We start from the raw sequence: 56,861 nt of genomic DNA on the forward strand, positions 1-56,861 counted from the left end.
ACGAGTTCACCGGCCCGTACTCCTACCCGGTCAACGGCGGGCAGCCCGCGCTGCTGGCGGGGCTCGGCCGGGCGCTCGCCGAGGAGTGCGGGGCCGTCGCGCTGGTCCGGCCGGACAGCATCGCCGGGGACGAGCTGCCCGCACTGCTCGACTCGGGCCTCACCGCGAGCGGCCACCCGGCGGCCGTCGACCAGCTCGCCGCCGAGGACGCCACCGAGTACGGCGGCCAGGCCGAGCGGGCGCTGCGCAGCGCGACCGCCGGCACGACGGGCGAGGGGTGCGTGGTGCCCGCCCTCGGCGACCGCACCGACACCTTCATGGACTCCTTCCGCCGCGTCCGCGCCGAGCACGCCCCGGTGCGCACGGCGACCGTGCTGGGCAGCGTGGACCAGACGGAGATCGACGCGACGGGCGGGGCGTCGGGGCCGTACGAGGGGGCGTACATCACCGGCTGGTACCCGGTGGCGTCCGATCCGCGCTGGAAGCCGATGAAGCAGATGATCGGCGAGGAGGCGTTCGGCGACAACCGCATCGACCCGGCCGACGCCGGGGTGCAGACGACCTGGATCGCCTACACCGTGCTGCGGGCCGTGCTGGAGCGGATCGGCGAGGGCGAGGTGAGCGCCGACACCGTGCGCCACACCCTCGACGGCGGTCTGCGGGTGTCCACCGGCGGGCTGACCCCGACCCTGCACTGGCCGGACGAGACCCGGCTCGCCTCGGTGGGCTTCCCCCGCCTGGTCAACGCCGACGTCACCCTTCAGGTGGTCCGGGACGGCAGGCTGGTCGCCGTCCGGCCGGACGGCACGGGGTCCGCCGCCGCGGGCGGCGACATGACGCGGACGCTGGAGAGCGCGGACGTGGGCTGACCCCGCCCGCGCCCGGACCTCAGAGCTGGGTCGGCTGGCGGGTGGTGAGCCCGTACTTGGCGGCGATGGCGTTCCACAGCTCGGCCGCCTTCTTCTTCTCCACCGTGGCCGTGCCGCTGGCCTGGCCCGCTGCCTGGGCCTGGTCGGTGACCTTGGCGTGCCCCTTGCCGCAGACCTTCTTGTTCTTGGCCTGCCGGGCCCAGGCCGCGTAGTGGTTGTCCGCCGAGGCCGACGCCTGCCACGCCTTGGTCAGGGCCGAGTTCAGTTCGGCACTGGCGGGCAGCTTGTCCACGGAGAGCTTGCCGAGCCGGGTGACCAGCGCGGCGCGCTGCTGCGCGGCACCGCGCAGGTCGGCGGCGGCCTGGTCCAGGTCCTTGCACTGCTTGATGCGCTCCACCGACTGGATCACGGTGGTGCGGCTGCTGCCGCTGTCGGCGAGCAGCTTGTCCAGCTCGACCGCCTGCGGCTGCGCCGGGTCGGCGGCGGACGCGGACGGCGAGGGCTGCTGGCTGGCCGGGGTGGAGGAGGCGACCGGCCGGTTGTCGTCGCCGTCGTCACCGCCGCCGCTGAGCAGGGCGCCCGCGCCGATGCCGAGCACGATGATGCCGACGCCGACGGCGGCGATCACCGGCAGGCGCGAACCGGTGCGGCCGTCGCGCCGGACGTCGTCGTCGCGGTCCAGCGGGCGGTAGGCGGGCTGGCCCGAGACGACCGGCGCGGTGCGCGGGTCGCCGGCCGGGACGCGGGGCATCTGCTGGGTCGCGCCCTGGGCGGCCCCGGCGCCGTACTGGGCGCCCCGGAAGAGGTTGTCGAACTCGGCGGGCGGCTGCCGGTCGGCGCCGTCGGCACCGGCCTGGTAGGGCGGGATGTACTGGGTGGCCGCCTCGTCCACCGGCTGCTGCGGGTAGCCCTGGTGGCCGTCGTTGCCGGTGGCCTCGGGCGGCAGCGCGCCCGACGCCACCGGGGGTATGTACTGGGTGGCGGCCTGGTCGACGCCGCCCGAGGGGACCGGCGGGAGGTACTGGGTCGCGCCCTCGGGGCCCTGGCCGGGCGGCACCGGCGGCATGTACTGCGTGGCGGCCTCGTCCATCGGAGGCAGCGGCGCGGCCTGCGCCGGGTAGCCGCCGTCGCCCGGGTAGCCCTGCTGCGGGTAGGGCTGGTGGGCGGCGCCGTAGCCCTGCGCCTCGTACGAGGGGCCCTCGGGCGGCATCGGGCCGGGTCCGGCCGGCTGCTCCGGGGTCTGCCACTGCTGGGCGGCGGCCGGGGGCCAGCCCTGGCCCTGCTGGGGCTGCTGTTCCTGGCCGGGACCCCAGGAGCCGCCCCACGCCTGGCCCTCGGGGGGCGCGGCGGGTGCGCCCGTCGTGCCCGGCAGCAGCGGCTCCCCTCCGTCGGAGGGCAGCACGATGCCTTCGTGCGCGGGTCGCGCCGAGGGCTGATCGCCCTGTCCACTCTGCGTCACCGGGACTCCTACGATTGAAGGACGTTCGGAATCGTCGGCTCACGCTACCGGGTCCGCCGAGCCCGGTGCCACGCAGCTCAGGCCCCGAGCGTCCTCCCTGTGACAGCGGTAACAGAACCACCGCCCCGCACGCTGTATTTGGTCCCCCGTCGCGCCCGAGTGCCGTGGCTCACGGGCATCTCGGACGCGACGCCTCCTCAGGCCGCCTGCCGGACGTCGAGCCGCGCCCCGAACTCCCGCACCACCGCCTCGTCCCGGAAGGGCTGCAACCGCTGCTGGAGGTCCTCCAGATACTCGGTGCCCCGCTCGGAGCGGAGCGTCTCCAGAAGTTCCACGGCCTTCGTGCCGGTGCCGCACGCCTGCTCGATCTCGCGCTGCTGCACCTGGGCCGTGGCGAGGAGCACATAGCCGATGGCCCGGCGCCGGGCGCGGGAGGCGGGGTGCCGCTCCAGCGCCTGGCGCGCGTACCGGGCCGCCGCCTCGGCCTGGCCGAGGTCGCGGTGGCAGTGCGCCAACTCGTCGGCGAGGTACGCCTCGTCGAAGTGGGCGATCCACACCGGGTCGTCGCCGTTAGCCGTGTCCGCCCGCTCCAGCGCGGCGATGGCCCGCCCGGCGGACGACTGCGCGGCGCGCACGTCGCCCAGCACGGCGTGCCCGCGCGCCTCGGCCGCGTGGAACATCGACTCCGCGCGCGGGGTGACCCGGCCGCGAGCGCCCTCCTGCGCGGCCCGCGCCAACTGGGCGATCTCCCTGGGGTTCCCGAGCTCGGCGGCCAGGTGGCTCATGGAGGCGGCCAGCACATAGCCGCCGTACCCCCGGTCCCCGGCCGCCTGGGCCAGGCGCAGCGACTGGATGTAGTACCGCTGGGCCAGGCCCGGTTGGCCGGTGTCCACCGCCATGTACCCGGCCAGCTCGGTCAACCGGGCGACCGCCGCGAAGAGTTCACGCCCGACCGCCTCCCGGTACGAGCCCGCGAGCAGCCCGGAGACGACGCTGTTGAGGTAGTGCACGACGACGGGACGGACATGCCCGCTGCCGTACTGGTGGTCGAGGTCGACCAGGGCCTGGGTCATCGAGCGCACCGCCGCGACGTCGGCCTGGCCCACGCGCGGGCCCGCCTGCCGGGCCACCTGGGCGTCCGGCGCGGAGATCAGCCAGTCCCGGCTGGGCTCGACCAGCGCGGAGGCGGCGACCGAGGAGCCGGACAGGAAGTCCCGCCGCCCCACGTCGCTGCGCCACAGCTCGCAGACCTGCTCGATGGCCCCGAGCACCGTCGGCGAGAACTGCAGGCCGACGCCGGAGGCGAGGTTCTTGCCGTTGGCCATGCCGATCTCGTCGATCGTGACCGTACGGCCGAGCTTGCGGCCGAGCGCCTCCGCGATGATCGCCGGGGCGCGTCCGCGCGGCTGCTGGCCGCGCAGCCAGCGGGCCACGGAGGTCTTGTCGTAGCGCAGGTCGAGACCGTGCTCGGCCCCGCACATGTTGACGCGCCGGGCCAGCCCCGCGTTCGAGCACCCCGCTTCCTGGATCAGTGCCTGCAGCCGTTCATTGGGCTGCCTCGCCACTAGCGGCCTCGCGGCCATCCGCTACCCCCTGCGAACCCCTGGAGCGTGAAGATCCCACCGGACGATCCGGTCCTGCAGATCACTTCCCAGTCGACATAGCGTCAATGCGCGACATGTGCGGTTTGCCGGGGTGAACCCGAACGCCCGGCTCCCCCGTGCCCTTCGTGGTTACCCGCACCGCCCGCCCGTTCCTCCCACGCGCCCCCGCCCGTGCTCCCATGCGCCCCGGCCGGTGGAGCGGTGTGCCGCCCCCGCGCGCGGCCGGACCGTAACCCGAGATGGGCACGGGAGTTGAGTGGGTCGTGGACGAGACGACCGCGGGCCCGGACACGGCCCGTATCCCGCCGCAGCGCGCGGAATCGCTGCTGGAGACCGCCGTTGCCTACGCCCAGGAGCGGCACTGGGACGTGCTGGCGGGCAGCTGGCTCGAGGACTGCGGCGGGGCGCGGCGGTGCTCCTGCGGCGACACCGTCTGCCCCGCGCCCGGCGCACACCCCACGCGCCCCGACTGGGCGACGCGGGCGACCGGCAGCACGAGCGTCGTCCGGCGGATGTGGCAGGACCGGCCCACGGCGTCGATCCTGCTGCCGACGGGGCGCACCTTCGACGCGCTGTCCGTGCCGGAGAGCGCGGGGTTCCTGGCGCTGGCCCGGATGCGGCGCCTGGAGCTGGACCTCGGCCCGGTGGCGCTCGCGCCGGACCGGCGGATGCAGTTCTTCGTGCTGCCGGGCGGCGCGGCGAAGGCGCCGGAGCTGGTGCGGCAGCTCGGCTGGGGCGCGGTCGCGCGGGATCTGGTGCCGCTGGGCGAGGGGCGGTACGTGGTCGCGCCGCCGACCCGGGTCGGTTCGCGCGGGGCGGTGCAGTGGGCGTGCCGTCCGACGCCCGCGAACCGGTGGCTGCCGGACGCGGAGGAGCTGATCCCGTCGCTCGCGTACGCCTGCGGCCGGGACGGCTGAAGCCCCTCCGGAGCCGGGGGTTCCGCCGCGCGGGTGCCCCGGACAGGGCCGTCACCGTAGGGTTTCCGTCATGACAGAGGCAGCGGTACGGGTACGGGGACTCTGGAAGCGGTTCGGGCAGCAGGTGGCGGTCGGCGGCGTCGATCTCGATCTGCCGGCCGGGAGGTTCATCGGGCTGGTGGGCCCGAACGGAGCGGGCAAGACGACCACCCTGTCGATGGTGACCGGCCTGCTCCGGCCGGATCAGGGGTCCGTGGAGATCGTCGGGCACGACGTGTGGCAGGACCCGGTGGCGGTGAAGTCCCGGATCGGGGTGCTGCCGGAGGGACTGCGGCTGTTCGAGCGGCTGTCGGGCCGTGAACTGCTGCTCTACTGCGGCCGGTTGCGCGGGCTGCCGGGGGCCGAGGTGGACAAGCGGGCCACCCAGTTGCTGGACGTGCTGGACCTCGCCGGGTCGCAGCACAAGCTGGTCGTCGACTACTCGACCGGCATGCGCAAGAAGATCGGTCTCGCCGCCGCGCTGCTGCACAACCCCGAAGTGCTGTTCCTGGACGAGCCGTTCGAGGGCGTCGACCCGGTCTCCGCGCAGATCATCCGGGGTGTGCTGGAGCGGTACACCGCGTCCGGGGCCACCGTGGTGTTCTCCTCGCACGTGATGGAGCTGGTGGAGTCGCTGTGCGACTGGGTGGCGGTGCTGGCCGCCGGGCGCATCCGGGCGACCGGGACGCTGGCCGAGGTGCGCGGGGAGCATCCCACGCTCCAGGCCGCGTTCCTGGAGCTGGTGGGCGCGAGCGGGCGGGACACCGGGTCCGATCTGGACTGGCTCGGCGGCGGGGCGGTGCGATGACGACCGCGGCACCCGGCTCCACGACCTCCGTACTGGTCCGGCTGAAGCTCTCCCTGCTGCGCAACGGCCTGCGGCAGTCCACCGGGCGGCGGGCCGCGTTCGTCGCCTCCGCCGTCCTGACCCTGCTGTTCGCGCTGCTGCAGCTGCTGGGGTTCGTGGCCCTGCGCTGGCAGGACCATCCCGAGGCCGTCGCGGTGCCCGGGGTGGCCGTGCTGGCGCTGGGCTGGGCGGTGATGCCGCTGTTCTTCCCCGGCGGCGACGAGACGCTGGACCCGACCAGGCTGGTGATGCTGCCGCTGCGGCCCCGGGAGCTGATCCGCGGGCTGCTCGCCGCGTCGCTGGTCGGCATCGGCCCGGCGTTCACCCTGCTGGTGCTGGTGGGCTGCGGGCTGTCGCTGGCCCACGGCGCGGCGGGGTGGCTCTTCGCGGTGGCGGGGGTCGCGCTGGCGCTGCTGACGTGCGTGGCGCTGGCACGGGCGGTCGCGGCGGCCAACGTGAGGCTGCTGACCAGCCGCAAGGGCCGCGATCTGGCCGTGCTGAGCGGGCTGGTGATCGCGATCGGCGCCCAGCTCGTGAACTTCGGTGCTCAGCGCCTCGGTTCGGGCGGACTCGGCCAGCTGCGGCCGGTCGCCGACGTGCTGTCCTGGGTGCCGCCGGCCTCGGCACTGGGCGCGGTGCGCGCGGCGGGCGAGGGGGCGTACGGCACGGCGGTGGCCCAGCTCGCGCTGTGCGCGCTGGCGCTGGTGCTGCTGGTCGGGGCGTGGGCGCGCAGCCTGACCCGGCTGATGACCTCGCCGGACGGTTCCACCGTCCAGGACGCCGACGCCGGCGGCCAGGGCCGCGCCTCGGCCGGACTGGCCCGGCTGCTGCCCGGCGGGCGCACGGGCGCGGTGATGGAGCGGAGCCTGCGCTACGTCTGGCGCGATCCGAAGACCAAGGCGGCCTGGGTGACCTCGCTGGCCATCGGGCTGATCGTGCCGGTGTTCAACGCGATCCAGGGCACCGGCTCGCTGTACTTCGCGTGCTTCGCCTCCGGGATGCTCGGCATCCAGATGTACAACCAGTTCGGGCAGGACACCTCCGCGTTCTGGATGGTGGCCATGACCGTCTCCTCCACGCGGGACGCGTACGCCGAGCTGCGCGGCCGGGCCCTGGCCCTGCTGCTGATCACGCTGCCCTACGCGACGCTCGTCACCGTGGTCACCACCGCCCTGCTGGGCGACTGGTCCCGGCTGCCCGAGGTGCTGGGCCTCTCCCTGGCCCTGCTCGGCGCGATGCTCGCCACCGGCGCCTGGACGTCGGCGCGTTCGCCCTACTCGATACCGCAGGAGGGGCACAAGAACGTCGCCCCCGGCCAGGCGGGCCTCGCCTGGATCTCCATCTTCGGCGGCATGATCGGGGCCGCGCTGCTGTGCTCCCCGGTCATCGCGGCGACGATCTGGCTGAACGTCAGCGCCGGGGGCGACGCCTGGTCCTGGCTGCTGCTCCCGGCGGGCGCGGCCTACGGCACGGCCCTCGCCCTGACGGGGCTGCGCCTGGCGGCGCCGAGGACGGCGGCCCGCCTGCCGGAGATCCTCACGGCGGTGAGCAAGGGGTAGCGCACGCCTCAGGGCGCCTCCAGGTCCCCCAGGAACCGCTCCAGCACCCCCTGCCAGGCGGCAGGCTGGTCGTAGTGGGGGACGTGGCCCGCCTCGGGGATCTCGGCGTAGTGGCCGCGGGGGAGTACCCGGACCATCTCCTGGGCCTCCGCGCGGCCCAGCTCGCCGTCGAGACCGCGGACGACGAGGGCGGGGCAGCGGACCTGGGTGAGTTCGTCCCAGTGGGCGTCGTGGACCCAGGTCTCGCGGGTGCGGAGCATCCGGTCGGGGTCGAAGAGGGGGCGCCAGCCGTCGGCGCACTCGTGCATCACCTCGGCGTAGAAGGCGCCGCGCGCGGGGTCGGGGCGCTCCAGCCGGGGGTCGTCCTCGCCGAACCAGCGCCGGACGTCGGCGAGGGTGGTGAAGGGCAGCGGCCAGGAGCGGAACCAGTCGGCCCACTCGGCCTGCGAGGCGGCGCCCAGCGCGGAGGCGCGCATGTCGCAGATGACGAGGCCGCGCACCAGGTCCGGGCGTCGGGCGGCGAGCTGCCAGGCGGTGAGGGCGCCCATCGCGTGGCCGACCAGCACGGCGGGGGCGAGGGCGAGCTGTTCGAGCGCGGCCTCCGCGTCCTCGACGTACGCCTCGCGGGTGCACGCCTCCTCCGGGGGCCGCTCGCTCTGGCCGTGTCCGCGCTGGTCGAGCGCGACCGCGCGGTGCCGGCCGGCGAGGGCGCGCGCGGTGGGCGCCCAGTGCGCCGCGCGCCCCATCAGACCGTGGAGCAGCAGCACGCTCGGTGTGCCCGGTCCGGTCCCCTCCTTGGGCGGGTCCGCGAACTCCCACGCGGTCAGCCGCACCCCGCCCGCCCCTGCCACCTCGATACGCCGTGCCATCGACCTGGCACCCCCCAGCTCCCGCTGTCGCCGCCGTCTTGTCGCCCGTGGTGCTGTCCGTCGCAGATTATCGAACGTCGATTCGAAAAGAGCGTTCGCTCGCCCAACACCCCTCGTTCGAGTGACACCGGAAGAGGAATGATCCCCACCGCCGGGGGGATCTTCTCTGGCGTGGGGGGACGGACCGCTCGGGGAAAAACGGTCCGGAGGGTCCGACCCTGGGAGCTCGGGGCTCCGGGTCGGTACCGGGGAGGTGAGGCCCCGGCGCCGCGGCGGCGCCGGGGCCTCCTCCGTTCAGCGCTTGGCGACGAACACGTGGGACGCCACGTCGGAGGCCAGCTCGGCCGCCTCACCGCCGCTGCCCACCAGCACGCCCCCGGCCGACTCGGTCACGCTGACCACCGAGCCGGGCTGCACGCCCGCCCGCCGCAGCGTGTACATGAGCTGGGCGTCCGTCTGGATCGGCTCCCCGATCCGGCGCACCACGACCGTCTTGCCGTCCGAGCCGGGGTCCAGCTCAGCGAGCGAGACCATGCCCTCGTCCAGGAACGGGTCGGCCCCGTCCTTCTCGCCCAGCTCCTCGAGCCCCGGGATCGGGTTGCCGTACGGCGACTCGGTGGGGTGGCGCAGCAGTTCCAGCACGCGGCGCTCCACCGCCTCGCTCATCACGTGCTCCCAGCGGCACGCCTCCGCGTGCACCTGCTCCCACTCCAGCCCGATCACGTCCACGAGCAGACACTCGGCCAGCCGGTGCTTGCGCATCACGCGCGTCGCCAGCCTGCGGCCCTCGTCGGTCAGCTCCAGGTGACGGTCGCTGGCCACGGACACCAGTCCGTCCCGCTCCATGCGCGCCACCGTCTGGCTCACGGTCGGCCCGCTCTGGTCGAGCCGTTCCGCGATGCGGGCGCGCATGGGGACGACGCCTTCCTCTTCCAGTTCGAGGATGGTGCGGAGATACATCTCCGTGGTGTCGATCAGTCCGGACATACGTGCCCCTCGATTACCTCTGCCGAAAGCTCACCGCTCTCGGCGCGTGCGCTGGCCCAGGAGTCAATTCTGCCGGATACCACCGACAATCGTGCCGCGCCGGAGAAACAGCGGGAACCGGCCGCCCTTCGGCCGGGAACGGCGGGCCGTATTGACACCGCGCTGGTCCGGACCGCACGGTGATCCGCGACATCGACGCGCGAAGGGGCACCGCATGAGCGACGGTACGCCGGCCGACCTGTTCCTCGACGCCGCGATCGGCCTGCTGCGGCGGGTGCGCGAGGAGGAGAGCGGGGCCATCGCCGCCGCCGGGACCCTGCTCGCCGACACGGTGGAGGCGGGCGGACGGCTCTTCGCCTTCGGCGCCGGCCACTCCTCGCTCCCCGCCCAGGACGTCGTCTACCGCGCGGGCGGTCTCGCCCTGATGAACCTGCTCGCCGTGCCCGGCGTGGTCGGTGTCGACGTCAACCCGGCCGTCCTCGGCTCCGCCCTGGAGCGGGTCGACGGGCTCGCCTCCGCCGTGCTGGACAGCTCGCCGCTGCGCGAGGGCGACGCCCTGGTGATCATCTCGCTGTCCGGCCGCAACGCGCTGCCGGTGGAGATGGCCCAGCACGCCCGGGCGCTCGGCATCAAGGTCATCGGGCTCACCTCGGTCGCCTACGCCGCCGAGACCGCCTCCCGGCACTCCTCGGGCACCTTCCTGAAGGACCACTGCGACGTCGTGCTCGACTCCAAGATCGCGGTCGGGGATGCGGAGCTGACCCTCGACACCGTCCCGGCACCCTTCGCGCCCGCCTCCACGGTCGTCACCTCGGCCCTGATGCAGTCCGTGCTCGCGACGGCCGCCGCCACCCTGGCCGACCGGGGTGTCGAGCCCCCGCTGCTGCGCTCGGGGAACGTGGACGGCGGTCACGCCTGGAACGCCCGGATCATGGAGAAGTACGGCGACCGGATCTTCTACCACCACTAGAACGCCGTCGCCCTGCCGCCTCCGGCGGCTCAGCCCCGCTCGCTCCCGCGCACCGCGTCCGCCAGGTCCAGCGCCGCAGCGATGCGCGCGGCGACCTCTTCCGCGTACGTCGTGTCCGACCGGTCGAAGCCGTCGCGGGACGTGCCGCGCAGGAAGGTCAGTACGCCCAGGGTCCGGCCCCGGCTGCGCAGCGGGGTGCACAGCGCGTGGGCGGTGTCGGCGGGCCAGTGCCGGGTGCGGGCCCAGTCGTGCGCCCGCTGGGCGGGCACCCCGCCGACGTCCGCGCGGACGGTGCCGCCGCGCTCGGTGCAGCGGGGCGCGGGGTGGTCCGGCGCGTAGCGCACGGGCAGGCCGGTGTGGACGTCGGCGCCGGGCGTCCCGGCGGGCGTGGCGGCCAGCCGCTCCAGCCGCACCGTCTCGCCGCGCGTGCCGGCCAGCCGGTCCAGCAGGGCGTGCTCGGCGAAGCCGGCGAGGGCGAACTCCAGGTGGACGACGGCCGCTTCGGCGGGGTCCTCGCACTCGGCGGCGGCACGCGCCGCGCGGTGGAGCTGGTTGGCGCGGAAGCGCAGCAGGGACGCCTCGCGCTCGCCCTGCCGGGCCTCGGTGACGTCCTGGAAGAGCCAGCCGACGCCGAGCGGCACCGGCTCCTGGCCCAGCGGGGAGGCGAGCCGCACGAAGCCGCTGCGCCAGCAGCGCCGCCGCTCCCCCTCGGCCGAGCGCACGGTCACCCACAGCTCGATCGGTCCGGGCGGGGCGCCTTCGGCCAACACATGGGTGAGCGCGTTCTCCAGCTCCTCCACGCCCTGCGCGAGCAGTTCGCCCAGCGGGCGTCCGAGCGCGGCGGTGCGCCCCACGCCAAGAGAGCGGGCGGCGTAGGCGTTGACGACGGCCGGGCGCAGGTCGGCGTCGATGAGGACGACGCCCCAGGACGCGTCCTCGAACAGGGCCTCGCTCAGCGCGATGGAGCGCTCCAGGTCGATCTGGGTGTGCACCTCGCTGAAGGCGCAGTACAGGCCCGCCGGACGGCCGTCGGAGCCGCGTACGGCGGCGGACTGGGTGCGCACCAGGACGCGCCGCCCGTCCTTGGTGACCAGGGCGAACTCGTGGACCTGACGGCCGGGGGCGCGCATCGCCGCCCGCAGCCGCTGCCGCAGTTCCCCGGCGTCGGCGGTGCGCACCGCCCATCCGTCGAAGCCGGGCCGGCCTACCGCCTCGGCGGCGCTCCAGCCCAGGATGCGTGTCGCCTCGCGGTTCCAGTGGGTGACGGTGCCGTCGGCGTCGAAGGCGCACAGGGCGGCGTCCATGCCGTCCAGCAGGGCGGCGAGCAGGTCGGCGCCGGCCGGTTCCTCCGGTCCCAGCTCGTCGGTGGTCCCACTGCGCCGGGAAGCACTCACCCTGGTCCCCCTTGCACGATCCGTCCGGCTGACGGCGTCGATGGTCATTCAACTCGACCGTGACCCAGCCCACACGTCGTTCCGCCAGATTGCGGCGGTGAAAATCGCTTGAACCGCGGGTGCCCGCTTCCTAGGCTGACAGCACACGGAAGGGAGGTGGTTCGGCAGATGTACGGAAACCGGACGCGTGAGGTGGCTGCGGGCTAGCGGCCCGTCACCCCACCTAGTGCGGTGCCGGACCAGCGCGTGATCGACGCGTGCGGCCGGCCCAATCCCAGGCAGTCACCCGACCCGCGAGTTCGCCGGCACGTCCGGCCGGCTCCCCCGCCTCACGGCGGCGGAACCCGAACTCGCGGGTCGCTTCCGTGTGTGCACCCTCTAGGGGCTCAGCCGGTCCGTCGTCCAGGAGCCGTCCGGCGTGGCGGTGTAGCGGAGCCGGTCGTGCAGCCGGTTCTCCCGGCCCTGCCAGAACTCCACGGTGTCGGGCGCGACCCGGAATCCGCCCCAGTTCTCCGGCAGCGGCACCTCCTCGCCCTCGGGGTAGCGGGCGGCGAGGTCGGCGTAGGCGTCGTCCAGGACGTCGCGCGAGCCGATCACCGTGGACTGGGCGCTGGCCCAGGCGCCGAGCCGGGAGCCGTGCGGGCGGCTGCGGAAGTAGGCGGCGGTCTCCTCGCGGCCGGTGCGCCGGGCGACCCCGCCGACGATCACCTGCCGGGCGACGGGGTGCCAGGGGAAGAGCAGCGAGACGTACGGATTCTGCGCGAGGTCACGTGCCTTGCGGGAGCCGTAGTTGGTGTAGAAGACGAAACCGTCGCTGTCGTAGCCCTTCATCAGGACCGTGCGGGAGCTGGGGCGGCCGTCCGGGCCCACGGTGGAGACGACCATGGCGTTGGGTTCGTAGAGCGTGCCCAGGACGGCGGCGCGGGCCGCGTCCTGGAACCAGCGGGCGAACTGGTCCATCGGGTGGGAGGCGAGTTCCTCCTCGCCCAGCCCGCGCGCCTGGTACTGCTTGCGCATGAACGCGGGATCTACGGCCGGGTCGGGCAGCGGTGTGCGATCGCGGTCGGTCACCCGGTCATCCTGCCGCATCGCACGAACGTGGCACTCAGTGCCGCGGGGGCTCCCCAAGAGTGGCACTCAGGGCTATCGTGCTGTTTCCGCCCCCGTTTCGGGTGACCCCCTTGCGCGTGGGGCAGTACCGGTGATGACCGCCACCGACCCAGACTGAGGAGCCGCCTTATGTCCGCGTTCGTACCCGGACTAGAGGGAGTCGTCGCGTTCGAGACCGAGATCGCCGAACCGGACAAGGAGGGCGGGTCCCTCCGCTACCGGGGCGTCGACATCGAGGACCTCGTGGGAAACGTGTCCTTCGGGAACGTGTGGGGGCTGCTGGTGGACGGCGCCTTCGCGCCCGGCCTGCCGGCCGCCGAGCCGTTCCCCATCCCCGTGCACTCCGGTGACATCCGGGTGGACGTGCAGTCCGCGCTCGCCATGCTGGCGCCGGTGTGGGGGCTGCGGCCGCTGCTGGACATCGACGCCGAGGAGGCCCGGGACGACCTCGCCCGCGCCGCCGTCATGGCGCTGTCCTACGTCGCCCAGTCCGCGCGCGGGCAGGGGCTGCCGATGGTGCCGCAGCGGGAGATCGACAAGGCCAGGTCCGTCGTGGAGCGGTTCATGATCCGCTGGCGCGGGGAGCCCGACCCCAAGCACGTCGCCGCCGTCGACGCGTACTGGACCTCCGCCGCCGAGCACGGCATGAACGCCTCCACCTTCACCGCCCGGGTGATCGCCTCCACCGGCGCGGACGTCGCCGCCGCGCTGTCGGGCGCCGTCGGGGCGATGTCGGGTCCGCTGCACGGCGGCGCGCCGTCCCGCGTGCTCGGGATGATCGAGGAGATCGAGCGCACCGGGGACGCCGTCGGGTTCGTCAAGAAGGCCCTGGACCGGGGTGAGCGCCTGATGGGGTTCGGGCACCGGGTCTACCGGGCCGAGGACCCGCGCGCCCGCGTGCTGCGGCGCACCGCCCGCGAGCTGGGCGCTCCGCGGTTCGAGATCGCCGAGGCGCTGGAGAAGGCGGCACTGGAGGAACTGCACAACCGGCGGCCGGACCGCGTGCTGGCCACCAACGTGGAGTTCTGGGCGGCCATCATGCTCGACTTCGCCGAAGTTCCCTCGCACATGTTCACTTCTATGTTCACGTGTGCGCGGACTGCCGGGTGGTCGGCGCACATTCTTGAGCAGAAGCGGACGGGGCGGCTTGTGCGGCCCTCTGCGGAATATGTGGGGCCTGGGACTCGGAAGCCTTCTGATATTTCCGGGTTCGAGAATATCGCCCACTGAGTGGGGTGGTTGGGGCGCGGGGCGGCTGACTCGCCCGTTGCGGCTGGTCGCGCAGTTCCCCGCGCCCCTAAAAACGGCACACTTTACGCGGGCGTCAGCAGATCCGCGTGGTGTCTTTCCGCCACCAGCGGGTGCGCGCGGAGCTTTCCCTTCAGTTCGTTGTAGCCGTATTCCGCGTACAGCGGGTTCGACGGGTCTGTCGATATGCCTCGGGCCTTTTCCGCGTGCGGGAAAGGCAGCGGGGCTATTTTCGCGTCCAGGGCCGGGTTGTAGAAGAAGGGGACCGAGAAGCGTTCCGTGGCCGCGGGCGGGCTGACCACGCGGTGGTTGGTGGCCACCAGGTATCCGTTGGTGGCCACCTCCAGGAGTTCGCCCAGGTTGACCACGAACGCGTCCTCCAGGGGCGGGACTTCGTGGAAGCGGCCGTCGGCGCGCTGGACCTGGAGGCCGCCGACCGCGTCCTGGAGGAGCAGGGTCAGGAAGCCGTAGTCCTTGTGGGCGCCGACCCCCTGGTCGGTGCCGTCGCCCGCGCTGCCGGGGTAGCGGACCAGCTTGAGGTGCGGGTGGGCGCGCTCGCCGAAGACCGGGTCGTAGAAGCCGGCCGGGGCGCCGATGGCGGTGAGCAGCTCGCGCAGCAGACGCTGGGCGACCGTGCTGAGCTTCTCGACCCAGGCGAGCGCGGCGGTCCGCAGCTCGGGCAGGGCGGCCGGCCACTGGTTGGGGCCCTGGAGCCACCAGTACGGCGGCTCGCCGGGACCGGGTACGCGGGCCGGGCGTTCGGCGCCGATGTCGAGCTGGTCGCGCCAGTCGCGGGCCCCGCCGGTGCGCTCGTCGCCGGTGCGGGTGTAGCCCCGGAAGTGCGGGGAGTTGACGTTGTCCAGGGCGAGCCGGTCGGCCTCGGGCAGCGCGAAGAAGGCGCGCATGGCCGAGGTCAGGGCGTCGGTCTCGGCCCGGGTCACGCCGTGCCCGGTCAGCTGGAAGAAGCCCACGTCGTGGGCGGCGCTGTGCAGCCGGGCGTGGAAGAGTGCCCGCTCCTCGGGGCCGCGGTCGGCGGCCGAGAGGTCGATGATCGGGAGCTGGGCGTACGACGGGTCCGTCGCATGATTCGTCATGGTGCGTCCGCGAGGTGTACGGGGCACGGGCAGCCGCGAGGGGTGTGGCGGCCCCCTGGTGCCGGACGAGGAAAGAAGAGAGACGAGAAGGGGGCTGGATCAGGCGGAACGCCGACAGCCCATGCTCGTGACGCGCACGTAGTCCACGTGTCGGCGTCGAACGAGCATCGGAAGCATGGGCCCAGAGTACTGCGGGCCTTCGATTTCGAGTGTGACGCCGGTCACCCCTCGGCTCCTGGCTCAGCCGAGGGCGTCGTCCAGCAGCGCCGCCCACTGGGCCACGACCCGCTCGCGGCGGGCGGTGTCGTCGGTGAGCAGGGTGGCGAGGCCGAGGCCGCGCGCCATGTCGAGCAGGCCCTGCACGCTCTCGCGCACACCGGGCCGGGACTCGTCGGCGCCGAGGAGTTCCACCGCGATCCGGTGGCTCTCCCGGCCGACCCGGGCCTCCAGCTCGGTCACCCGGCCGCGGAGCTGCTCCTCGTTGGCGGCGGCCACCCAGAGCTGGAGCGCGGCCCTGAAGAGCGGGCCGGTGTAGAGGCCGACGAGGGCGCGGACCACGGCCCCGCGGTCGCCGGCCCCCTCCGGGAACAGATCCCGCAACGCGCCGGAGCGGCGTTCGGCGACGTACTCGACGGCCGCCGTGAACAGGTCCTCGCGGGTGGGGAAGTGGTGCTGGGCCGCGCCCCGCGAGACGCCCGCGCGCTCGGCGACGACCGAGACCGTGGAGCCCGCCCAGCCGTGCTCGGCGAGGCAGGCCACGGCGGCCTCCAGCAGCCGCAGCCGGGTGGCCCGGCTGCGGTCCTGCTTGGGTACGCGGTCGCGTTCCGCCGTACTCACACCACCCATGCCGCATCCCGTCTTTCCAGGAAGGCCGTCATCCCCTCCCGCGCCTCGGGGGCGGAGAACAGCCGGGCCGAGAGCGCGGCGAGCTGAGCCGCGTCCCGGTCGAAGGTCTCCAGCACCCTAGCCGTGAGCAGGCTCTTCGTCGCGGCCAGGGCGTCGGGCGACGACCGGCGCAGACCGTCCAGGACGGGGGCGAGGGCGTCGTCCACGTCGTCGCCGGTGAGGGTGAGCAGGCCCAGCCGTACCGCCTCGGCGGGGCCGAAGCGCTCGCCGGTGAGGTAGTACCGGGCCAGCTCGCGCGGGTCGGCGCGCGGGAGCAGCGGCAGGGAGATCACCGCCGGGGCGACCCCGATGCGGACCTCGGTGAAGGCGAACGTGGCCCCGGCCGAGGCGGCCGCGATGTCACAGGCGCCCACCAGCCCGAGCCCGCCCGCTCGGACGTGCCCGGCGATCCGGGCGACCACCGGCTTGGGCAGCTCCACGAGTTGCCGCAGCAGGCCCACGAAGGCGTCCGGGCGGGGCGGGTCGCGCAGGTCGGCCCCGGCGCAGAAGGTGGTGCCGGTGTGGGTGAGCACGACCGCCCGTACTCCGGGGTCCTTCGCGCAGTCGGCCAGGGCCTCGGCGAGTTCGGCGACCAGGGGCGCGGAGAGGGCGTTGCGGGTGTCCGGGGAGTCGAGGCTCAGCGTCTCCACGGCACGGTCGCGGGTGCGTCCGACGAGGGTCATGGGCGCAGCTCCCGCCGCAGGATCTTGCCGGAGGCGGCGCGGGGGACGCCGTCGGTGAAGGTGACGCCGCGCACCCGCTTGTACGGCGCGACGCGCTCCCCCACGTACAGCATGACGTCGTTGGCGCTGAGGTCCGGCGACGTGGGCTGGCGGACGACGAAGGCGTGCGGTGCCTCGTTGCCGTCCTCGTCGACGACGCCGATGACGGCCGCGTCCGCGATGCCGGGGTGGGTGAGCAGCAGGGCCTCCAGTTCGGCGGGGGCCACCTGGAACCCCTTGTACTTGATGAGTTCCTTCACCCGGTCCACCACGAACAGCCAGCCCTCGTCGTCCACTTGACCGACGTCGCCGGTGTGCAGCCAGCCGTCGGTGTCGATCAGCGCGGCCGTGGCGTCGGGGCGGCCCAGATAGCCCTTCATGATCTGCGGGCCCCGGATGAGGATCTCGCCGCGCTCGCCGGGGCCGAGGTCCTTGCCCGGGTCGTCCAGGGAGACGATCCGCATCTCGGTGCCGGCGACGAGCCTGCCGACCGTGCCGGGCGGCGCGTCGCGCAGCTGGGCGAGCGGGACGACATGGGTGCCGGGCGACAGCTCCGTCATGCCGTACGCCTGCCCCAGCGGCGGCAGCCCCAGCCGGTCGGCGCAGGCCGCGGCGAGGGTCGCGTCCAGCGGGGCGGCGGCGCTGATCACGTACTTCAGCGAGGAGAGGTCGTACCGGGCGACCGAGGGGTGCTTGGCGAGGGCGAGCACGATCGGCGGGGCGACGTACAGGCCGGTGATGCGGTGGGTCTCGATCGCCGCGAGGAAGGTGTCCAGTTCGAAGCGGGGCAGCACGACCACCGTGGCGCCCTTGCGCAGGGGCGCGTTCATCAGGGCGGTCAAGCCGTATATGTGGAAGAACGGGAGTACGGCGAGGATGCGCTCGCCGGGCTCCACCGTGACGGCGGGCTCCAGCTGGGCGAGGTTGGTGGCGATCTGCCGGTGGGTGAGCATGACGCCCTTGGGGGTGCCGGTGGTCCCGGAGGAGTACGGCAGCGCGGCCACGTCCTCGGCGGGGTCGACGGCGATGTCCGGCTCGGGGGCGCCGGTGGCGAGCAGCTCGGTCAGCGAGCGGTGGCCGGGCGCGTGGTCGCAGACGAAGATCTCCCGTACCCCGCCCGCGAGTTCGGCGGCTCTGCGGGCCGTCGGCAGCAGGGGCGAGACGGTGATCAGCCAGCGGGCCGAACTGTCCGCGAGCTGCTTGGCCAGCTCCTCCGGGGTGTGCAGCGGGTGCGCGGTGGTGACGGTGGCGCCCGCGCGGGTGGCCGCGTAGAACGCGAGCGGGAAGGCGATGGTGTTGGGGCTGTGCAGGGCGAGCACGTCCCCCTTGCGCACCCCGGCTTCCGCGAGCGCGGCGCTCAGTCTCCTGTGCAGGGAGTCGAGTTGGGCGTAGGTGAGGGTGGTGCCGTCCACGCCGTCGATCAGCGCGGGCCGGTCCCCGTGGGCGGCGGCTCCGCCCAGGACGGCGTCATGGATGGGCTGTTCGACGTGCGGGACCCCGGCGTACGGGCTGTGGAACACGGTTCCTCCGAACGTCGGTCGGTCTAGTACGACTTGGGCAGGCCGAGGGTCTGGTGGGAGACGTAGTTGAGGATCATCTCCCGGCTCACCGGGGCGATCCGGGCCACTCGCGCGCCGATGATCAGCGAGGCGAGCCCGAACTCGCGGGTCAGTCCGTTGCCGCCCAGGGTGTGCACGGCCTGGTCGACGGCCCTGACGCACGCCTCCCCCGCCGCGTACTTGGCCATGTTCGCCGCCTCGCCCGCGCCGATGTCGTCCCCGGCGTCGTAGAGGAGGGCCGCCTTCTGCATCATCAACTTGGCAAGTTCCAGGTCGATGTGGGCCTGGGCGAGGGGGTGCGCGATGGCCTGGTGGGCGCCGATCGGGGTCTTCCAGACGGTGCGCTGACGGGCGTACTCCAGCGCCTTGGCGACGGCGTAGCGGCCCATCCCGATGGCGAACGCGGCCGTCATGACGCGCTCCGGGTTCAGCCCGGCGAAGAGCTGGAGCAGCCCGGCGTCTTCGTCGCCGACCAGGGCGTCGGCGGGCAGCCGTACGTCGTCCAGGACGAGTTCCCACTGCTTCTCGGCGGCGGTCAGCTCCATGTCGATGGGGTTGCGGGAGAAGCCCTCGGCGTCGCGCGGGACGATGAACAGGCAGGGCTTGAGCTTGCCGGTACGGGCGTCCTCGGTGCGGCCGACGATCAGTACGGCGTCGGCGTGGTCGACCCCGGAGATGAAGACCTTGCGGCCGGTGAGCAGCCAGTCGTCGCCGTCCCGGCGGGCGGTGGTGGTGATGCGGTGCGAGTTGGAGCCGGCGTCGGGCTCGGTGATGCCGAAGGCCATCAGTTTGGTGCCGTCCGCGAGGCCGGGGAGCCAGGTGCGCTTCTGCTCCTCGGTGCCGAAACGGGCGATCACCGTGCCGCAGATGGCCGGGGAGACGACCAGCATCAGGAGGGGGGCTCCGGAGGCGCCCAGCTCCTCCAGGACGATGGAGAGTTCGGCTATGCCGCCGCCCCCACCGCCGTACTCCTCCGGGAGGTTGACTCCGAGGTAGCCCAACTTGGCTGCCTCCTGCCAGAGTTCGGTGGGGTAGCGGTTCTCCGCGATGACCTGGGTGATGTAGTCGCGGCCGTAGCGCTTGCCGAGGGCGGAGACTGCCTTGCGGAGGGCCTGGTGCTCTTCGGACTCGATGAGGGTGGGCATTTTTGTCTCCTTCGGGTGCGAGTGATCGGTGGTTGCTCGCGCAGTTCCCCGCGCTCCTCGGTTAATTGGAGTCGACGACCGCCAAAAGGGCGCCCATCTCAACCTGACGCCCCACGGCTGCCTGGAGCGCCGTCAAGGTGCCGTCCGCGGGGGCGGTGATGCGGTGCTCCATCTTCATCGCCTCCAGCCAGATCAGGGGCTGGCCCGCCTTCACCTCGGCGCCCTCGGTGAGCCCCTCCGCCAGGCGGACGACCGTGCCGGGCATGGGGGCCAGGAGGGAGCCGGGGGCGTGTTCGGTGGCGGGGTCGGGGAAGCGGGGCAGGGCGGTCAGGGCGGTGGCGTTCACATGGACCTGGTCGCCGTACCGGCAGATCTCGAACTTCCGCCGTACGCCGTCCACTTCGAGGACGACCAGGTGCGGGCTCGTGTGCACCACGCGCACGCCGTCCGCCGCGAGGCCGGTCCGGGTGTGCCGGTAGGCGGCCTCGCGCTCCTCCCCAGCCGTCTCGTACCGCTTCACCTGCGGGCCCGAGGGCAGGTTGCGCCAGCCGCCGAAGCGGGAGCGACCGTGGGCGTCGGCGAGGGCCGCGGCGAGCGGGGCGTACGGGTCGGGGGCGGGCTCGGTGAGGGTGGTCAGGTGGCGGTCGTAGAAACCGGTGTCCATGCGGGCTTCGGTGAACTCGGGGTGCCGCAGCGAGCGGACCAGCAGGTCGCGGTTGGTGACCGGGCCGTGCAGCGCGGCCCGCTCCAGGGCGCCGGCCAGCCTGCGGACCGCCTCGGTGCGGGTGGGGGCGTGCGCGACGACCTTGGCGAGCATCGGGTCGTAGTGCACGCCGATGGTGTCGCCGTCCGCGCAGCCGGTGTCCAGCCGTACGCCGTCCGGCACGGTGAAGCGGTGCAGGGTGCCGGTCTGCGGGGCCCAGCCGCGCGCCGGGTCCTCGGCGTACAGCCGCGCCTCCACGGCGTGCCCGCTCGGGGCGGGCCGCTCGGCGGGGAGGGCGTGCCCCTCGGCGACGCGGATCTGCTCGGCGACCAGGTCGATCCCGAACACCGCCTCAGTGACGGGGTGTTCCACCTGGAGCCGGGTGTTCATCTCCAGGAAGTGGGCGCGGCCGTCGGCCACCAGGAACTCGACCGTGCCCGCGCCCTCGTAGGACACGGCGCGGGTCGCCCGCTCGGCGAGCGCGTACAACTGCTCGGTGAGCGCGGGCGGCAGGCCGGGTGCCGGGGCCTCCTCGATGACCTTCTGGTGCCTGCGCTGGAGCGAGCAGTCGCGGGTGCCGAGCGTCCACACCGTGCCGTGCGTGTCCGCGAGGACCTGCACCTCGACATGGCGGCCGTTCTCCAGGTACGGCTCCACGAACACCTCGCCATCCCCGAAGGCGCTCGCCGCCTCCGCGCGGGCGTCCTCCAGCGCGCCGGGCAGCGCGGCGAGGTCGCGCACGACGCGCATGCCGCGTCCGCCGCCGCCCGCCGCCGCCTTGACCAGGACCGGCAGGTCGGCCGGGGTGACGTCGGCCGCGTCGAGCGGGGCGAGGCCCATCAGCTCCTTGGCGCGGGTCTTGGACGCCATCGCCTCGATCGCCTCCGGCGGCGGCCCGATCCAGACCAGCCCGGCGTCCCGTACCGCGCGGGCGAAGTCGGCGTTCTCGGAGAGGAAGCCGTAGCCGGGGTGCACGGCGTCCGCGCCGGCCGAGAGCGCGGCCTTCACGATCAGGTCGCCGCGCAGATACGTCTCGGCGGGCGCGGCACCCGGCAGTCGTACGGCTGTGTCGGCCACACGTGTGTGCAGCGCACCCTCATCCGCGTCGGAGTGTATGGCGACGGTACGTATGCCGAGGTCGGCGCAGGTGCGGAAGATCCGGCAGGCGATCTCGCCCCGGTTGGCGACGAGCAGGGTGGAAATCATGGGCCTCACATCCGGAAGACGCCGAAGCCGCCACGGGCGCCCTCGTAGGGAGCGGTGTGTATGGCGGACAGGCACATACCGAGGACGGTTCGGGTGTCGCGGGGGTCGATGACCCCGTCGTCGTAGAGCCGTCCGGACAGGAACATGGGCAGTGACTCCGACTCGATCTGCCCCTCGACCATGGCGCGCAGGGCGGCGTCCGCCTCGTCGTCGTACGGCTGCCCCTTGGCCAGCGCCGACTGGCGGGCCACGATGGAGAGCACCCCGGCGAGCTGCTGCGGGCCCATGACGGCCGACTTGGCGCTCGGCCAGGCGAAGAGGAAGCGGGGGTCGTAGGCGCGGCCGCACATGCCGTAGTGGCCGGCGCCGTAGGACGCGCCCATGAGGACGGACAGGTGCGGCACGGTCGAGTTGGAGACCGCGTTGATCATCATCGAGCCGTGCTTGACGATGCCGCCCTGCTCGTAGTCCCTGCCGACCATGTAGCCGGTGGTGTTGTGCAGGAACAGCAGCGGGATGTCGCGCTGGTTGGCGAGCTGGATGAACTGGGCGGCCTTCTGCGACTCCTCGCTGAACAGCACCCCGCGCGCGTTGGCGAGGATGCCGACCGGGTAGCCGTGCAGCGCGGCCCAGCCGGTGACCAGGCTCGTGCCGTACAGCGGCTTGAACTCGTCGAAGTCGGAGGCGTCGACCAGGCGGGCGATCACCTCGCGCGGGTCGAAGGGGGTGCGCAGATCGCCCGGGACGATGCCGAGGAGTTCCTCCGGATCGTGCTTGGGCGGCTCGGCGAAGCCCGGATCGGCGTACGCCTTGCGGTGGTTGAGCCGTGCGACCACCCTGCGTGCCTGCCGGATCGCGTCCCGCTCGTCCACCGCGAAGTGGTCGGCGAGGCCGGAGGTGCGGGCGTGCATCTCGGCCCCGCCCAGCGACTCGTCGTCGCTCTCCTCACCGGTCGCCATCTTCACCAGCGGCGGACCGCCGAGGAACACCTTCGCGCGCTCCTTGACCATGATCACGTGGTCGGACATGCCGGGGATGTACGCGCCCCCGGCCGTGGAGTTGCCGAACACGACGGCGACGGTGGGGATGCCCGCGGCGGACAGCCGGGTCAGGTCCCGGAAGATGGCCCCGCCGGGGATGAAGATCTCCTTCTGCGAGGGGAGATCGGCCCCGCCGGACTCGACCAGACTGATGACGGGCAGCCGGTTGGCGCGGGCGATCTCGTTGGCCCGCAGCGCCTTCTTCAGGCTCCACGGGTTGCTCGCGCCGCCGCGCACGGTCGCGTCGTTCGCGGTGATCAGGCACTCGGTGCCCTCGACCACCCCGATGCCGGTGACCAGGGACGCGCCGACGGTGTACTCGCTGCCCCAGGCGGCGAGGGGGGACAGCTCCAGGAAGGGCGTGTCGGGGTCGACCAGCAGCTCGATCCGCTCGCGGGCGAGCAGCTTGCCCCGCTTGCGGTGCCGGGCCACGTATTTCTCACCGCCGCCGGCGAGCGCCTTGGCGTGCTCCGTCTCCAGGTCGGCGAGCTTGGCGAGCATTGCCTCGCGGTTGGCCTGGTGGTCGGGGGCGGTGGGGTCGAGGGCGGTGGGCAGGAGGGTCATGGGGTGGCTCCGGGGTGGGGTGCGGGAGTGCCTCCGGCATGGGGTGCGGGGGTGCCTCCGGCATGGGGTGCGAGGGTGCCTCCGGCATGGGGTGCGAGGGTGCCTCCGGCATGGGGTGCGAGGGTGCCTCCGGCATGGGGTGCGGGGGTGCCGGAGGGCCTCGGTGTCCGGGGGGTCACAGCAGCTCCTCCGGGATGTCCAGGTGCCGGGAGCGGAGCCACTCGCCGAGGGCCTTGGCCTGGGGGTCGAAGCGGTGCTGGGCGGCCACTCCGGCGCCGAGGATGCCGGTGACGACGAAGTTCAGGGCGCGCAGGCGGGGCAGGACGTGCCGGGTGACCGGGAGGTCGCGGGCCTCCGGAATCAGCTCCCGGAACCGCTCGACGGTCAGCTCGTGGGCGAGCCAGCGCCAGGCGTCGGCGGAACGGGCCCAGACGCCGACGTTGGCGTCCCCGCCCTTGTCCCCGCTGCGGGCCCCGGCCACCTGGCCGAGGGGGGCGCGGCGGGTGCGGCTCACAGGGAGCGGCTCGGGCAGCTCGGGTTCGGGCACCTCGCCGAGCGGGAGCGTCTCCTGCGGTGCGGCCACATCGATACGGCGGCCGTCGTGGAGGACGGCCACATGGTCGACGGCACCATGGGGTACGGCCACATGGTCGAACACCCCATAGGGCGAGCCCTTCCCCGGGGGCGCCAGCACATGGAAGCCGGGGTAACTGGCGAGCGCCAGCTCGATCGCGGCCCCGCTCAGCCCCCGCCCGACCACCTCGGGATCGGTGTCCCGCACGACCAGCCGGAGCAGCGCGCTGGCCGTCTCCTCCGTGTCCGCGTCGGCCCGGTCGGTACGGGCCAGCTCCCACCGCACCTCGTCCGGCGCGGCCTTGGCCAGCGCGGCGTCCATCTGGTCCCGCACCAGCTCCGCCTTGACCTCGATGTCGAGACCAGTGAGGACGAAGGCGACCTCGTTGCGGAAGCCGCCGAGCCGGTTGAGGCCGACCTTGAGCGTGGGCGGCGGGGCCTCCCCGCGCACCCCGTCGATCCGCACCCGGTCCGGCCCGTCCTGGCTCAGCCGTACGGTGTCCAGCCGGGCGGTGACGTCGGGCCCGGCGTACCGGGCGCCGCCCGTCTCGTAGAGCAGCTGGGCGGTGACCGTGCCGGTGTCGACGAAGCCGCCGGTGCCGGGGTGCTTGGTGACGACGCTGCTGCCGTCGGCGTGGATCTCGGCGAGCGGGAAGCCGGGACGGCGGACGTCACCGTCCTGGAAGAAGGCGTAGTTGCCGCCCGTGACCTGCGTCCCGCACTCCAGCAGATGCCCGGCGACAACGGCCCCGGCCAGCTGGTCGAGGTCCCCGGGACCCCACCCGAAGTGGGCGGCGGCGGGCCCGGTGACGAGCGCGGCGTCGGTCACCCGGCCGGTGATCACCACGTCGGCCCCGGCCCGCAGACACTCCGCGATCCCGAAGCCGCCGAGGTAGGCATGGGCGGCGAGGGTGCCGGGGTGGGCGGCGGTGAGGTCGTCCCCCTCGACGTGCGCGACCCGTACGGGTATCCCGAGCCGCTCCGCCAACTCGCTTACTCTGGCCGCGAGTCCGGCCGGGTTGAGCCCGCCCGCGTTGGTGACGATCCGCACCCCGCGCTCGTGGGCGAGCCCGAGGCAGTCCTCCAGCTGGCGCGCGAAGGTGCGGGCGTACCCGGCACCGGGGTCCTTCAGCCGGTCGCGGCCGAGGATGAGCATGGTCAGCTCGGCGAGATAGTCCCCGGTGAGGACGTCGACCTCGCCGCCGGTGAGCATCTCGCGCAGGGCGCTCGCCCGGTCGCCGTAGAAGCCGGAGAAGTTGCCGACGCGCAGCGGGGTCACCGCGGTGGCTCCCCGGGCGCGTCCTGACGTTGTTCGCGCCCGGCGCCGGGCGGGCCCGCGAACGCCTGGGCGATGTCGAGCCAGCGGTCGGCGTCGGCGCCCTCGGCGGTCAGGACGAGGTCGGCGCGATGGGCGCGCTGGGTGACGAGCAGGCAGAGATCGACCGCCGGGCCGGTGACCCGTTGCCGGGCGTTCTCTGGGCCGTAGGTCCACCACTCGCCCGAGGGCGCCCGGACCTCGACGCGGAACTCCTCCTGCGGCGCGGGCAGTCCGCGCACCCCGAAGGCGAAGTCCCTGGCGCGCACCCCGATGCGGACCACGTGCCTGAGCCGGTCGGTGGGTACGCGCACCACACCCAGGGCATCCGCGACGTCCTGGCCATGGGCCCAGGTCTCCATGAGCCGGCCGGTGGCCATGGATGCGGCCGACATGGGTGGCCCGAACCAGGGGAACCGTGTGTGCCGGGCGGCCGCCTCCCGCAGGGCGCGGTCGAGCGCCTGCCGCCCGTCCCGCCACCGGGTGAGCAGTTCGGCGGGGCCGAGCCGGGCGCCTTCGTCGGCGCCGTCGTCCACGAAGGACTCGGGCGAGGTGAGCGCCTGTCCGGCGTACTCCCGGAAGGCTTCCTGGTCGCTCATGGCGAGCAGGGCGGCGCGGTCGGTCCAGTGCAGGTGGGCGATCTGGTGGGCGATGCTCCAGCGGGGAGCGGGCGTCGCGCGTGCCCACTCCTTCTCGGTCAACTCGGCCACGAGCAGGTCGAGTTCCCGGCTTTCCTCACGCAGGTCGTCGAAGACGGGCGTCGGATCGGACATGGGCAGGAGCATCGCAGCGGGGGCAGAAACAATCAAGCGTGCTTGCATTATTCGGGGCGGGAAAATCGCTGCCGCCCGCTCGCCCCCTCCGGCTAGGTTCGCCGGATGCGCGTATTCACGGAGCCCGCCACGCTGCGACGACTGGTACGGGAGGGGCTGGGGCCGGGGTGCCGGGTCACCGGCGTGGAACGGCTGCGAGGCGGCTCGAAGAAGGGGGTCTACCGGCTCGCCCTGACCGGCACGGCCGCCCCTCCGACCGTGATCGCCTACAGCTGGGCCCCGCAGGAGAGCTTCTGGCCCGCCGCGCCGACGGACCACGCCTCCGGCCTGGCCCCGTTCCTGGCCGCGCATCACGCCTTGGACGCGGCCGGCGTCCGCACCCCACGCCTCCTGCACGCCTCGGCCCGCGACGACCTGGCCCTGGTGGAGGACGTACCGGGCGACACCCTGGAGACGGCGTTCACCTCCGACCCGCCCCGGGCGGCCACGGCGCTCGCGGAGTTGTCCGCGGCCCTGGACCGCATGGCCGCCCACACCTCCCCGCACCCCGACGGCACCCCGTCGGGGACCAGCGAAGGGCTCACCCTGACCCGGGCCCTACGGGACCTGGCCGAGGCGGCCACCCGGGTCCCCCGGATCGCGGCGGCCCGCGCGGCCCTGACCGACCGCCTCCACGCACTGCACGCGGCGGTCACCCCTCGCCCGGTGTACTCCCTGGTCCACGGCGAACTGGGCCCCGACCACGTCCTCCTCACCGCCGACGGCCACCCCGCCCTGATCGACATCGAGGGCCTCACCCACTTCGACCCCGAACACGAACACGCCTTCCTGCGCCTCCGCTTCGGCCCCCACTACGCGCCCCTGGCCCGCCCCTCCCTGGACCCCGCCCGCCTGACCCTCCACACCCTCGCCCTCCACCTCTCCCTGGTGACAGGCCCCCTCCGCCTCCTGGACGGCGACTTCCCCCACCGCGAGGCCATGCGGGGCATCGCGGAACACAACACAGGGGAGGCGCTGCGGATGGCGGGGACGCGGCGGTGAGCGCGGCTCACGCCTCCGGCGCCGGAGGCGGTACTCGGCGGGTCTGGGTGCGGACCGCGCCGATGCTGGCGGCGATGACCAGGGCGATGGCGGCCGCTTCGGTGAGGGAGAGGGACTGGTGGAGGATGAAGAAGCCCGCGGTGGCCGCGACGGCCGGTTCCAGGCTCATCAGGATGGCGAAGGTGGGGGCGGGGAGGCGGCGCAGGGCCAGGAGTTCGAGGGTGTAGGGCAGGACCGAGGAGAGCAGGGCGACCGCGGAGCCCAGGGCGATGGTCGTGGGGTCCAGCAGGCGGGCGCCGGCGTCGACGACGCCCAGGGGGAAGAAGACCAGCGCGGCCACGCCCATGGCGAGGGCCAGCCCGTCCGCCTGGGGGAAGCGGCGTCCCGTACGGGCGCTGAAGATGATGTACGCCGCCCACGCGACGCCCGCCGACAGGGCGAAGCCGACTCCCAGCGGGTCGAGGTCGCCGAAGCCTCCGCCGCCGAGCAGGAAGACGCCCGCGAGGGCGAGGGCCGCCCACACGGCGTTGACCGCGCGGCGGGAGGCGAGGACGGAGAGGGCGAGCGGGCCGAGGACTTCGAGGGTGACCGCGAGACCGAGCGGGATACGGGCGACCGACTGGTAGAACAGGCCGTTCATCGCGGCCATGGTGATGCCGAAGACGACCACCGTGCCCCAGTCGGCGCGGGAGTGCCCGCGCAGCCGGGGGCGGCAGACGACCAGCAGCACCACGGCCGCCGCGAGCAGCCGCAGCGTCACCACGCCGAGCGCGCCCGCCCGGGGCATCAGCGTCACCGCGAGCGCGCCGCCGAACTGGACCGAGATCCCGCCCGCCAGCACCAGACCGACCGGTCCGAGTGAGCCGAACCGGCCGGAGGAGTCCGCGGCGGCGGGAGTCGTGGTCGGGGTGGAGGTGCGGACGGTGGTCACGGGCTGTCCTGAGGGGCCGGCGGGAGGGGGCTACCTGCTCATCGGTCGCGGGGCGCGAGCCTCGCGTACATCCCGATGTACTTCCTGGTCCACGGTAATGGACCTCCGTCAGGTGTGTGAACCCCTTATGCCACTGTACGCAGACCTCAGCGGCGGGCCATGTAGAGGTCGAACGCCTTGTGCAGCATCTTGTTCAGCGGGAAGTCCCACTCCCCCACGTACTCCACCGCCTCACCGCCCGCGCCGACCTTGAAGCGGAGCAGGCCCAGCAGGTGGTTGGACTCCTCCAGGGTGTCGGTGATGCCCCGGAAGTCGTAGACGTGCGCGCCCAGCTCGTGGGCGTCGGTCATCATCCGCCACTGCATCGCGTTGTTGGGCTGCACCTCGCGCCTGCGGGCCGTGGAGGCGCCGTAGGAGTACCAGACGTGGCCGCCCACGATCAGCATCGTCGCCGCCGCCAGCACCTCCCCGTCGTGGTGCGCGAGGTAGAGCCGCATCCGGTCGGGGTCCTCGGCGGTCAGCGCGGTCCACATCCGCTGGAAGTAGGCGAGCGGGCGCGGGATGAAGCGGTCGCGCTCGGCGGTCTCGGTGTACAGCTCGTAGAACGCGGGCAGGTCCTCGGCCCCGCCGCGCACCACCTTCACGCCCGCCTTCCCGGCCTTCTTGATGTTGCGCCGCCACTGCTGGTTGAGCCCGCCCTGGATCTCCTCCAGCGACCGCCCGGCGAAGGGCACCTGGCACACGTACCGCGGCTGGCCCGCCGCGAAGCCCTCCTCCGCGTCCGCCTCGCTCTGCCGCCAGCCCATGCTCCGCAGCCGGTCGGCGAGGGCCCGGGCGCGCGGGTCCTGCCAGGTCGGCTCCGCGTCGCGCAGCCGGTGCGCGGCCGGGTCGGCGATGGCGGCCTTGACCGCCTCCGGGCTCCAGCGGCGGGCGGGCACCGGCGGGCCCATCTTCACGGAGAACGCGCCGCGCTCCTTGAGATGGGCCAGCAACGGGTCGAGCCAGCGCTCCAGGGCGTCGTCGTGCCAGTCGATGACCGGGCCCTCCGGAAGGTAGGCCAGGTACCGCTTCACCTTGGGCAGCGGCCGCAGCAGCACCAGGCCCGCGCCCACGAGCCGTCCGTCCTCCTCGAACCACCCGAGGCTCTCCGCGCGCCAGTCGGGCTTCACCTCGCCCCAGGACGGCACCTGCATATGGCTGACCGAGGGCCGCGAGCTCACGAAGGCCAGGTGCTCGTCCCGGCTGAGGGGGCGCAGGGTGAGGGTCATGCGGAGGACTCCTTCGCGCTGTCAGGTCCGGTCACCCTATGGCCCCCGCACCCTCCGTCCCCGGGTCCGGACACGCCGCCGGCCGGTGTGCCGGAGGGGCGCTCAAGGCAGGGCGTGGCCGGCGTGGGGGCGGTGACCCGTTGCGGTGACGGCCCGTTCAGCCCGGCTCCTCCCCGTCCAGCCCCTCGGCCAGCACCTCCGCGAGATGCCGGGCCCTGATCCCGGCCAGTTGCTCCAACTGGGTGCGGCAGGAGTAGCCGTCCGCCAGGACCGCCGTGCCGTCGGGCGCGGCGCGGACGGCGGGGAGGAGCTGGTGCTCCGCGCAGGTGCGGGAGATCTCGAAGTGACCCTCCTCGAAGCCGAAGTTGCCCGCCAGCCCGCAGCAGCCTCCGCTCAGCTCGCCGCTCAGGCCCGCCGACCGGCGCAGCTCCCGGTCGGCCGCGTCGCCCAGTACCGCGTGCTGGTGGCAGTGGGTCTGGCCGGCCACCGGACGGTCGAGGACCGGCGGGGTCCAGTGGGGGGCGTACTGCCGCAGGGTCTCGGCGAAGGTGCGTACGGCGGCGGCCAGCCGGGCCGCGCGCGGGTCGTCGGGCAGCAGTTCGGGGAGGTCGGAGCGGAGGGCCGCCGCACAGCTCGGTTCCAGGACGACGACCGGGACCCCCGCCTCCAGCACCGGTTCCATCAGGTCCAGCGTGCGGCGCAGGACCGACCGGGCGCGGTCGAGGCGGCCGGTGGAGATGTAGGTGAGGCCGCAGCAGACCTGGGCGCGGCGGGCCCCGAGCAGGGCGGTCGGCGCCCGGGAGACGCCGTCCCCCACCGGGCGCCCGCCGGGCAGCAGGGTCGGCGGCAGGACCACCCGGAGCCCGGCCGCCTCCAGTACCCGGACGGCGGCCCGCCCGACGGCGGGCGACAGATGCTCGGTGAAGGTGTCCGGCCACAGCACGACCGACCGCCCCGATCCCCCGCCCTCCGGCGCGGGCGGCCTGGCCCGCCACCACCGGGTGAACGTCCGCGACGCGAGCCGGGGGATCTCCCGCTCCCCCGCGATCCCGCTCACCCGCTTGCCGAGCCGGGCGGCCGGCCCCACCGAGGCAAGCGCGTTGAGCAGGCGGGCCGTGCGGGTGCGGGCCACCCAGCGCAGCCACACCGGCAGCGAACCCAGGCTGTAGTGGGCGGCGGGGCGCACCCGCCCGGTGTAGTGGTGGTGCAGGAACTCGGCCTTGTAGGTGGCCATGTCGACGCCGACCGGGCAGTCCGAGCGGCAGCCCTTGCAGGACAGGCACAGGTCGAGGGCGTCGCGGACCTCGGCCGAGCGCCAGCCGTCGGTGATGACCTCGCCCGCGAGCATCTCGTGCAGCAGCCGCGCCCGGCCCCGGGTGGAGTGCTCCTCCTCGCCGGTGGCGTGGAAGGACGGGCACATCACCCCGGACCCGGCCGCCGGCCCGGTGCGGCACTTGGCGACGCCGACGCAGCGGCGGACGGCCGCGCGGAAGTCGCCGTCGTCGTGCGGGTAGCCGAAGGCGACGTCCACCGGGCGGCGGGGCAGCACCGCGAAGCGGAGGTTGTCGTCCAGGCGGGCCGGGCGGACCAGCATGCCGGGGTTGAGCAGGTCGTCGGGGTCCCAGAGCGCCTTGGCCCGCTCGAACAGCGCCACCATGCCGGTGCCGTACATGCGCGGCAGCAGCTCCGCGCGGGCCTGTCCGTCGCCGTGCTCCCCGGACAGCGAGCCGCCGTGGGAGACCACCAGGTCGGCCTGGTCCTCGGAGAAGCGGCGGAACCGGGCCACCCCCTCCCCGGTGAGCAGGTCGAAGTCGATCCGGACGTGGACGCAGCCCTCGCCGAAGTGGCCGTACGGCGCGCCGCGCAGGCCGTGGGCGGCGAGCAGGGCGCGGAAGTCCCGCAGATAGGCGCCGAGCCGGGCGGGCGGCACCGCGCAGTCCTCCCAGCCGGGCCACGCCTCCGTGCCGTCCGGCATCCGGGTGGCCGTACCGCTCGCGTCCTCGCGCAGCCGCCACAGGCCGCGCCGGACGGCGGGGTCGGTCACCACCAGCGCGTCCACCGCGTCCGCCGCGCGCACCACCGCCTCCGCGCGGGCCCGCGCCTCCCTCGCCGAGGCGCCGCCCGTCTCCACGAACAGCCAGGCTCCGCCCTCCGGCAGTCCCACGGGCGCCCGGATCAGGTCGGCCGCCATGCCCTCCACGGTCAGCGGGCCGTGCGGCAGCAGAGCGGAGGCGGCGTCGGCGGCGTCGGTCTCGTCGGCGTACCCCAGCACGGCCAGGGCGAGGGCGGCCGGGGCCTCGACCAGGTCCACCACCGCCTCCGTGAGCACGCCGAGGGTGCCCTCGGAGCCGCAGAAGGAGCGGGCCACGTCGGCGCCGTTCTCGGGCAGCAGGGCGTCCAGGGCGTACCCGGAGATCCGGCGGGGCAGCTCCGGGAAGCCGGTGCGCAGCGGGGCCAGCTCCGCCTCCACCAGCGTCCGCAGGCCGTCCGGCGCGCCGGACCAGTCCCGGCCGAGGCGCAGCCGTTCGCCGCGCGCGGTGAGCACGGACAGCTCGCGCACGCTGGCGGCGGTGGTGCCCCAGGCCACCGAGTGGGCGCCGCAGGAGTTGTTGCCGATCATGCCGCCGAGGGTGCAGCGGCCGTGCGTGGACGGGTCGGGGCCGAAGCGGAGTCCGTGCGGGGCGGCCGCTTCCTGGAGCCGGTCCAGGACCAGCCCCGGCCGCACCCGTGCCGTGCGCGCGGCCGGGTCCAGCTCCAGCAGGCCGTTCATGTGCCGGGTGAAGTCCAGCACCACGCCCGTGCCGGTCGCCTGCCCGGCGATGGACGTGCCCCCGCCGCGCGCGACCACCGGCGCCCCGCGCGCCCGGCACACCTCGAGCGCGGCCGCCACGTCCTCGGCGTCGCGGGGCGCCACCACGCCCAGCGGGACCCGCCGGTAGTTGGACGCGTCCATGGTCATCAGCGCCCGTGCGGTCGCGTCGAAGCGGACCTCGCCCCGCACGGCCCGCCGCAGCGCGCTCTCCAGCCCCGCGTCCACACCCGTCGCCCTGTCCGCCATGTCCGTCCCCCGTCCCTCCGGCCCCGTCGGCCGGTCATGGCTCCAGCATGCATCCGATCACGCAAAGTCATCAGAAGTTGTCCACAGGCACACCCCGCTCCTCGGATCGTCGTACGACCGCACAAGTCCACGACCCGGAAGAGTCGTCTCATCCGACGGACACGGCTTCGTCCGGTTTCGCGCACCCGATACGCTCCGACCCGTGGCCGACATCGAGATCCCCGCTGACATCAAGCCCGCCGACGGACGCTTCGGCGCGGGCCCCTCCAAGGTGCGGACTGAGGCGCTGGCGGCGCTCGCCGCGACCGGCACCTCCCTGCTGGGCACCTCCCACCGGCAGGCCCCGGTCAAGAACCTGGTGGGCCGGGTCCGCGAAGGCATCAGCTCCCTGTTCTCCCTCCCGGACGGTTACGAGGTCGTCCTCGGCAACGGCGGCTCCACCGCGTTCTGGGACATCGCGACCCACGGGCTGATCGAGAACAAGTCGCAGCACCTCAACTTCGGCGAGTTCTCCTCCAAGTTCGCCAAGGCCGCGAAGCTCGCGCCGTGGCTGGCCGAGCCGACCGTGATCGTCTCCGACCCAGGCACCCACCCCGAGGCGAGCGCCGAGGCGGGCGTGGACGTGTACGCCTTCACGCACAACGAGACCTCCACCGGTGTCGCCATGCCGATCAGGCGCGTGGCCGGCGCCGACGAGGGTTCCCTCGTCCTGGTGGACGCCACCTCCGGCGCGGGCGGCCTGCCGGTCGACATCGCCGAGACGGACGTCTACTACTTCGCCCCGCAGAAGTCCTTCGCCTCCGACGGCGGGCTGTGGATCGGCGTGTTCTCCCCGGCCGCCATCGAGCGCGCCGAGCGCGTCCACGCCTCCGGCCGGCACGTCCCGGAGTTCTTCAGCCTGCCCACGGCGATCGACAACTCCCGCAAGAACCAGACGTACAACACCCCGGCGCTCTCCACGCTCTTCCTGCTCAACGAGCAGCTCGAGTGGCTGAACGGCCAGGGCGGCCTCGACTTCGCCACCGGCCGCACCAAGGACTCCTCGACCCGGCTGTACACCTGGGCGGAGGAGTCGAAGCACGCGACGCCGTTCGTCACCGACCCGGCCAAGCGGTCGCAGGTCATCGGCACGATCGACTTCGCCGACGAGATCGACGCGGCCGCGGTCGCCAAGGTGCTGCGCGCCAACGGCGTCGTGGACACCGAGCCGTACCGCAAGCTCGGGCGCAACCAGCTCCGCGTCGCCATGTTCCCGGCGATCGACCCGGCGGACGTCGAGGCGCTGACCAAGTGCGTCGACTACGTCATCGAGCGGATCTGAAACCCGCTCATCCGCTGCTGAAGGGGCGCCCGGTGGTGAACCGCGCGCCCTTTCGCGTGCCCCGCGCCTATCCCTTGCGCCGCATCCGCCGCATGCCGAACACGGCGGCGGCACCGAGCGCGAGGAGGACGGCCCCGACCTTCAGGCCGCTCTCCTCGCCCTTCTCCCCGGAAGCGGAACTGCTTCCGGCCGACGGCGACTTGGAGGCGGACGCGCCGCCCTCGGGCGCGTCCAGCGCCCGCACCTGGCTCTGCGCGCCCTCGCTGCCGTACATCAGCCTGGTGCCGTCGGCGGAGTAGCTGACGGACTCGCCCTGCCCCTGGAGGGGCACGTCCAGCCGGCCCAGCTTCCTGATCCGGCCGCCGTCGAAGTCGTAGGAGATGCCGCCGAAGTAGCCGCGTACGGCGAGCTGCCGGCCGTTGGGCGAGAAGGCGGCGTCGGTGGCCCACAGGTCGACGGGGGCGACCGGGCGGAAGATGTTCGCGCCGGACGACGTCAGCTCGGCGGGGCCCTCGTACAGGTGCCCGCCGTCCTCGTTCTTGTCGATGATGTAGACGCGGCCGGTCTTGGGGTGGACGGCCAGCGACTCGGCGTCGCGCGGGCCGTCGGAGTACTTCACGACGTACTGCGTGGCCGTGACCGTCTGGTCCTTCAGCGTCTTCGGCTCGGGCAGGCGGTAGATCCACACGTAGGGCCAGCGACCGTGGAAGTTGTCGCCGATGTCGCCGACGTAGATCTGGTTGTCCGGCCCGACGGAGATCGCCTCCACGTCGCGCGGGGAGCCGATGCCGCGCAGGGTGACCGTGGCGACGGTGTTCCCGGTGCGGCTGTCGACGGCGTAGAGGTACGGTCCGTCGTCGCTGTCGTTGTGCGTCCAGTAGACGCCGGGATGCAGGTGGGAGGCGGCCAGGCCGCTGGACTCGGTGATCCTGGGGTCCTCGACGGTGAACCCCTGGTCCCCGTCCGCGGCGTGGGCGGGCAGGGCACAGGCACCCGCGAGCAGGGCCCCGGCAAGCAGGGCGAACGGTCGGCGCATGGTCCAAGACTGCCACCAGGGGCGGCGGTTCGGCGGAGGTGGTGGGCCTCACAGCGGCCCCGGATGCCGGTCGCCGCCGCGATCCGCCATCATGAGCGGATGCTCAGGTTCATGCCCGTAGGTGACTCCATGACGATCGGGAGCGCGGGCGAACACACGTGGCGCTACCGGATGTGGCAGCACCTGCGCGGCACATACGGCGGCCCGTTCCAGATCGTCGGCCCGCGCGAGACGCTGTACGACCAGGCCACCGGGGAACCCGGCTCCTACGAGTACGCCGACCCCGACTTCCCGCGCGCCCACCTGGCCGGCTGGGGCGAGGGCTGGCAGCACATGGCCCCGCTGATCGGGGAGGCGGTGCGGGCGCACCGCGCCGACGTGCTGCTCGTCTCCCTCGGCCTGATCGACCTCGGCTTCTACACCAACGCCGAGCAGACGACGGACAACGTGCGGGCGTTCGTCGCGGCGGCCCGCGAGGCGCGTCCCCGGGTCCGCATGGTGCTGCTGCCGGTCATCCCGAACATCCGCGCCCAGGAGGACGCCGCCTTCGCCGACCAGGTCGGCCTCTTCAACACCCTCCTCGCCAAGACCGCCGCCGACCTGGACGAACCCCGCTCGCCGCTGCTGCTGGCCTCGACGCCCGAGGGGTGGGACATCCACACGGACACCTATGACGGCACGCATCCCAACGCGAGCGGGGAGCACCGGATCGCGGGGGCGTTCGCGGGGGCGATGTACGAGGCGTGGGGGTTGGGCGAGCCGTACCCGGGCTGACCGGGCCGTCCCCACCGCTTGCCTGGAGCGCACTCCAGGACGTTGGCTTGGTGGGCATGAGGTATACGCAGCTTGGACGTACGGGACTGAAGGTCAGCCGGCTGGTGCTGGGGACCATGAACTTCGGGCCGCAGACCGACGAGGCGGACAGCCACGCGATCATGGACGCGGCGCTGGGCGCGGGCATCAACTTCTTCGACACGGCGAACGTGTACGGCTGGGGCGAGAACAAGGGCCGCACCGAGGAGATCATCGGCAGCTGGTTCGCCAAGGGCGGCGAGCGGCGCGAGAAGGTCGTCCTGGCCACCAAGGTCTACGGGAACATGGGCCCGGACGGCGAGGCGTGGCCGAACCAGGACAAGCTCTCCGCGCTGAACATCCGCCGTGCCGTGGACGCCAGCCTGAAGCGGCTGGGGACGGACTACATCGACGTCTACCAGTTCCACCACATCGACCGGAACACGCCGTTCGAGGAGATCTGGCAGGCGGTCGACGTCCTGGTCACCCAGGGCAAGATCCTCTACGCCGGTTCCTCCAACTTCCCCGGCTACAAGATCGCCCAGGCCAACGAGACGGCCCTGCGCCGCGGGAACACCCTCGGCCTGGTCAGCGAGCAGTGCCTGTACAACCTCGCGGAGCGCCGCGCCGAGATGGAGGTCATCCCGGCCGCCCAGGACTACGGGCTCGGCGTCATCCCCTGGTCGCCGCTGCACGGCGGCCTGCTGGGCGGGGTCATCCGCAAGGAGGCCGAGCGCGGGCGCCGCGCCTCCGGCCGCTCGGCCGACGCCCTCGCGGACACGGCCACGCGCACCCGGATCGAGGCGTACGAGGAACTGCTCGCCAAGCACGGGCTGGAGCCCGGCGAGGTCGCGCTGGCCTGGCTGCTGACCCGGCCCGGCGTCACCGGCCCGATCGTCGGACCGCGCACGCGGGCCCAGCTCGACTCGGCGCTGCGCGCGGTGGAGCTGGAGCTGAGCGAGGAGCTGCTGCGGGGCCTGGACGAGATCTTCCCGGGCCCCGGGCCCTCCCCGGAGGCGTTCGCCTGGTAGGAGCACGCGTGAGGCCGCTCCGTACGGGTGCCCGCGCGGAGCGGCCCGAGTGGAGCGGCCTGAGCGAGGCGGCCTGGGTGAAGCGGCCTGGGTGAAGCGGCCTGGGCGGGGCCGTCAGCCGATCGCTGCCGCCACCGCGACGACCACCAGCATCAGCACGAGCGCACCGGCCATGATCCGGTTCCGGGTTTTGGGTTCCACGACGACGAGCCTAACGGGCCGCGCCCAGTGCCCAGCGGGCGACCGGCGCGTAGCGGGGCTGCTCGCCGGGCACGCCGGAGGCCGGCAGACGGCTGTGGACGAGCACCAGCTCGCCCACCGTCCAGCCGGTACCGGCGAATTCCGCGAGGGCGTCGGCGTAGGGCCGCAGGTCGACGTCCCCCTTGCCGCGGGCCAGTGTGAGATGCGCCCGGTAGTGCCGGTGCTCCTCGCCGTCCACCCCGGCCCGCCGTCCGGCCGCCTGGGCCCGCCCGGCCAGCCGCTCCAGCGCCGTGAGGTCGCCCGAGGCCCCGGCCCACAGCGCCCGGCCCCGCCCGAAGGTGCCGCCCCCGGTGACGGCCAGCGGGAACGGCTCGCCCCGCCCGGCCGCGCGTTCCAGGCGCCGCTCCAGCTCGGGCACCCGCTCCTCGGGGACCTCCCCGTAGAAGGCGAGCGTGAAGTGCCAGCCGTCCGGCTCGGTCCACCGCAGCGCGTCGGCCCCGGCCCGCCCGCGCAGCGCGCGTACCTCACGGCCGAGTTCACGCACGGCCTCCGGGGGCGGCAGCACGGCGGCGAAGAGTCTCATCCCCACACCATCGCAGACGGTCCCCGCTACGCTGCGGCACCGTGATCGACGACGTCGAGGTGGCGGTGGCGGCGGCCCGCGCGGGGGCCGAGGTGGTGCGCGACGGCTACGGCCGGGAGCTGGCGCGGGTCGACAAGGGCGCCGGGGACTTCGCCACCGCCGCCGACATCGCGGCCGAGCGGGCCGTCCTGGGCGTGATCCGCGCCGAGCGGCCCGCGGACGCGGTGCTCGGCGAGGAGAGCGGGCGGCACGGAGCAAAGGACAGCCCGCGCCAGTGGCTGGTGGACCCCCTGTGCGGCACCCTCAACTACGCCGCCGGCAGCATGCTCGTGGCCGTCAACGTGGCCCTGCGCGACGGTCCCGCCGCCGTGGCGGACCCCTTCACCGGCGAGGTCTTCTGCACGGACGGCGCGACGGCCTGGCGGCGGGACGGCGTCGGCACCCCCCTGCGCCCCACGTCGGAGACCGCGCTGGTGGACGTCAACCTGGACCCGCCCTTCCCCAGCGCCCCCGGCTTCCGGGCGACCGGCCTGCTGGCGCACCCGGCGTTCGCCGCACGGTTCCGGCCGCGGGTCGTCTCCACGACGCTGGCCCTGGCCTGGGTGGCGGCGGGCAGGCGGGCCGCCTACGTCACCGACGGCGGCGACCTCTCGGGCAGCGTGCACTTCGCCGCCGGGATCGCCCTGTGCCGGGCGGCGGGGTGCGTGGTCACGGGTGTCGACGGCGAACCGCTCGGTCCGCGGGCCCGCGGCCTGGTGGCGGCCGCGGACGCCGGCACCCACAGCCTGTTGATGTCGATGATCCGCGGCCGGCCCTGACGCGCCCCTCACGCCACCGGCGTCAGCTCCCCGCTCCGCCGGGGCACGAACCGCAGGTGCGGCCCCCGTCGCCAGGTGAGCCTCAGGCGCAGGTCGCCCGCGCGGGCGAGGAAGAGGCCGACGACGGCAGCGGCGGCGGCCGAGACGACACCGCCGGCCACGAAGCCGAAGCGGGCGCCGTAGGTGTCGGTGACCCACCCGACGAGGGGTGCGCCGAGCGGCGTGCCGCCCATGAACACCATCATGAACAGGGACATCACCCGGCCCCGCATGGCCGGGTCGGTGGACATCTGCACGGCCGTGTTGGCGGTGACGTTGACCGTGAGGCCGAACGCCCCGATCGGGATCATCAGCAGCGCGAACAGCCAGTACGAGGGCGCCAGCGCGGCCACGGTCTCCACGACGCCGAAGGCCAGCGCGGCCGCGACGAGCACCCGGAACCGTGCGGTGCCGCGCCGCGCGGCGAGCAGGGCGCCGATCAGCGAGCCGACCGCCATCAGGGTGTTGAACAGGCTGTACGCCCCGGCGCCGGAGTGGAAGACGTCGTCGGCGAAGGCGGTCAGCCACACCGGGAAGTTGAAGCCGAAGGTGCCGATGAAGCCGACGAGCACGATGGGCCAGATCAGCTCGGGCCGTCCGGCGACGTACCGCAGCCCCTCCCGGAGCTGGCCCTTGGCGCGCGGCGCGCGGTCGACGGCGTGCAGTTCGCGGGTGCGCATCAGCAGCAGCCCGGCGATGGGCGCGACGAAGGACAGGCCGTTGGCGAGGAACGCCCACCCGGTGCCCACCCCAGTGATCATCAGACCGGCGACGGCCGGGCCGACCAGCCGGGCGGACTGGAAGTTGGCCGAGTTCAGGCTGACCGCGTTCTGGAGCTGGCCGGGGCCGACCATCTCGGAGACGAAGGACTGCCGGGCCGGGTTGTCCACGACCGTGGCGAGGCCGACCGCGAAGGCGGCGACGTACACGTGCCAGACCTGGACGTGTCCGGAGAGGGTGAGGGCGGCGAGCGCGAGGCCGGTGAGCGCCATAGCGGACTGGGTGAACAGCAGCGCGGGCCGCTTGGGCAGCCGGTCGACGAGGACACCGCCGTAGAGGCCGAAGAGCAGCATCGGCAGGAACTGCAGGGCGGTGGTGATGCCGACGGCCGCCGAGGAGCCGGTGAGGCTGAGCACCAGCCAGTCCTGGGCGATGCGCTGCATCCAGGTGCCGGTGTTGGAGACGACCTGCCCGGCGAAGAACAGCCGGTAGTTCCGGACCTTCAGCGAGCTGAACATCGAGGCTCTGCCGGGCGCGGGGGTAGTAGTGGCCGGTGCGGGGACGGAAGCTGCTCCGGGTCCCGTACTCAAAGGGTCGCCTCCTGGACGGATGCCGTGGCTACAGTTGCGCGAGCTTCTCCAGGACGGGGGCGGCGGCGCGCAGGGTGGCCCACTCGTCCTCGTCGAGGCCCTCGACCAGGCCGGCCAGGAACGCGTTGCGCTTGCGGCGGCTCTCCAGGAGCATCGCCTCGGCCTGTTCGGTCCGGGTGACGACCTTCTGCCGCCGGTCCTCGGGGTGCGGCTCGAGCCGGACCAGCCCCTTGGCCTCCAGCAGCGCGACGATGCGGGTCATCGAGGGCGGCTGGACATGCTCCTTGCGCGCCAGCTCGCCCGGGGTGGCCTGTCCGCAGTTGGACAGCGTGCCCAGCACCGACATCTCGGTGGGGCTCAGCGACTCGTCGACCCGCTGGTGCTTGAGTCGACGGGACAGCCGCATCACGGCGGAGCGGAGAGAGTTCACGGCGGCCACGTCGTCGCCGTGGGTGAGGTCCGACATGTCTTTAGCCTAACTCATTACTCTTACTAAGGAACACCACCACGCACGGCGGCCCCCGTGATGTCCGCCACTACGCCCTGCCGTCACCCGTACGAGTGAGACGCTTCCGAAAAATGACGCGTCGGGTGGCGGGATGTGGCGACCCTCGTACGCATGGGGACCAGTGTGCTCAGCCTGCGCATGGACGGGGAGCTGCTCGACAGGCTCCGGGAACGCGCGGCGAGAAGAGGAATGAGCGTGCAGGACTACGTGGTCCGCACGCTCATGAGGGACGACTTCGACGAGCGGTTCCAGACCGCCGTCGACGAGACCGAGAAGTTCTACGGGGTCACATGAGACTCATGTGACCCCGCGGGAACATCGGGCCGGACGCCGGCCGGGTCCGGTCAGGTCAGACCGAGGGCCGGCATCAGGTAGTAGAAGCCGAAGACGGCCGCGACCACGTACATCGCCACCGGGATGTCCCGGCCGCGGCCGGCGGCCAGCCGGAGCACCACGAAGGTGATGAAGCCCATGCCGATGCCGTTGGTGATCGAGTAGGTGAACGGCATCATCACCATGGTCACGAAGGCCGGGATGGCGATGGTGAAGTCGGACCAGTCGATCTCCCGGACCGAGCCCGCCAGGATCAGGAAGCCGACCGCGACCAGCGCGGGCGTGGCGGCCTGGGACGGGACCATGGTGGCGACCGGGGTGAGGAACAGCGCGACACCGAACAGGGCGCCCGTGACGACGTTGGCGAGGCCCGTGCGGGCACCCTCGCCGACGCCGGCGGTGGACTCCACGAAGCAGGTGGTGGCCGAGGAGGAGCTGGCGCCGCCCGCGGCGACCGCGAGGCCGTCGATCAGCAGGACCTTGTTGATGCCGGGCATGTTGCCGTCGGCGTCGGTCAGCTTGGCCTCGTCACTGACGCCCATGATCGTGCCCATGGCGTCGAAGAAGCAGGACAGCAGGACCGTGAAGACGAAGAGGATGCCGGTCAGCACGCCGACCTTGGCGAAGCCCCCGAACAGGCTGACCTGGCCGATCAGACCGAAGTCGGGGGTGGCGACCGGGTTGCCCGGCCACTTCGGGGTGGTCAGGCCCCAGGAGGGCACCTTGGCGACCAGGTTGATGATCACCGCGAGGACGGTCATCGCCACGATGGAGATCAGGATCGCGCCCGGGACCTTGCGGACGATCAGCGCGAGGGTGAGCAGCACGCCCAGGACGAAGACCAGCACCGGCCAGCCGACGAGGTGACCGCCCGTGCCGAGCGTCAGCGGGACGGTGGTCTGGGCGATGTCCGGGATGCGGGTGACGAAGCCGGAGTCGACCAGGCCGATCAGCATGATGAACAGGCCGATACCGATGGCGATGGCCTTGCGCAGTCCGTAGGGGACGGCGTTCATCACGCGCTCGCGCAGACCGGTGGCGACGAGCAGCATCACCACGAAGCCCGCGAGCACGACCATGCCCATCGCGTCCGGCCAGGACATGCGCGGAGCGAGCTGGAGGGCGACGACCGTGTTCACGCCGAGGCCGGCCGCGAGCGCGATCGGGACGTTGCCGATCACACCCATCAGCAAGGTGGTGAACGCGGCGGTGAACGCCGTGGCCGTGACGAGCTGGCCGTTGTCGAGGTGGTGCCCGTACATGTCCTTGGCGCTGCCAAGAATGATCGGGTTCAGCACGATGATGTACGCCATCGCGAAGAAGGTCGCGAAACCGCCACGGACCTCACGGGCGACGGTGCTGCCGCGCTCGGAGATCTTGAAGTAGCGGTCGACGGCGCCGAAAGAGGGCGTACCGCCGGGCTGTTCGGGGGAAGGGGCCTTGGCCTCGGCCGAGGTGGGCATGCGAGTCCTCATCACCATTCAGGGTTCCCCCGAGCCCCTTTGGAGTTTCGTACGAGCAGAAGTGGTCACAGACAAACGGTTTCAGTATGAACGTATGAAGCCTAGATCGCTATCTCCGCGCGTAGATATTCACCGGACGTCCGCAGGGACGTTGGGCTGCCAGGGCGTGGCGCGGGGCCTCGTAAGCTGTGCCCATGACGAAGTGGACCCCCCAGCACGAAGCGCCGGAGCCCCTGGAGGGCCCCGTGGTCGCCACCATCACCGGCGGCACGATCGTGTGGTTCGTCCTCTTCCTGGTGCAGCTCCCCTTCTACGGCTGGTTCCAGGACCACGGCCACCTGTGGTGGGTGTGGACCTGCCTGGCCGGGGCCGGCCTCGGCCTGATCGGCATCTGGTACGTGCGCGGCCGGGACGCGGCGATCAAGCGCGCGGCGGCCGAGCGGGAGACCGCCTCCGCGGAGTGACCCCCGGGTCGTGCGGGACCCCTGGACGGAATGCGGATTCCGTGTTGTCATGCCCACTGCTGTCCGATGACAACGTTGTACAGCGCGCCCCCCAGGTGTTGACAACGTTGTCCTGAACCACCCCTGAGCACGTCCGGCCCACCACCTCAGAGGTTCTTGCATGACATGGACACGGCATATCGGTCGCCTGATGGCCGGGACACTGGCGGCGACCGCGCTGCTGGCCGCCCCCGCCCACGCGCAGGCCGAGCCGCCCGCCCGGCTGACCGATCTCGTCAACCCGTTCATCGGCACCCAGAACGAGGGCAACACCTATCCCGGCGCGGCGGTGCCGTTCGGCATGGTGCAGCTCTCCCCCGACACCGGCCACAACACCGGCTACGACTACGCCCAGGACCACATCCGGGGCTTCTCCCTGGTCCACCTCTCCGGCGTCGGCTGCGGCCTCGGCGGCGACCTGCCGGTGCTGCCCACCACCGGTGACGTCACCAGCACCGACTACGCCCGCTACGCCGCGGGGTTCAGCCACGCCGACGAGTCCGCGAGCCCCGGCTACTACCGCGTCGGCCTGGACTCGGGGATCGAGGCCGAGCTGACCGCGACCGCCCGCACCGGTGTGCAGCGCTACACCTTCCCGGCCACCGACAAGGCCAACGTCCTGCTCAACGCCGGCCAGTCGCTGCACACCAAGGTCGCCACCGAGGTGGAGGTCCTGGACGACCACACCGTGCGCACGAAGCTCACCGGCCGCGGCTTCTGCCAGGACACCCTCCCCTACACGCTCTACACGGTCACCCGCTTCGACCGGCCCTTCACCGCCCACGGCACCTGGACCGGGTCCACCGTCACCGACGGCGCGAAGACCGGGTCCGACGGGGCGTACCTGCGGTTCGACACCACGAAGGACCGCACGGTCGAGGCCACCACCGCCCTGTCCTACGTCGACGCGCGCGGCGCGCTCGGCAATCTGCGGGCCGAGGGCGGCAGGCCGTTCGACGCGGTGCGGGACGCGGCCCGCCGGGCCTGGGAGGACCGGCTGGACGACGTACGGGTGAGCGGCGGCGGCGAGACGCTGCGCCGCACCTTCTACTCCTCGCTGTACCGCTCGTTCCTCGCCCCGAACATCGGCAGCGACACGGACGGCCGCTACACCGGCTGGGACCAGAGAATCCACCGCACCCAGGGCTTCACCTACTACCAGAACTGGTCGCTGTGGGACACCTACCGCACCCAGTCCCAGCTGCTGTCGCTGCTCGCGCCGCGTGAGGCCCGGGACATGGCGATCTCGGTGATCCGGATCGACGAGGAGAGCGGCTGGCTGCCCAAGTGGGGCTACGGCACGGTCGAGACCAACATCATGACCGGCGACCCGGTGACGCCCTTCCTCACCAACGCCTACCAGCAGGGCCTGCTGCACGGCTGGGAGGAGCGGGCCTACACGGCGCTCAGGAAGAACGCCGACGGCGTGCCGCCCGCCGGCTCGCCGGCCGTGGGCCGGGAGGCGAACCGGGAGTACGTCGCCGGCGGCTTCGCCCCCTACGTCAAGGACCGCCCGCACGCCAAGCCCGGCGACTCGGACTACGACCACGGCGCGTCGGCCACCCTGGAGTACGCCCTGTCGGACGCGGTGCTGGCCCGGATGGCGCGCGACCTCGGACACGGCGCCGACGCGGACCGGTACGCGGCCCGGGCGCAGAACTACCGGCGGATCTTCGACGCGTCGACCGGGTTCTTCCGCGCCCGTGACGCCTCCGGCGCCTTCACCGGACCGGCCGACCCGGCCAAGAGCGAGGGCTTCCACGAGGGCACGTCCTGGCAGTACCAGTGGCTGGTGCCGCAGGACCTGCCCGGCGTGGTGGACCTGATCGGCGGCAAGCAGGCGGCCAACGACCGGCTCGACTCCTTCTTCGCCTACGGGGAGTTGACCGAGGACCCGGCGAAGACCGCCCGCGAGGTGTGGGTGAACGGGCCGTACGACTACTACAACGCCGACAAGTACAACCCGCAGAACGAGCCCGACCTGATCGCGCCGTACACCTACCTGTCCACCGGGCAGCCGTGGAAGACGACGGACGTGGTGCACGCGGCGCTGACCCTGTTCACGGACGGGCCGACCGGCATGACCGGCAACGACGACCTGGGCACGATGTCCGCCTGGAACGTGCTGTCGTCGATCGGCGTCTTCCCGGTGCAGCCCGGCTACGACACCTGGGGGCTGTCCACCCCGGTGTTCGACCGGGTCGACCTGACGCTGGACCGCCGCCACTACCCGCACGGCGCGCTCACCATCACCGCGCCGGGCACCTCGGCGGACGCCCGCTACATCCGCTCGGCACGGCTGGACGGGACGGCGTACGGGCGGACGTACCTGACCACCGGGGCGCTGCGGGCGCACCGCTCGCTGTCCTTCACGGTCGGCTCCGAGCCCTCCTCCTGGGGCACCGGGGCCACCGACGGACCGCCCGCGCTGGGCTGATCCGAGGCGTGCTCAGGGGCGCCCCCGACCTGCCTCGGGGGCGCCCCTGGCGTTACCCGGAGATCCGCCCGCCCGGCAGGTGAAGCGGGCATCGGGCACGTAACGTCGAATGCATGACGCATATCGACCCGGGTGCCGGACTGGAACCCGTGCACCCGGTCGCACCGCGCGCCACCCGCCCGGCGGGGCTCACCCGCGCCGAGGTCGCGGAGCGGGTGGCGCGGGGTCTGGTCAACGACGTCCCGGTCCGCAGCAGCCGTTCGCTGGGCGAGATCGTGCGGGGGAACGTGTTCACCCGGTTCAACGCGATCATCGGTGTGCTGTGGGTGGTGACGCTGTTCGTCGCGCCGATCCAGGACAGCCTGTTCGGGTTCGTGATCCTCGCCAACACCGGCATCGGGATCGTGCAGGAGTGGCGGGCGAAGAAGACGCTGGACTCGCTCGCCGTCATCGGGGAGGCCCGGCCGGCCGTGCGCCGGGACGGCGGGGCGGTACGGGTGCCGACCAGCCAGATCGTGCTGGACGACCTGGTGCTGATCGGGCCCGGCGACAAGATCGTGGTGGACGGGGTCTGCGTCGAGGCCGAGGGCCTGGAGGTGGACGAGTCCCTGCTGACCGGCGAGGCCGACCCGGTGGTCAGGCACCCCGGCGAACAGGTGATGTCGGGCAGCTTCGTGGTCGCGGGCGGCGGCGCCTACCAGGCGACCAAGGTGGGCCGGGAGGCGTACGCGGCGCAGCTCGCCGAGGAGGCGTCCCGGTTCACGCTGGTCCACTCCGAGCTGCGGTCCGGCATCTCCACGATCCTGAAGTACGTGACCTGGATGATGGTTCCGGCCGCGCTCGGCCTGATCGTCACCCAGCTCGTGGTCAAGAGCAGCGACTTCAAGAACTCGGTGGCCCGGACCATCGCCGGGATCATCCCGATGGTCCCGGAGGGGCTGGTGCTGCTGACCTCGGTGGCCTTCGCCATCGGGGTGATCCGGCTCGGGCGCAAGCAGTGCCTGGTGCAGGAACTGCCCGCGATCGAGGGCCTGGCCCGCGTGGACACCGTCTGCCTGGACAAGACCGGCACGCTCACCGAGGGCGGCATGGACGTGACCGCGCTGAAACCGCTGGGCGGGGCCGACGAGAGCCGGGTGCGCGAGGTGCTGGCCGCGCTGGGGGCGTCCGATCCGCGTCCCAACGCCTCGCTGCGGGCCATCATCGACGCCTACCCGGACGGCGGGGACGGGGACCGGCGCCCGGTGACCACGCTGCCGTTCTCCTCGGCCCGCAAGTACAGCGGGGCCGCCTTCCGCGACGGCGACGGCGAGGTCACCGGCTGGCTGCTGGGCGCCCCCGACGTGCTGTTGTCCCCCGAAGACCCTGCGCTCGCCGAGACCGGCCGGCTGAACGAGCAGGGCTTGCGGGTCCTGCTGCTGGCCCGCGCCGCCCGTGACCTTCACGGCCCCGACCCGGAGCGCGGGGCCCGGCCCGTGGCCCTGGTGGTGCTGGAGCAGCGGCTGCGGCCGGACGCGGCCGAGACCTTGCGCTACTTCGCCGACCAGGACGTGCGGGCCAAGGTGATCTCCGGGGACAACGCGGTCTCCGTCGGCGCGGTCGCGCACAAGCTCGGGCTGCCGGGCAGGGCGGTGGACGCGCGGCGGCTGCCCGCCGACCGGGCGGACATGGCGAAGGAGGTGGACCGGGCCACGGTGTTCGGGCGGGTCACCCCGCGGCAGAAACGGGAGATGGTCGGCGCGCTCCAGTCGGAGGGGCACACCGTGGCGATGACCGGCGACGGGGTCAACGACGTCCTGGCCCTCAAGGACGCCGACATCGGCGTCTCGATGGGCTCGGGCTCGGAGGCCACGCGCGCGGTGGCGCAGATCGTGCTGCTGAACAACAGCTTCGCCACCCTGCCGTCGGTGGTCGCGGAGGGCCGCCGGGTGATCGGCAACATCACGCGGGTGGCGACGCTGTTCCTGGTGAAGACGGTGTACTCGGTGCTGCTCGCGGTGCTGGTGGTGTGCTGGCAGGTGGAGTACCCGTTCCTGCCCCGGCATCTGACGCTGCTGTCCACGCTCACCATCGGCGTCCCGGCGTTCTTCCTGGCGCTGGCGCCGAACAAGGAGCGGGCGCGGCCGCACTTCGTGCGCCGGGTCATGCGGTACTCGATACCGGGCGGGCTGCTGGCCGGTGCGGCGACCTTCGCGACGTATCTGCTGGCGCGGCATCACTACACCGGCGCGGACGCGCTCGCCGCCGAGACCAGCGCGGCCACCCTGACCCTGTTCCTGATCTCGATGTGGGTCCTCGCCATCGTCGCCCGCCCCTACACCTGGTGGCGGCTGGCCCTGGTGGCCGCGATGGGCGTCGCCTTCCTCTTCGTGCTGACCGTCCCCTGGCTGCAGGACTTCTTCGCCCTGCGCCTGGTGGGCAACACGATGCCGTGGGCGGCGGTGGGAGTGGCGGTGGTGGCGGCGGCCGCCCTGGAGGTCGTCTGGAGATGGGTCGGCCGCCGCTTCCCGGTGTGAGGGTTACTGCACGTCGACGGCGTCGGCCGTGGCGGTGACCGCCGCCGTGTCCGAGGTGCCCGCGAAGACGTAGCGGAAGGAGCCGTCGACCGAGGCGGTGACGGTGGTCTTCAGGTTGCCGCTGCTGTCCGTCTTGACGGTCTTCAGCGTGCTCCAGGCGGTGGAGCCCTTCTTGGCGAACTGCAGCTGCACCGACTGGGCCGAGTAGCCGTAGTACTTCTTGTAGTCCCAGCTCGCGCGGGTCAGGCTGCCGGTGACCGTGAGGGTCTTGCCCTTCTTGACCGGCTCGGGGGCGGCGTCGGTGGTGAGCTTGGAGTAGCGCAGCAGGCTGGTGGTCGCCAGGCCGCCCTGGTCCTTGAAGCCGACCTTGTCGTAGTCGGGGTTGTCCACGTCCTGCCCGTTGAGGGCGGTCGCCTCGGCGGCCACGGACCACTTGCCGGCGTCGGTGTAGGTCAGGTCGCCGTCGGCCGGGTAGATGTCGACGGTGCCGGTGCAGGTGAGCGTCGTGGTGGTGGCGACCTTGCAGGTGGCCTCGTCGTCGCCCTCGACCGTGGCGGTCGGGTCGTCCAGGGAGCCCCGGTACAGGTAGGCGTCGGTGTAGAAGTCGGCCGCGGTGGCGTTGACGTCCGAGCCGTGGGTGAGCGTGTACGTGTAGGTCGTGCTGACCTCGTTGCCGGTGCCGACCTTGATCGACGAGGCGATCTTCAGGTTCGAGAAGCTGACGTTCATCGTGTACGGCGTGCCCTCGCCCGGGGCGGCCTGGGCGGCCGGGACGGCGAAGGCGGAGAGAGCCAGGGCGCCGGTGACGGCGGCCACGGTGGCACGTATGCGCATGTGCGGTTCCCTCTGGGGGGAGAAGTGATCGTGAGTCGGTCGACTCGGGTGATCAGATCCGCGAGGGGAACGCCGAGTTGTACGGCTTGCGCTTTCCGGGGACGGTCTTTGCCGGTGTATTGCCTGTTCAAGGGCACACAGCACTCCGGCCCCGGAGACTGGCGGTCTCCGGGGCCGGGCGTGGGAAAGCGGTGGGACTAGTTCACGGCGACGTAGTCACCCGCGGAGGTCGCCGCGGAGGTGGTGCCGTTCTTCGGGAAGTAGAAGCGCCAGGTGCCGGACGCGTTGGCCGTTGCCGTCGTCTTCAGGGCGCCCGTGGAGGAGGTCTTCACGGTCTTGACGGTGGTGTACGTGCTGCTGCCGGACTTCGCGAACTGCAGCTGCACGGACTGGCTGCCGTAGCCGTAGTACTTGAGGTACGACCAGCTGGCGCGGCTCAGGTTGGCCGTGGCCGTGATGGTCTTGCCCTTCTTCACCGGCTCCGGCGAGGCGTTCATCGAGGTGATCTGCGCGGCGCGCTTGATCCAGACGTTCTTGTAGGCGTCGTCGTCCATGAGGTCACCGTCGTTGCCGAGGGCGCCCGCGTACACGTTCCACTTGCCGGCCAGCGAGCTGTCCCACAGGTCCGACTTCGGGTCGACCTTCAGGGTGAGCTTGCAGGTGGCCGAGGTGGCGCTCCAGTTGTCGCAGTCGGCCTCCTGCTCCGGGAGGACGTAGCCGTCGACACCGTCGGGGTCATCGATGTCCGTGCCGTGCCACAGCATGGCGTAGGCGTCGTAGATGCCCGACGGGTCGGTCGCCGTCACGTAGATGTTGACGGTCTTGACCGCGGAGGTGCCGGCGACGATGTCCTGGTTGCCGTTGACGGTGACCTTGTCGATGGTGACGTCGCCGTCGACGTAGCGCACGCCCGACCGGCCCGCCTTCGCGCCCGCCTTGGCCGCCGCGTCCGCCTTCACGTCCTTCAGGTAGGACGACACCTTGGCCGCCGCGTTCGGCGTCTCGTCGGCGTGCGCGGCCGGGACGGCGAACGCGCCGAGGGCCACCGCGCCGGCGGCGGTGGCGACGGCCAGGCTGGTACGGATACGCATGAGGTTCCCCCCGTCGAGGAGCGCACGGCCGCGGCTCTGTGCCGCCGGGCGCTCGTGTCATGTCTGCTGAGTACGGAGACTCAGCAGACATGACAAACGGGAGTGAGAAAAGGTTGCACGAGAGGTAAAAGTTTCGCGCACAAACTGTCGGGGCCGGTCCTGCCGGGTCAGTCGAACCAGCGGTCGCGCGCCAGCTCCTCGGTGCGGGAGGGGTCCTCCAGCAGCGCCGCCACCTCGAAACGGCGCGGCCACTGGGCGGCCGCCCAGGCGAGCCCGGCGGCGACGCCCTCCAGCGTGGCCGCGTGGAGCACGCCGTCGTCGGTGAGCCGCCAGTCGATCTCGACGCCGTCCACGACGAGTTCCTCGTGCTCGACGTAGTGGCGCGGGGTGCGCGGGCCGAGCAGCGCCCGCACCGGCTCGGGCACCTCGTGCCCGGTGCCCTCGGAGTCCACGGCACCGGTGACGGACTCGCTCAGGCGCCGCACCTGGAACAGCTCGGCCAGCGCGGGCGCCAGCGCGGGCCGTACCGGAAGCAGCGGCACGCCGGAGGTGAAGGGCAGCAGGTCGGGCGAGTCCACGACCACCGCGTCCCGCGCGTCCACCACGACGGCCTCTCCGTCGCGCACGGCCCGCAGCTCGTCCGGCAGCGTCACCTGCTCCGGGTCCAGCTCCGCCAGCGCGCTGTAGAGCCCGTGCAGTTGGACCGGAGTGACGGGGCGGCCGGGGTCGGCGAGCCGCTCCAGGAGTTCGGCGCCGCCGCCGGGCTCGTCCAGCAGCGCGGCCACCGAGGTGCGCACCCCGAGGGCGCGCAGCACCTGCTCGTCGGCGAAGCCGGTGGCGTCCGCCTCGTCGTACAGGCCGCGCAGCAGCGGGTCGCCGCCGGCCGCGAGGAGGCCCGCCGGGCGGCGGCCGTCCAGCACCGGGTGTCCGCGCAGCCACCAGGCGGTGTAGGGCCGTACGACCTCGTGGGTGCCGTCCGGGAGCAGGACGCGGACCGGCTGGACGAGGGCGTCGCGCAGCGGCGGCCGGCTCAGCATGGCCAGCGCCTCGGGCCAGTGGTCGTCGTCCACCAGGTCCAGGTCGCGCACGGCGACGAGTTCGGTGGCGACGGGCGGTACGGGGCTGTCCGGGAAGCGGTCGAGGATGTCCTCGGACCACACGTCCACGGCGTCCAGCAGCCCGGCGTCGTCCGGCTCGGCGAAGTCGCCGTCCCGGGGCTCCAGCTCGTCCGGGTCCAGGACGACGTCGGTGGCCCGGATCAGCGCGAAGTCGGCCAGCACACCGCACGCGGCGAGCGGCTGCTCGCCCCACCTCTCGGCCAGCTCGGCGTCGACGGCGGCGAGTTCGTCCTCGCGGACGATCCGGGCGAACGCGCTGCCGGGCAGGACGAGTTCGCCCGCCGGGGCGAGTTCGCCGTCCTCGTCGGGCAGCGCGAGCGCGCCGAGCCAGGGCTCGTCACCGGGCTCCAGGGCCGCGTCGCGCACCAACGCCAGGACGGTGTCCGCCAGTTCCTCCGCGTCCGGGGCGTCCTCCTCCCAGGTGACGCCGCCCTCGTCGTCCAGCGAGGCGGCGACGGCGGCCCGGACCTGCGGGGTGGTGAGCACCGCGCGCGGGGTCGCGGGCAGCGCGCCCAGCTTCTCCAGCAGGGGGTGGGCGGCGTCGGCGTGGGCCATCTTCAGACCGAGCCTGCCGAGCACCTCCGTGTCCGGCGCGGTGGCTCCCGGCGCGGGCAGCAGCACCTGGCGGGGGCCGATCGTGGTGCGGCCGGTCCCGGCGAGCGGCACGGGCAGCCCGGACAGCCGCTCGGGGTCGACCCCGGCGAGGCTGTCGTAGAGCCGCCACCACCACTCGGGGTCCTTCTCCAGGCCCGCCAGCCGGTCCACGGCGTCGGCCAGCGGCAGCCGGGCCACGCCGAGCGCGCGCAGCTCCGGGCGCCGCTCCAGGCCCGCGGGGAGCAGGGTCGGCAGCACCTCGGCGAGGACGCGCACGGTGTCGGCGCCCGCGCCCTCCACGACCTCGGCGTCCCGGGGGCGCAGCGCCTCCGGGAGGTCCTCGTCGCCCCGCGGAGGCAGGGCCGGGGGCAGGAACGCGGTGCGCGGCAGCCGCTGAAGCACCGCCTGCCGCAGCGCGCCGTCCAGCTCGCCCTTGCCGAGCGGGCCGGGGACGAGGTCGATGGCACCCTCGGTCACCGGACGCCAGCCGGCGAGCAGTTCGGTGTAGGCGTCGGCCGCGCGGTCCACCAGGAAGTCGGTGAGCGGGCCGGGCGCGGCGTGCCGGCGGGTGGTGTCCAGGGGGAAGGACGCGATGAGGACGCCGGGGAAGCCGAGGGGTTCGTCGCTGGGGGTGGGGGCGTGCAGCACGGAGGCGGTGCGGGGGCGCACCGGCCGGCTCTCGCCGTCCTCGGGCACCGCCCAGGTCACCGACCAGTGCGGACGCAGCCGCTCCTCGACGGGACGGTCCGCGAGCAGGGCGGGGTCCAGGGGGCCGTGGGCGGTGACGGTGCGCCAGCGGGTGGCGCCGTGCCGGGAGTCGTCCACGACGGTGACGTCGCCCTCGGCGGCGCGGCGCAGGGTGCGCGGCTCCTGCTCGTTCACCTCGATGACGACCTCTTCGAGGCCCGGCAGGGCGAGCAGCAGGGAGTCGTCCACGGCGTCGAGCAGCCGCTCGGCCAGGCCGGTGGCGGCCGCGTCGCGCAGCGGCAGGATGACGGCGGTGTCGTACGGGTCCGGCGCGGTGCCCTCGGCGGCGAACGGCAGCCGCAGCAGCGGGACGTGCCCGTCCCGGCGGCGCACCTCGTCGCCGAGGCCGGGGCTGTGGCGGGCGGTGTCGGCGGCCAGCCCGCGCGCCTCGGCGAGCGACCAGCGCACTCCGCCGTGCCGTCCGACCAGCGCGGGTTCGTCGGACACGGAGAGCACGGCGGCGAAGCCGACGCCGAACCGGCCGACGGTGACGTGTCCGTCGTGCCGCTCCCGCTTGGCGGAGGCGCGCAGGGTGGACAGCGACTCGACACCGGCGGCGTCCAGGGGGGCGCCGGTGTTGGCGGCGATCAGCACGCCGTCGCGGAGGGTGAGCCTGAGCCGTCCGGGCACCCCGGCGCGGGCGGCGGCGTCGGCGGCGTTCTGGGCCAGCTCCACCACGAGCCGGTCCCGGTAGCCGCCGAGGACGAGGTCCTCCTCGGCGTTGGCGTCCTCACGGAACCGGGCGGGGCTGGTGGCCCAGGCGTCGAGGACACCGCGGCGGAGACGGGCGGTACCGAAGGGGTCGGCGCCCTCGGCCGCCGGCCGCACGTACTTGCTCACGTTCACTCTCCATCATCGACGTGAGTTTCGAAGGTACAGCGACCTGACGGTCTGTCCTTCGCGGCGTACGCGCGGGCGGGCGTGCCCCTACCGGGCCGGGGGCGTGCTGGGATTCCTAGGCGTGGCCCAGTTCCGCCGCTTCGTCGTCGCCCTCGGCCGGGACCGAGCCGGAGTCGGCGGCGGGGCGGAGCGGGAACGGGTCGACCCGGGTCTCGTCCACCACCGGCAGCGGCGGGCGGGGCGGGGTCGGCATGACCGCGGCCTCGGAGTGGGCGCCGCAGCCGTAGGCGAGGGAGACCACGCGGCCGTCGGCCGGGGAGAACTCGTTGCCGCAGACGCCGAACGCCTGGCCCAGCGAGCCGCCGATCGGGGCGAGGAAGCCGCAGCTGGCGCAGGTGGCGGGGGCGGCCTGGGCCATCGCGGTCTTGGGGCCGAACGACTCCTCCCAGCGGTCCGCGGCCACATGCAGGCCGTAGCGGGAGAGGACGCGGGCGCGGCGCATGCCCAGTTCCTCGGCGACCGACGTGATCGAACCGCGGGCGGGCACGGACTGCGCGGCCGGGCTGCCGGGGCTGACGTCGGCGTCCTCGCGCTCGGCCAGCTCGGTCAGGCCCTCCGCCAGGGCGGAGTTCGGCGGCGGCTCCTCCTCGCCGGAGAAGCCGGGCTCCAGGCGCAGGTCCTCCTGGTCGGTGGGGAGCAGGTCGCCGGGGCCGAGGTCGCCGGGGCGGAGCCTTTCGCTCCACGGCACCCATTCGGGGGCCAGGACGGCGTCGCGGCCGGGCAGCAGCACGACCTCGTCCAGGGTGACGATCTTGGCGCGGGAGGCCCGGGCGACGGTGGCGGCCCAGCGCCAGCCCCGGTAGCCGGGTTCCTTGCACTCGAAGAAATGGGTGACGACACGGTCACCCTCCGACACCACGCCGATGTGCTCACCGACGACACCGGGAGCGGCCGCTTCCTCCGCTGCGGTGCGCGCGAGGTCGATCGCCTCGGCGCACAGGCGGTCAGGGGTGCGGCTTCGCGTGGTCGCTGCGCTCACAGGTATCGCTTCTCTCCTACGCCGTCTACGAGTGCGGATGCACTCCGGCGGTGAAGCGGACGGAGCGGACCTGTGGGCCGCATCGACGTCCGCGTCCGATCACGCGCGGGCGCACCTCTGCCATCCATTCTGCGTTATGGCTGAGATACGCACGCTACCCCGTCGCCCGTGGTGGGGGACAGTCCGCGGGCACACGGCGGGTTCCGGACAGGTCCTTCCCGGGGCGGTCCGCGTCGACTCGCTTGGCCGCAAACCGCCCGCCGGACGGTCACTCGGGGCACTATGAAGCACGTGACAGCCACGGACAGGGGGCGCGGTGGCGGCGGTTCGGGCCGCGTCGGCGGTGCCGTCCGCTCCGTCGGCCGTGCCCTGCGCCTGCCGGTGACCGGCACCGCGCGCGGCATCCGGAAAGTCACGCACGCCCACGGCGCGGGCGAGTCGGGGCTCGGCAAACTGATCGAGCTGCACGCGGTGAACGGCGCCGGGGACGTCATGATCACCGTGGCGCTGGCCTCCACGGTCTTCTTCTCGGTGCCGACGGACGAGGCGCGCGGCCGGGTCGCGCTCTACCTCGCCATCACCATGGCGCCCTTCACGGTGCTGGCCCCCGTCATCGGCCCGCTGCTGGACCGGCTCCCGCACGGGCGGCGGGCCGCGATGGCCGGGGCGATGCTGGCCCGCGCGCTGCTGGCGCTGGTGCTGTCGGGGGCGGTGGCGAGCGGCGGCCTGGAGCTGTATCCGGCCGCGCTCGGCGTGCTGGTGGCGTCCAAGGCGTACGGGGTGGTGCGCAGCGCGGTGGTGCCCCGGCTGCTGCCGCCGGCGTTCTCCCTGGTGAAGGCCAACTCACGGGTCACGCTGGCCGGGCTGCTGGCCACCGGGGTGGCGGCGCCGATCGGGGCGGGGCTCCAGACGGTCGGGGACCCGTGGCCGCTCTACGGCGCTTTCGTGATCTTCGTCGCGGGCACCCTGCTGTCGTTCTCGCTGCCGGGGAAGGTGGATTCTGCCAAGGGCGAGGACACGGCGCTGCTGGCGGCCGACGAGGCGCATCTGCACGGGCCGCGGCGGCGGCAGGGCAAGCGGCCGGGGCTGCGCACGGTCGGGCCCGCCGTGACCCACGCGCTGGGCGCCAACGCGGCGTTGCGCTGCCTGTCCGGCTTCCTGATCTTCTTCCTCGCCTTCCTTCTGCGCGAGCATCCGCTGGCCGGGGAGAGCGCGGCGGTCTCGCTGGGCATCGTCGGTGTGGCCGCGGGCGCGGGCAACGCGCTGGGCACGGCGGTGGGGTCGTGGCTGCGGTCCAAGGCGCCGGAGATCATCATCGTGACCGTCGTCGCCGTCGCGCTGGTCGCCGCCGTGGTGGCCGCCCTGTTCTTCGGCGCCGTCCTGGTGGCCTGCCTCGCCGCCGTCGCCGGGTTCGCCCAGGCCCTGGGCAAGCTGTCCCTGGACGCGCTGATCCAGCGGGACGTCCCCGAGGCGGTGCGCACCTCGGCCTTCGCCCGCTCCGAGACGATCCTGCAGATGGCCTGGGTCTTCGGCGGCGCGGTGGGCATCGTGATGCCCCTCAACGGCACCTTCGGCCTGGCCGTGGCCGCCGCCCTGGTCGCCGTGGGCTGGCTGAGCACCCTGCGCGGGCTCCTGGCGGCCGCCCGCCACGGGGGAAGGCCGCGCCCGCGGGTCGCGTGAGGGCCACCGCGCGGCACACGGGGCGGCGTTCGCGTACCCCTCATGGCCACGCGGAGGGGTGTGCCCGATAGCCTTCGGACATGACCTCGCTGCAATCCGCCCCGCGACGCCGCCGGGCGCTCGCCGCCGCCGGTGCCGTTTCCGCCGGACTGCTCGCTCTTTCGGCCTGTGACAAGCCGACGCCCGTCTCCACGGTCACCATCGGGGACAGCTCGGTCAGCTCCGAGGCGCTCTGCTACAACGGCGACAAGACGCTGACCGCCAAGTCGCTCGCGGCGTGCGCGAAGAAGGCCGGCGACGTGAAGACGATCTCCGTGGACCCGGACGGCGACACGGTCCGGGTCGGCGTCGACCCGAAGATCGCGGACGCGGGCTGGGTGCTGCTGGTCAACGGCCGCCAGTTCACCGACGTCAGCAAGAAGACGTACAGCACGATCCCGGGCACCGCGTTCTTCAACGCCCAGTACGGCACCCAGGGCGAGACCAACACGCTGTCCGTCCAGATGGGCACCGGTTCCTCGGCCAAGGGCCTGTGGAGCTACAAGCTCAAGAAGGAGACCTCCTGACGGAGGTACCCGGTCCGGTGAACGCCCGCACGCGCGTCCTCGTCTCCACCGCGGTCCCGGCCGAACGGGACGCGGTGGCACGGGCGTTTCCGGGCGCCGCCGGGGAGGTACGGCTGCCCGGCGCGACCCTGCTGCGCACGGACGGCCCGTGCGACCTGCTGGCCGCCGGTGTGGGCCCCGCCCGCGCCGCCGCCTCCACGGCCACCGCGCTGACCGCGGCCGCGCTCTCGGGCACCCCCTACGGGCTGGTCGTCTCGGCCGGGATCGGGGGCGGTTTCCAGCCGGAGGCTCCCGTCGGCTCGCTGGTGGTCGCCGACGCGATCACCGTGGCGGACCTGGGCGCCGAGAGCCCGGACGGCTTCCTACCGGTCACCGACCTCGGCTTCGGCACCGTCACCCACCTACCGCCGATTTCACTCGTACGAGAGGTCGTGGAGGCCACCGGTGCCCGCCCCGGCACCGTGCTGACCGTCTCCACCGTCACCGGCACCGCCGCCCGCGCCGCCCGACTGCGCGAGCGTCATCCGCGGGCACTGGCCGAGGGCATGGAGGGGTTCGGGGTCGCCGAGGCGGCCGCCGCGCACGGCGTGCCGGTGCTGGAGATCCGCGCGGTGTCCAATCCGGTGGGCCCCCGCGACCGCGCCGCCTGGCGCATCGGCGACGCGCTGACCGCGCTCACCGGCGCTTTCGGGAAGCTCGCGCCCGCTTTGGAGAGTTGGAACACGCATGACGACTGAGCCCCTGCAGATCGCGTACTCGCCCTGCCCGAACGACACCTTCGTCTTCGACGCCCTCGCCCACGGCCGCGTCCCCGGCGCCCCCGCGCTGGACGTGACCTTCGCGGACATCGACATCACCAACGGCATGGCCGAGCGCGGCGAGTTCGACGCGCTGAAGGTGTCCTACGCCGTCCTGCCCTACGTCCTCGACGAGTACGCCCTGCTGCCCTGCGGCGGCGCGCTGGGCCGGGGCTGCGGGCCGCTGGTGCTGACGCGCGAGGCGGGGGCTGGGGGCACCTCCCACGCTTTCGGCAGTGGGGGATTGACGGGGCGCACGGTGGCGGTGCCCAGCGAGCGCTCGACGGCCTACCTGCTCTTCCGCCTCTGGGCCGCCGACACCCTGCCCGAGGGCGTCGGGGAGATCGTGGTGATGCCGTTCCACGAGATCATGCCCGCCGTGCGGGACGGCAAGGTGGACGCCGGACTCGTCATCCACGAGGCCCGCTTCACCTACCAGCAGTACGGGCTGCACAAGCTCGCGGACATGGGCGAGCACTGGGAGCGGACCACCGGGCTGCCGATCCCGCTCGGCGCGATCATCGCCAAGCGGTCGCTGGGCGCCGAGGCCCTCCAGGGCCTCGCGGACGCCGTCCGGGCCTCCGTCCGGGCCGCCTGGGACGACCCGGAGATCTCGCGCGACTACGTCATGGAGCACGCCCAGGAGATGGACCCGGCCGTCGCCGACCAGCACATCGGGCTGTACGTCAACGAGTTCACCGCCGACCTCGGCGAGGACGGGTACGCGGCGATCCGGGGCCTGCTGACGCGCGCGGCGGCCGAGGGCCTCGTCCCGGCCCTCGGCCCCGGCGCGCTGGCGTTCCCGTAGGTCGTGTCCGCGAAGTGGCGTCGTCTGCCCGGAGGGCAGGGCTCGCGGCGTCTGGTGCGTGCGATCGCAAGGCGGAGGGTCGCCCTCGTACTGGATGTACGAGGGCG

At 73.3% G+C, this 56,861-nt stretch carries 46 protein-coding genes (1 of these 46 cut by a window edge); 19 read left to right on the top strand and 27 right to left on the bottom strand.

Annotation, left to right across the window (positions count from 1 at the left end):
- Positions 1-869: the 3' portion of an ABC transporter substrate-binding protein gene (locus tag ABZ898_RS20200; protein ID WP_361660382.1), read on the top strand. 457 nt of this gene lie to the left of the window's left edge; 869 of the gene's 1,326 nt are visible here — the last part of the coding sequence; the start codon falls outside the window, past its left edge; it ends in the stop codon at positions 867-869.
- Positions 870-888: 19 nt separating this feature from the next.
- Here ABZ898_RS20200 and ABZ898_RS20205 read toward each other — a convergent pair whose 3' ends face one another.
- Both ABZ898_RS20205 and ABZ898_RS20210 read right to left on the bottom strand, forming a co-directional pair.
- Positions 889-2,328 carry a hypothetical protein gene (locus ABZ898_RS20205; RefSeq protein ID WP_361660384.1) on the bottom strand — a complete coding sequence of 480 codons (1,440 nt, stop codon included), beginning with the start codon at positions 2,326-2,328 and terminating at the stop codon, positions 889-891.
- Between the two features lie 197 nt (positions 2,329-2,525).
- The gene (locus ABZ898_RS20210; protein ID WP_361660387.1) at positions 2,526-3,911 is read right to left on the bottom strand and encodes a transcriptional regulator; all 1,386 of its coding nucleotides are present in this window, start codon (positions 3,909-3,911) and stop codon (positions 2,526-2,528) included.
- A 260-nt stretch (positions 3,912-4,171) separates the two neighbouring features.
- Here ABZ898_RS20210 and ABZ898_RS20215 point away from each other — a divergent pair, with 260 nt between their 5' ends.
- The 3 genes from ABZ898_RS20215 (at position 4,172) to ABZ898_RS20225 (ending at position 7,294) form a co-directional block, all read left to right on the top strand.
- Complete coding sequence (locus ABZ898_RS20215) at positions 4,172-4,849, top strand: bifunctional DNA primase/polymerase (protein ID WP_361660390.1); 678 nt, start codon at positions 4,172-4,174, stop codon at positions 4,847-4,849.
- Positions 4,850-4,919: 70 nt separating this feature from the next.
- On the top strand, positions 4,920-5,696 hold the full coding sequence (locus tag ABZ898_RS20220; RefSeq protein ID WP_361660393.1) for an ABC transporter ATP-binding protein: 777 nt from the start codon (positions 4,920-4,922) through the stop codon (positions 5,694-5,696).
- The gene (locus ABZ898_RS20225) at positions 5,693-7,294 is read left to right on the top strand and encodes a transporter (protein WP_361660396.1); all 1,602 of its coding nucleotides are present in this window, start codon (positions 5,693-5,695) and stop codon (positions 7,292-7,294) included. Before ABZ898_RS20220 ends, ABZ898_RS20225 begins: the two co-directional genes overlap by 4 nt.
- 8 nt (positions 7,295-7,302) lie before the next feature.
- On the opposite strand, the gene ABZ898_RS20230 is transcribed toward ABZ898_RS20225, so the two are convergent.
- Both ABZ898_RS20230 and ABZ898_RS20235 read right to left on the bottom strand, forming a co-directional pair.
- The gene (locus ABZ898_RS20230) at positions 7,303-8,163 is read right to left on the bottom strand and encodes an alpha/beta hydrolase (protein ID WP_361660399.1); all 861 of its coding nucleotides are present in this window, start codon (positions 8,161-8,163) and stop codon (positions 7,303-7,305) included.
- A 294-nt stretch (positions 8,164-8,457) separates the two neighbouring features.
- Positions 8,458-9,150: a metal-dependent transcriptional regulator gene (locus ABZ898_RS20235; RefSeq protein WP_086689846.1), complete on the bottom strand. Its 693-nt coding sequence runs from the start codon at positions 9,148-9,150 to the stop codon at positions 8,458-8,460.
- A gap of 214 nt (positions 9,151-9,364) precedes the next feature.
- Between ABZ898_RS20235 and ABZ898_RS20240 the strand changes: the two genes are divergently transcribed.
- Positions 9,365-10,120 (top strand): SIS domain-containing protein, encoded by a 756-nt coding sequence (locus ABZ898_RS20240; protein WP_361660401.1) that lies wholly within the window; start codon positions 9,365-9,367, stop codon positions 10,118-10,120.
- Between the two features lie 29 nt (positions 10,121-10,149).
- Here ABZ898_RS20240 and ABZ898_RS20245 read toward each other — a convergent pair whose 3' ends face one another.
- Both ABZ898_RS20245 and pdxH read right to left on the bottom strand, forming a co-directional pair.
- A complete protein-coding gene (locus ABZ898_RS20245; RefSeq protein WP_361660404.1) occupies positions 10,150-11,514 on the bottom strand; it encodes a PAS domain-containing protein in 1,365 nt (454 codons plus the stop codon).
- A 378-nt stretch (positions 11,515-11,892) separates the two neighbouring features.
- The gene (gene pdxH, locus ABZ898_RS20250; protein ID WP_361660407.1) at positions 11,893-12,603 is read right to left on the bottom strand and encodes a pyridoxamine 5'-phosphate oxidase; all 711 of its coding nucleotides are present in this window, start codon (positions 12,601-12,603) and stop codon (positions 11,893-11,895) included.
- Positions 12,604-12,753: 150 nt separating this feature from the next.
- Between pdxH and ABZ898_RS20255 the strand changes: the two genes are divergently transcribed.
- Positions 12,754-13,854, top strand: a complete 1,101-nt coding sequence (locus tag ABZ898_RS20255) for a citrate synthase 2 (protein WP_361660409.1) — start codon at positions 12,754-12,756, stop codon at positions 13,852-13,854.
- 83 nt (positions 13,855-13,937) lie between these two features.
- On the opposite strand, the gene ABZ898_RS20260 is transcribed toward ABZ898_RS20255, so the two are convergent.
- From ABZ898_RS20260 to ABZ898_RS20300, 9 genes are all read right to left on the bottom strand, one after another.
- A complete protein-coding gene (locus ABZ898_RS20260) occupies positions 13,938-14,966 on the bottom strand; it encodes a 2-oxoglutarate and iron-dependent oxygenase domain-containing protein (protein WP_361660412.1) in 1,029 nt (342 codons plus the stop codon).
- 240 nt (positions 14,967-15,206) lie between these two features.
- A complete protein-coding gene (locus tag ABZ898_RS20265; protein ID WP_361660414.1) occupies positions 15,207-15,812 on the bottom strand; it encodes a TetR/AcrR family transcriptional regulator in 606 nt (201 codons plus the stop codon).
- Complete coding sequence (locus ABZ898_RS20270) at positions 15,800-16,534, bottom strand: enoyl-CoA hydratase family protein (RefSeq protein WP_361660416.1); 735 nt, start codon at positions 16,532-16,534, stop codon at positions 15,800-15,802. Before ABZ898_RS20270 ends, ABZ898_RS20265 begins: the two co-directional genes overlap by 13 nt.
- A complete protein-coding gene (locus tag ABZ898_RS20275) occupies positions 16,531-18,093 on the bottom strand; it encodes a 4-coumarate--CoA ligase family protein (RefSeq protein WP_361660419.1) in 1,563 nt (520 codons plus the stop codon). Before ABZ898_RS20275 ends, ABZ898_RS20270 begins: the two co-directional genes overlap by 4 nt.
- Before the next feature lie 23 nt (positions 18,094-18,116).
- Positions 18,117-19,277, bottom strand: a complete 1,161-nt coding sequence (locus tag ABZ898_RS20280) for an acyl-CoA dehydrogenase family protein (RefSeq protein ID WP_361660423.1) — start codon at positions 19,275-19,277, stop codon at positions 18,117-18,119.
- 61 nt (positions 19,278-19,338) lie between these two features.
- Positions 19,339-21,186 (bottom strand): biotin carboxylase N-terminal domain-containing protein, encoded by a 1,848-nt coding sequence (locus ABZ898_RS20285; protein ID WP_361660426.1) that lies wholly within the window; start codon positions 21,184-21,186, stop codon positions 19,339-19,341.
- 5 nt (positions 21,187-21,191) lie between these two features.
- Complete coding sequence (locus ABZ898_RS20290; RefSeq protein ID WP_361660429.1) at positions 21,192-22,790, bottom strand: carboxyl transferase domain-containing protein; 1,599 nt, start codon at positions 22,788-22,790, stop codon at positions 21,192-21,194.
- A 175-nt stretch (positions 22,791-22,965) separates the two neighbouring features.
- Positions 22,966-24,642: an acyclic terpene utilization AtuA family protein gene (locus ABZ898_RS20295; protein WP_361660432.1), complete on the bottom strand. Its 1,677-nt coding sequence runs from the start codon at positions 24,640-24,642 to the stop codon at positions 22,966-22,968.
- Entirely contained in the window at positions 24,639-25,451 is an 813-nt protein-coding gene (locus ABZ898_RS20300) for a TIGR03084 family metal-binding protein (RefSeq protein WP_361660435.1), read from the bottom strand. Before ABZ898_RS20300 ends, ABZ898_RS20295 begins: the two co-directional genes overlap by 4 nt.
- Before the next feature lie 105 nt (positions 25,452-25,556).
- Here ABZ898_RS20300 and ABZ898_RS20305 point away from each other — a divergent pair, with 105 nt between their 5' ends.
- Complete coding sequence (locus tag ABZ898_RS20305; protein ID WP_361660438.1) at positions 25,557-26,492, top strand: phosphotransferase; 936 nt, start codon at positions 25,557-25,559, stop codon at positions 26,490-26,492.
- Between the two features lie 7 nt (positions 26,493-26,499).
- On the opposite strand, the gene ABZ898_RS20310 is transcribed toward ABZ898_RS20305, so the two are convergent.
- From ABZ898_RS20310 to ABZ898_RS20320, 3 genes are all read right to left on the bottom strand, one after another.
- Positions 26,500-27,423 (bottom strand): EamA family transporter, encoded by a 924-nt coding sequence (locus ABZ898_RS20310; RefSeq protein WP_361660441.1) that lies wholly within the window; start codon positions 27,421-27,423, stop codon positions 26,500-26,502.
- Positions 27,424-27,569: 146 nt separating this feature from the next.
- On the bottom strand, positions 27,570-28,691 hold the full coding sequence (locus tag ABZ898_RS20315) for a peptidoglycan bridge formation glycyltransferase FemA/FemB family protein (RefSeq protein WP_361660444.1): 1,122 nt from the start codon (positions 28,689-28,691) through the stop codon (positions 27,570-27,572).
- A gap of 157 nt (positions 28,692-28,848) precedes the next feature.
- Positions 28,849-31,749 (bottom strand): FAD-linked oxidase C-terminal domain-containing protein, encoded by a 2,901-nt coding sequence (locus ABZ898_RS20320; protein WP_361660447.1) that lies wholly within the window; start codon positions 31,747-31,749, stop codon positions 28,849-28,851.
- Positions 31,750-31,951: 202 nt separating this feature from the next.
- Between ABZ898_RS20320 and serC the strand changes: the two genes are divergently transcribed.
- Complete coding sequence (gene serC / locus ABZ898_RS20325; protein WP_361660450.1) at positions 31,952-33,070, top strand: phosphoserine transaminase; 1,119 nt, start codon at positions 31,952-31,954, stop codon at positions 33,068-33,070.
- Between the two features lie 67 nt (positions 33,071-33,137).
- On the opposite strand, the gene ABZ898_RS20330 is transcribed toward serC, so the two are convergent.
- A complete protein-coding gene (locus ABZ898_RS20330) occupies positions 33,138-34,106 on the bottom strand; it encodes a WD40 repeat domain-containing protein (RefSeq protein WP_361660453.1) in 969 nt (322 codons plus the stop codon).
- Positions 34,107-34,205: 99 nt separating this feature from the next.
- Here ABZ898_RS20330 and ABZ898_RS20335 point away from each other — a divergent pair, with 99 nt between their 5' ends.
- A complete protein-coding gene (locus ABZ898_RS20335) occupies positions 34,206-34,880 on the top strand; it encodes a GDSL-type esterase/lipase family protein (RefSeq protein WP_361660456.1) in 675 nt (224 codons plus the stop codon).
- Between the two features lie 56 nt (positions 34,881-34,936).
- Entirely contained in the window at positions 34,937-35,929 is a 993-nt protein-coding gene (locus ABZ898_RS20340; RefSeq protein ID WP_361660459.1) for an aldo/keto reductase, read from the top strand.
- 211 nt (positions 35,930-36,140) lie between these two features.
- Here the strand turns inward: ABZ898_RS20340 and thpR are convergent, their stop codons facing one another.
- A complete protein-coding gene (thpR, locus tag ABZ898_RS20345) occupies positions 36,141-36,713 on the bottom strand; it encodes an RNA 2',3'-cyclic phosphodiesterase (protein ID WP_361660462.1) in 573 nt (190 codons plus the stop codon).
- 41 nt (positions 36,714-36,754) lie between these two features.
- Here thpR and ABZ898_RS20350 point away from each other — a divergent pair, with 41 nt between their 5' ends.
- Positions 36,755-37,531: an inositol monophosphatase family protein gene (locus ABZ898_RS20350; protein ID WP_361660465.1), complete on the top strand. Its 777-nt coding sequence runs from the start codon at positions 36,755-36,757 to the stop codon at positions 37,529-37,531.
- An 8-nt stretch (positions 37,532-37,539) separates the two neighbouring features.
- Here the strand turns inward: ABZ898_RS20350 and ABZ898_RS20355 are convergent, their stop codons facing one another.
- Both ABZ898_RS20355 and ABZ898_RS20360 read right to left on the bottom strand, forming a co-directional pair.
- Positions 37,540-38,880, bottom strand: a complete 1,341-nt coding sequence (locus ABZ898_RS20355) for an MFS transporter (RefSeq protein WP_361660468.1) — start codon at positions 38,878-38,880, stop codon at positions 37,540-37,542.
- A gap of 28 nt (positions 38,881-38,908) precedes the next feature.
- The gene (locus tag ABZ898_RS20360; protein WP_361660472.1) at positions 38,909-39,346 is read right to left on the bottom strand and encodes a MarR family transcriptional regulator; all 438 of its coding nucleotides are present in this window, start codon (positions 39,344-39,346) and stop codon (positions 38,909-38,911) included.
- A 153-nt stretch (positions 39,347-39,499) separates the two neighbouring features.
- Between ABZ898_RS20360 and ABZ898_RS20365 the strand changes: the two genes are divergently transcribed.
- A complete protein-coding gene (locus tag ABZ898_RS20365) occupies positions 39,500-39,682 on the top strand; it encodes a ribbon-helix-helix protein, CopG family (protein ID WP_361660475.1) in 183 nt (60 codons plus the stop codon).
- 50 nt (positions 39,683-39,732) lie between these two features.
- Here ABZ898_RS20365 and ABZ898_RS20370 read toward each other — a convergent pair whose 3' ends face one another.
- A complete protein-coding gene (locus ABZ898_RS20370) occupies positions 39,733-41,184 on the bottom strand; it encodes an NCS2 family permease (protein WP_361660477.1) in 1,452 nt (483 codons plus the stop codon).
- A gap of 194 nt (positions 41,185-41,378) precedes the next feature.
- Between ABZ898_RS20370 and ABZ898_RS20375 the strand changes: the two genes are divergently transcribed.
- From ABZ898_RS20375 to ABZ898_RS20385, 3 genes are all read left to right on the top strand, one after another.
- Positions 41,379-41,648, top strand: coding sequence for a DUF2530 domain-containing protein (locus tag ABZ898_RS20375; protein WP_361660480.1), 270 nt, complete (start codon positions 41,379-41,381; stop codon positions 41,646-41,648).
- A gap of 160 nt (positions 41,649-41,808) precedes the next feature.
- Positions 41,809-44,124, top strand: a complete 2,316-nt coding sequence (locus ABZ898_RS20380; RefSeq protein WP_361660483.1) for a GH92 family glycosyl hydrolase — start codon at positions 41,809-41,811, stop codon at positions 44,122-44,124.
- A gap of 113 nt (positions 44,125-44,237) precedes the next feature.
- The gene (locus ABZ898_RS20385) at positions 44,238-46,640 is read left to right on the top strand and encodes an HAD-IC family P-type ATPase (RefSeq protein ID WP_361660486.1); all 2,403 of its coding nucleotides are present in this window, start codon (positions 44,238-44,240) and stop codon (positions 46,638-46,640) included.
- A 3-nt stretch (positions 46,641-46,643) separates the two neighbouring features.
- Here the strand turns inward: ABZ898_RS20385 and ABZ898_RS20390 are convergent, their stop codons facing one another.
- The 4 genes from ABZ898_RS20390 to ABZ898_RS20405 all read right to left on the bottom strand — a co-directional run bounded on the left by ABZ898_RS20390 (position 46,644) and on the right by ABZ898_RS20405 (position 52,903).
- The gene (locus ABZ898_RS20390; RefSeq protein ID WP_361660489.1) at positions 46,644-47,474 is read right to left on the bottom strand and encodes a hypothetical protein; all 831 of its coding nucleotides are present in this window, start codon (positions 47,472-47,474) and stop codon (positions 46,644-46,646) included.
- A 197-nt stretch (positions 47,475-47,671) separates the two neighbouring features.
- On the bottom strand, positions 47,672-48,565 hold the full coding sequence (locus ABZ898_RS20395; RefSeq protein WP_361660491.1) for a calcium-binding protein: 894 nt from the start codon (positions 48,563-48,565) through the stop codon (positions 47,672-47,674).
- 167 nt (positions 48,566-48,732) lie between these two features.
- Positions 48,733-51,864, bottom strand: coding sequence for a molecular chaperone Hsp90 (locus ABZ898_RS20400; protein ID WP_361660494.1), 3,132 nt, complete (start codon positions 51,862-51,864; stop codon positions 48,733-48,735).
- Between the two features lie 115 nt (positions 51,865-51,979).
- Complete coding sequence (locus ABZ898_RS20405) at positions 51,980-52,903, bottom strand: DUF3027 domain-containing protein (protein ID WP_361660497.1); 924 nt, start codon at positions 52,901-52,903, stop codon at positions 51,980-51,982.
- A gap of 282 nt (positions 52,904-53,185) precedes the next feature.
- On the opposite strand from ABZ898_RS20405, the gene ABZ898_RS20410 reads away from it, so the two are divergent.
- From ABZ898_RS20410 to ABZ898_RS20425, 4 genes are all read left to right on the top strand, one after another.
- Complete coding sequence (locus ABZ898_RS20410; protein WP_361660500.1) at positions 53,186-54,583, top strand: MFS transporter; 1,398 nt, start codon at positions 53,186-53,188, stop codon at positions 54,581-54,583.
- An 80-nt stretch (positions 54,584-54,663) separates the two neighbouring features.
- Complete coding sequence (locus tag ABZ898_RS20415) at positions 54,664-55,149, top strand: DUF2771 domain-containing protein (protein WP_361660503.1); 486 nt, start codon at positions 54,664-54,666, stop codon at positions 55,147-55,149.
- 17 nt (positions 55,150-55,166) lie between these two features.
- Positions 55,167-55,886 carry a futalosine hydrolase gene (locus ABZ898_RS20420; RefSeq protein ID WP_361660506.1) on the top strand — a complete coding sequence of 240 codons (720 nt, stop codon included), beginning with the start codon at positions 55,167-55,169 and terminating at the stop codon, positions 55,884-55,886.
- Complete coding sequence (locus ABZ898_RS20425; RefSeq protein WP_361660509.1) at positions 55,876-56,754, top strand: 1,4-dihydroxy-6-naphthoate synthase; 879 nt, start codon at positions 55,876-55,878, stop codon at positions 56,752-56,754. Before ABZ898_RS20420 ends, ABZ898_RS20425 begins: the two co-directional genes overlap by 11 nt.
- The last annotated feature ends 107 nt before the right edge of the window (positions 56,755-56,861 follow it).

This window comes from Streptomyces sp. NPDC046860, from assembly GCF_040645115.1.
Lineage (GTDB): Bacteria > Actinomycetota > Actinomycetes > Streptomycetales > Streptomycetaceae > Streptomyces.

What these genes read in the sequence shown, in the direction of transcription:
- ABZ898_RS20210 (WP_361660387.1), bottom strand. Translation starts at nt 3,911, where the DNA reads ATGGCCGCGAGGCCGCTAGTGGCGAGGCAGCCCAATGAACGGCTGCAG.
- ABZ898_RS20215 (WP_361660390.1), top strand. Translation starts at nt 4,172, where the DNA reads ATGGGCACGGGAGTTGAGTGGGTCGTGGACGAGACGACCGCGGGCCCG.
- ABZ898_RS20220 (WP_361660393.1), top strand. Translation starts at nt 4,920, where the DNA reads ATGACAGAGGCAGCGGTACGGGTACGGGGACTCTGGAAGCGGTTCGGG.
- ABZ898_RS20225 (WP_361660396.1), top strand. Translation starts at nt 5,693, where the DNA reads ATGACGACCGCGGCACCCGGCTCCACGACCTCCGTACTGGTCCGGCTG.
- ABZ898_RS20230 (WP_361660399.1), bottom strand. Translation starts at nt 8,163, where the DNA reads ATGGCACGGCGTATCGAGGTGGCAGGGGCGGGCGGGGTGCGGCTGACC.
- ABZ898_RS20235 (WP_086689846.1), bottom strand. Translation starts at nt 9,150, where the DNA reads ATGTCCGGACTGATCGACACCACGGAGATGTATCTCCGCACCATCCTC.
- ABZ898_RS20240 (WP_361660401.1), top strand. Translation starts at nt 9,365, where the DNA reads ATGAGCGACGGTACGCCGGCCGACCTGTTCCTCGACGCCGCGATCGGC.
- pdxH (WP_361660407.1), bottom strand. Translation starts at nt 12,603, where the DNA reads ATGCGGCAGGATGACCGGGTGACCGACCGCGATCGCACACCGCTGCCC.
- ABZ898_RS20255 (WP_361660409.1), top strand. Translation starts at nt 12,754, where the DNA reads ATGTCCGCGTTCGTACCCGGACTAGAGGGAGTCGTCGCGTTCGAGACC.
- ABZ898_RS20260 (WP_361660412.1), bottom strand. Translation starts at nt 14,966, where the DNA reads ATGACGAATCATGCGACGGACCCGTCGTACGCCCAGCTCCCGATCATC.
- ABZ898_RS20265 (WP_361660414.1), bottom strand. Translation starts at nt 15,812, where the DNA reads ATGGGTGGTGTGAGTACGGCGGAACGCGACCGCGTACCCAAGCAGGAC.
- ABZ898_RS20270 (WP_361660416.1), bottom strand. Translation starts at nt 16,534, where the DNA reads ATGACCCTCGTCGGACGCACCCGCGACCGTGCCGTGGAGACGCTGAGC.
- ABZ898_RS20280 (WP_361660423.1), bottom strand. Translation starts at nt 19,277, where the DNA reads ATGCCCACCCTCATCGAGTCCGAAGAGCACCAGGCCCTCCGCAAGGCA.
- ABZ898_RS20285 (WP_361660426.1), bottom strand. Translation starts at nt 21,186, where the DNA reads ATGATTTCCACCCTGCTCGTCGCCAACCGGGGCGAGATCGCCTGCCGG.
- ABZ898_RS20290 (WP_361660429.1), bottom strand. Translation starts at nt 22,790, where the DNA reads ATGACCCTCCTGCCCACCGCCCTCGACCCCACCGCCCCCGACCACCAG.
- ABZ898_RS20300 (WP_361660435.1), bottom strand. Translation starts at nt 25,451, where the DNA reads ATGTCCGATCCGACGCCCGTCTTCGACGACCTGCGTGAGGAAAGCCGG.
- ABZ898_RS20305 (WP_361660438.1), top strand. Translation starts at nt 25,557, where the DNA reads ATGCGCGTATTCACGGAGCCCGCCACGCTGCGACGACTGGTACGGGAG.
- ABZ898_RS20315 (WP_361660444.1), bottom strand. Translation starts at nt 28,691, where the DNA reads ATGACCCTCACCCTGCGCCCCCTCAGCCGGGACGAGCACCTGGCCTTC.
- ABZ898_RS20320 (WP_361660447.1), bottom strand. Translation starts at nt 31,749, where the DNA reads ATGGCGGACAGGGCGACGGGTGTGGACGCGGGGCTGGAGAGCGCGCTG.
- ABZ898_RS20330 (WP_361660453.1), bottom strand. Translation starts at nt 34,106, where the DNA reads ATGCGCCGACCGTTCGCCCTGCTTGCCGGGGCCCTGCTCGCGGGTGCC.
- ABZ898_RS20335 (WP_361660456.1), top strand. Translation starts at nt 34,206, where the DNA reads ATGCTCAGGTTCATGCCCGTAGGTGACTCCATGACGATCGGGAGCGCG.
- ABZ898_RS20340 (WP_361660459.1), top strand. Translation starts at nt 34,937, where the DNA reads ATGAGGTATACGCAGCTTGGACGTACGGGACTGAAGGTCAGCCGGCTG.
- thpR (WP_361660462.1), bottom strand. Translation starts at nt 36,713, where the DNA reads ATGAGACTCTTCGCCGCCGTGCTGCCGCCCCCGGAGGCCGTGCGTGAA.
- ABZ898_RS20360 (WP_361660472.1), bottom strand. Translation starts at nt 39,346, where the DNA reads ATGTCGGACCTCACCCACGGCGACGACGTGGCCGCCGTGAACTCTCTC.
- ABZ898_RS20365 (WP_361660475.1), top strand. Translation starts at nt 39,500, where the DNA reads ATGGGGACCAGTGTGCTCAGCCTGCGCATGGACGGGGAGCTGCTCGAC.
- ABZ898_RS20370 (WP_361660477.1), bottom strand. Translation starts at nt 41,184, where the DNA reads ATGCCCACCTCGGCCGAGGCCAAGGCCCCTTCCCCCGAACAGCCCGGC.
- ABZ898_RS20375 (WP_361660480.1), top strand. Translation starts at nt 41,379, where the DNA reads ATGACGAAGTGGACCCCCCAGCACGAAGCGCCGGAGCCCCTGGAGGGC.
- ABZ898_RS20380 (WP_361660483.1), top strand. Translation starts at nt 41,809, where the DNA reads ATGACATGGACACGGCATATCGGTCGCCTGATGGCCGGGACACTGGCG.
- ABZ898_RS20385 (WP_361660486.1), top strand. Translation starts at nt 44,238, where the DNA reads ATGACGCATATCGACCCGGGTGCCGGACTGGAACCCGTGCACCCGGTC.
- ABZ898_RS20390 (WP_361660489.1), bottom strand. Translation starts at nt 47,474, where the DNA reads ATGCGCATACGTGCCACCGTGGCCGCCGTCACCGGCGCCCTGGCTCTC.
- ABZ898_RS20395 (WP_361660491.1), bottom strand. Translation starts at nt 48,565, where the DNA reads ATGCGTATCCGTACCAGCCTGGCCGTCGCCACCGCCGCCGGCGCGGTG.
- ABZ898_RS20410 (WP_361660500.1), top strand. Translation starts at nt 53,186, where the DNA reads ATGAAGCACGTGACAGCCACGGACAGGGGGCGCGGTGGCGGCGGTTCG.
- ABZ898_RS20415 (WP_361660503.1), top strand. Translation starts at nt 54,664, where the DNA reads ATGACCTCGCTGCAATCCGCCCCGCGACGCCGCCGGGCGCTCGCCGCC.
- ABZ898_RS20425 (WP_361660509.1), top strand. Translation starts at nt 55,876, where the DNA reads ATGACGACTGAGCCCCTGCAGATCGCGTACTCGCCCTGCCCGAACGAC.